The 54781-nt window shown below is 64.8% G+C and carries 57 protein-coding genes and 1 pseudogene (1 of these 58 running past the window's edge); 42 read left to right on the forward strand and 16 right to left on the reverse strand.

Annotated elements, in window-relative coordinates; translation table 11 throughout:
* Nucleotides 1-194 precede the first annotated feature (194 nt).
* Together N3C64_RS15270 and N3C64_RS08660 are read right to left on the reverse strand one after the other, a co-directional pair.
* Nucleotides 195-398 (reverse strand): hypothetical protein, encoded by a 204-nt coding sequence (locus N3C64_RS15270; RefSeq protein ID WP_375546105.1) that lies wholly within the window; start codon nt 396-398, stop codon nt 195-197.
* Between the two features lie 107 nt (nt 399-505).
* Complete coding sequence (locus tag N3C64_RS08660) at nt 506-982, reverse strand: phasin family protein (protein WP_260013957.1); 477 nt, start codon at nt 980-982, stop codon at nt 506-508.
* A gap of 351 nt (nt 983-1333) precedes the next feature.
* On the opposite strand from N3C64_RS08660, the pseudogene N3C64_RS08665 reads away from it, so the two are divergent.
* A pseudogene (locus N3C64_RS08665) lies at nt 1334-2017 on the forward strand (IS6 family transposase); the annotation flags it as partial.
* Between the two features lie 150 nt (nt 2018-2167).
* Here the strand turns inward: N3C64_RS08665 and N3C64_RS08670 are convergent.
* Nucleotides 2168-3433, reverse strand: a complete 1266-nt coding sequence (locus N3C64_RS08670; RefSeq protein ID WP_260013963.1) for a methyltransferase family protein — start codon at nt 3431-3433, stop codon at nt 2168-2170.
* A gap of 221 nt (nt 3434-3654) precedes the next feature.
* On the opposite strand from N3C64_RS08670, the gene N3C64_RS08675 reads away from it, so the two are divergent.
* The 10 genes from N3C64_RS08675 to N3C64_RS08720 all read left to right on the forward strand — a co-directional run bounded on the left by N3C64_RS08675 (nt 3655) and on the right by N3C64_RS08720 (nt 13152).
* Entirely contained in the window at nt 3655-4488 is an 834-nt protein-coding gene (locus tag N3C64_RS08675) for a PaaX family transcriptional regulator C-terminal domain-containing protein (RefSeq protein ID WP_260013976.1), read from the forward strand.
* 164 nt (nt 4489-4652) lie between these two features.
* Complete coding sequence (gene pcaF / locus N3C64_RS08680) at nt 4653-5858, forward strand: 3-oxoadipyl-CoA thiolase (protein ID WP_260013978.1); 1206 nt, start codon at nt 4653-4655, stop codon at nt 5856-5858.
* 17 nt (nt 5859-5875) lie between these two features.
* Nucleotides 5876-6877 (forward strand): 1,2-phenylacetyl-CoA epoxidase subunit PaaA, encoded by a 1002-nt coding sequence (gene paaA / locus N3C64_RS08685; protein ID WP_218630922.1) that lies wholly within the window; start codon nt 5876-5878, stop codon nt 6875-6877.
* Between the two features lie 54 nt (nt 6878-6931).
* Nucleotides 6932-7216 (forward strand): 1,2-phenylacetyl-CoA epoxidase subunit PaaB, encoded by a 285-nt coding sequence (gene paaB / locus N3C64_RS08690; protein WP_218630923.1) that lies wholly within the window; start codon nt 6932-6934, stop codon nt 7214-7216.
* A complete protein-coding gene (gene paaC / locus N3C64_RS08695; RefSeq protein ID WP_218630924.1) occupies nt 7216-8007 on the forward strand; it encodes a 1,2-phenylacetyl-CoA epoxidase subunit PaaC in 792 nt (263 codons plus the stop codon). The genes paaB and paaC overlap by 1 nt, the downstream gene beginning before the upstream one ends.
* A 4-nt stretch (nt 8008-8011) precedes the next feature.
* A complete protein-coding gene (paaD, locus tag N3C64_RS08700) occupies nt 8012-8536 on the forward strand; it encodes a 1,2-phenylacetyl-CoA epoxidase subunit PaaD (protein ID WP_218630925.1) in 525 nt (174 codons plus the stop codon).
* Nucleotides 8537-8555: 19 nt separating this feature from the next.
* Complete coding sequence (gene paaE / locus N3C64_RS08705; RefSeq protein ID WP_218630926.1) at nt 8556-9632, forward strand: 1,2-phenylacetyl-CoA epoxidase subunit PaaE; 1077 nt, start codon at nt 8556-8558, stop codon at nt 9630-9632.
* Between the two features lie 18 nt (nt 9633-9650).
* On the forward strand, nt 9651-10403 hold the full coding sequence (locus N3C64_RS08710) for a Phenylacetic acid catabolic protein (protein WP_260013979.1): 753 nt from the start codon (nt 9651-9653) through the stop codon (nt 10401-10403).
* Nucleotides 10404-10462: 59 nt separating this feature from the next.
* Nucleotides 10463-12526: a phenylacetic acid degradation bifunctional protein PaaZ gene (gene paaZ, locus N3C64_RS08715; protein WP_260013980.1), complete on the forward strand. Its 2064-nt coding sequence runs from the start codon at nt 10463-10465 to the stop codon at nt 12524-12526.
* 5 nt (nt 12527-12531) lie between these two features.
* Nucleotides 12532-13152 carry an acyltransferase gene (locus N3C64_RS08720; protein WP_260013981.1) on the forward strand — a complete coding sequence of 207 codons (621 nt, stop codon included), beginning with the start codon at nt 12532-12534 and terminating at the stop codon, nt 13150-13152.
* Here the strand turns inward: N3C64_RS08720 and N3C64_RS08725 are convergent.
* The 4 genes from N3C64_RS08725 to paaG all read right to left on the reverse strand — a co-directional run bounded on the left by N3C64_RS08725 (nt 13136) and on the right by paaG (nt 16439).
* A complete protein-coding gene (locus N3C64_RS08725) occupies nt 13136-13735 on the reverse strand; it encodes a TetR/AcrR family transcriptional regulator (protein ID WP_260013982.1) in 600 nt (199 codons plus the stop codon). The two genes, N3C64_RS08720 and N3C64_RS08725, sit on opposite strands and share 17 nt — an antisense overlap.
* A gap of 117 nt (nt 13736-13852) precedes the next feature.
* Nucleotides 13853-15163 (reverse strand): phenylacetate--CoA ligase PaaK, encoded by a 1311-nt coding sequence (gene paaK, locus N3C64_RS08730; protein ID WP_218630931.1) that lies wholly within the window; start codon nt 15161-15163, stop codon nt 13853-13855.
* A 29-nt stretch (nt 15164-15192) separates the two neighbouring features.
* Nucleotides 15193-15618: a hydroxyphenylacetyl-CoA thioesterase PaaI gene (gene paaI, locus N3C64_RS08735; protein ID WP_218631038.1), complete on the reverse strand. Its 426-nt coding sequence runs from the start codon at nt 15616-15618 to the stop codon at nt 15193-15195.
* 26 nt (nt 15619-15644) lie between these two features.
* Nucleotides 15645-16439 carry a 2-(1,2-epoxy-1,2-dihydrophenyl)acetyl-CoA isomerase PaaG gene (gene paaG, locus N3C64_RS08740; RefSeq protein WP_218630932.1) on the reverse strand — a complete coding sequence of 265 codons (795 nt, stop codon included), beginning with the start codon at nt 16437-16439 and terminating at the stop codon, nt 15645-15647.
* Nucleotides 16440-16557: 118 nt separating this feature from the next.
* Here paaG and paaN point away from each other — a divergent pair, with 118 nt between their 5' ends.
* The 12 genes from paaN (at nt 16558) to N3C64_RS08800 (ending at nt 29101) form a co-directional block, all read left to right on the forward strand.
* Entirely contained in the window at nt 16558-18207 is a 1650-nt protein-coding gene (gene paaN / locus N3C64_RS08745; RefSeq protein WP_260013984.1) for a phenylacetic acid degradation protein PaaN, read from the forward strand.
* A gap of 35 nt (nt 18208-18242) precedes the next feature.
* Nucleotides 18243-19388, forward strand: coding sequence for an ABC transporter substrate-binding protein (locus N3C64_RS08750; protein WP_260013986.1), 1146 nt, complete (start codon nt 18243-18245; stop codon nt 19386-19388).
* A gap of 89 nt (nt 19389-19477) precedes the next feature.
* The gene (locus N3C64_RS08755) at nt 19478-20350 is read left to right on the forward strand and encodes a branched-chain amino acid ABC transporter permease (RefSeq protein WP_260013987.1); all 873 of its coding nucleotides are present in this window, start codon (nt 19478-19480) and stop codon (nt 20348-20350) included.
* 4 nt (nt 20351-20354) lie between these two features.
* Entirely contained in the window at nt 20355-21311 is a 957-nt protein-coding gene (locus N3C64_RS08760) for a branched-chain amino acid ABC transporter permease (RefSeq protein WP_218630936.1), read from the forward strand.
* The gene (locus N3C64_RS08765) at nt 21308-22081 is read left to right on the forward strand and encodes an ABC transporter ATP-binding protein (protein WP_218630937.1); all 774 of its coding nucleotides are present in this window, start codon (nt 21308-21310) and stop codon (nt 22079-22081) included. Before N3C64_RS08760 ends, N3C64_RS08765 begins: the two co-directional genes overlap by 4 nt.
* A complete protein-coding gene (locus N3C64_RS08770; protein ID WP_218630938.1) occupies nt 22068-22769 on the forward strand; it encodes an ABC transporter ATP-binding protein in 702 nt (233 codons plus the stop codon). Before N3C64_RS08765 ends, N3C64_RS08770 begins: the two co-directional genes overlap by 14 nt.
* A 2-nt stretch (nt 22770-22771) precedes the next feature.
* The gene (locus N3C64_RS08775; RefSeq protein ID WP_260013988.1) at nt 22772-24715 is read left to right on the forward strand and encodes a 3-hydroxyacyl-CoA dehydrogenase NAD-binding domain-containing protein; all 1944 of its coding nucleotides are present in this window, start codon (nt 22772-22774) and stop codon (nt 24713-24715) included.
* Nucleotides 24716-24927: 212 nt separating this feature from the next.
* Nucleotides 24928-25383: a hypothetical protein gene (locus N3C64_RS08780; protein WP_218631039.1), complete on the forward strand. Its 456-nt coding sequence runs from the start codon at nt 24928-24930 to the stop codon at nt 25381-25383.
* A gap of 192 nt (nt 25384-25575) precedes the next feature.
* Complete coding sequence (gene rpsD / locus N3C64_RS08785; protein WP_218630940.1) at nt 25576-26196, forward strand: 30S ribosomal protein S4; 621 nt, start codon at nt 25576-25578, stop codon at nt 26194-26196.
* A gap of 132 nt (nt 26197-26328) precedes the next feature.
* Nucleotides 26329-27420, forward strand: coding sequence for a histidinol-phosphate transaminase (hisC, locus tag N3C64_RS08790; RefSeq protein WP_260013989.1), 1092 nt, complete (start codon nt 26329-26331; stop codon nt 27418-27420).
* Entirely contained in the window at nt 27417-28343 is a 927-nt protein-coding gene (locus N3C64_RS08795) for a prephenate/arogenate dehydrogenase family protein (protein ID WP_218630942.1), read from the forward strand. The genes hisC and N3C64_RS08795 overlap by 4 nt, the downstream gene beginning before the upstream one ends.
* Nucleotides 28343-29101, forward strand: a complete 759-nt coding sequence (locus N3C64_RS08800) for an extensin-like domain-containing protein (RefSeq protein WP_218630943.1) — start codon at nt 28343-28345, stop codon at nt 29099-29101. The genes N3C64_RS08795 and N3C64_RS08800 overlap by 1 nt, the downstream gene beginning before the upstream one ends.
* On the opposite strand, the gene N3C64_RS08805 is transcribed toward N3C64_RS08800, so the two are convergent.
* Nucleotides 29089-30075, reverse strand: coding sequence for a DUF2125 domain-containing protein (locus tag N3C64_RS08805; RefSeq protein ID WP_260013990.1), 987 nt, complete (start codon nt 30073-30075; stop codon nt 29089-29091). The two genes, N3C64_RS08800 and N3C64_RS08805, sit on opposite strands and share 13 nt — an antisense overlap.
* A gap of 62 nt (nt 30076-30137) precedes the next feature.
* Here N3C64_RS08805 and N3C64_RS08810 point away from each other — a divergent pair, with 62 nt between their 5' ends.
* The 3 genes from N3C64_RS08810 to N3C64_RS08820 all read left to right on the forward strand — a co-directional run bounded on the left by N3C64_RS08810 (nt 30138) and on the right by N3C64_RS08820 (nt 33318).
* Entirely contained in the window at nt 30138-30671 is a 534-nt protein-coding gene (locus N3C64_RS08810; RefSeq protein ID WP_218630945.1) for a gamma-glutamylcyclotransferase, read from the forward strand.
* 61 nt (nt 30672-30732) lie between these two features.
* Nucleotides 30733-31923, forward strand: coding sequence for a biopolymer transporter ExbB (locus N3C64_RS08815; protein ID WP_218630946.1), 1191 nt, complete (start codon nt 30733-30735; stop codon nt 31921-31923).
* Between the two features lie 3 nt (nt 31924-31926).
* On the forward strand, nt 31927-33318 hold the full coding sequence (locus tag N3C64_RS08820; RefSeq protein ID WP_260013992.1) for a peptidoglycan -binding protein: 1392 nt from the start codon (nt 31927-31929) through the stop codon (nt 33316-33318).
* Nucleotides 33319-33458: 140 nt separating this feature from the next.
* On the opposite strand, the gene clpA is transcribed toward N3C64_RS08820, so the two are convergent.
* The 3 genes from clpA to gloB form a co-directional block, all read right to left on the reverse strand.
* Entirely contained in the window at nt 33459-35777 is a 2319-nt protein-coding gene (clpA, locus tag N3C64_RS08825) for an ATP-dependent Clp protease ATP-binding subunit ClpA (RefSeq protein WP_260013994.1), read from the reverse strand.
* 172 nt (nt 35778-35949) lie between these two features.
* Nucleotides 35950-37125: an HPP family protein gene (locus tag N3C64_RS08830; protein WP_260013996.1), complete on the reverse strand. Its 1176-nt coding sequence runs from the start codon at nt 37123-37125 to the stop codon at nt 35950-35952.
* 4 nt (nt 37126-37129) lie between these two features.
* Nucleotides 37130-37900 carry a hydroxyacylglutathione hydrolase gene (gloB, locus tag N3C64_RS08835; protein ID WP_260013998.1) on the reverse strand — a complete coding sequence of 257 codons (771 nt, stop codon included), beginning with the start codon at nt 37898-37900 and terminating at the stop codon, nt 37130-37132.
* A 60-nt stretch (nt 37901-37960) separates the two neighbouring features.
* Here gloB and N3C64_RS08840 point away from each other — a divergent pair, with 60 nt between their 5' ends.
* The 7 genes from N3C64_RS08840 (at nt 37961) to N3C64_RS08870 (ending at nt 44629) form a co-directional block, all read left to right on the forward strand.
* Complete coding sequence (locus tag N3C64_RS08840) at nt 37961-38716, forward strand: class I SAM-dependent methyltransferase (RefSeq protein ID WP_218630951.1); 756 nt, start codon at nt 37961-37963, stop codon at nt 38714-38716.
* A gap of 331 nt (nt 38717-39047) precedes the next feature.
* Nucleotides 39048-39608 (forward strand): F0F1 ATP synthase subunit delta, encoded by a 561-nt coding sequence (locus N3C64_RS08845; RefSeq protein ID WP_218630952.1) that lies wholly within the window; start codon nt 39048-39050, stop codon nt 39606-39608.
* Nucleotides 39608-41137, forward strand: coding sequence for a F0F1 ATP synthase subunit alpha (gene atpA, locus N3C64_RS08850; protein WP_218630953.1), 1530 nt, complete (start codon nt 39608-39610; stop codon nt 41135-41137). The genes N3C64_RS08845 and atpA overlap by 1 nt, the downstream gene beginning before the upstream one ends.
* Before the next feature lie 21 nt (nt 41138-41158).
* Nucleotides 41159-42034 (forward strand): F0F1 ATP synthase subunit gamma, encoded by an 876-nt coding sequence (locus N3C64_RS08855; RefSeq protein ID WP_260013999.1) that lies wholly within the window; start codon nt 41159-41161, stop codon nt 42032-42034.
* A gap of 21 nt (nt 42035-42055) precedes the next feature.
* Nucleotides 42056-43474, forward strand: a complete 1419-nt coding sequence (gene atpD / locus N3C64_RS08860) for a F0F1 ATP synthase subunit beta (RefSeq protein ID WP_260014000.1) — start codon at nt 42056-42058, stop codon at nt 43472-43474.
* Nucleotides 43475-43486: 12 nt separating this feature from the next.
* Nucleotides 43487-43885 carry a F0F1 ATP synthase subunit epsilon gene (locus N3C64_RS08865; protein WP_218630956.1) on the forward strand — a complete coding sequence of 133 codons (399 nt, stop codon included), beginning with the start codon at nt 43487-43489 and terminating at the stop codon, nt 43883-43885.
* Between the two features lie 129 nt (nt 43886-44014).
* Nucleotides 44015-44629, forward strand: a complete 615-nt coding sequence (locus N3C64_RS08870) for a LysE family translocator (RefSeq protein WP_260014001.1) — start codon at nt 44015-44017, stop codon at nt 44627-44629.
* A 65-nt stretch (nt 44630-44694) separates the two neighbouring features.
* On the opposite strand, the gene groL is transcribed toward N3C64_RS08870, so the two are convergent.
* Both groL and groES read right to left on the reverse strand, forming a co-directional pair.
* Nucleotides 44695-46332 (reverse strand): chaperonin GroEL, encoded by a 1638-nt coding sequence (groL, locus tag N3C64_RS08875; protein WP_218630958.1) that lies wholly within the window; start codon nt 46330-46332, stop codon nt 44695-44697.
* Between the two features lie 56 nt (nt 46333-46388).
* Nucleotides 46389-46676, reverse strand: a complete 288-nt coding sequence (gene groES, locus N3C64_RS08880) for a co-chaperone GroES (RefSeq protein ID WP_218630959.1) — start codon at nt 46674-46676, stop codon at nt 46389-46391.
* 215 nt (nt 46677-46891) lie between these two features.
* Here groES and msrB point away from each other — a divergent pair, with 215 nt between their 5' ends.
* The 5 genes from msrB (at nt 46892) to N3C64_RS08905 (ending at nt 50153) form a co-directional block, all read left to right on the forward strand.
* A complete protein-coding gene (gene msrB, locus N3C64_RS08885) occupies nt 46892-47332 on the forward strand; it encodes a peptide-methionine (R)-S-oxide reductase MsrB (RefSeq protein ID WP_218630960.1) in 441 nt (146 codons plus the stop codon).
* 68 nt (nt 47333-47400) lie between these two features.
* Nucleotides 47401-48447, forward strand: coding sequence for an aldo/keto reductase (locus tag N3C64_RS08890; protein ID WP_260014002.1), 1047 nt, complete (start codon nt 47401-47403; stop codon nt 48445-48447).
* A gap of 1 nt (nt 48448) precedes the next feature.
* The gene (locus N3C64_RS08895) at nt 48449-48775 is read left to right on the forward strand and encodes a hypothetical protein (protein ID WP_218630962.1); all 327 of its coding nucleotides are present in this window, start codon (nt 48449-48451) and stop codon (nt 48773-48775) included.
* Nucleotides 48763-49260 carry a lipocalin/fatty acid-binding family protein gene (locus tag N3C64_RS08900; protein ID WP_260014003.1) on the forward strand — a complete coding sequence of 166 codons (498 nt, stop codon included), beginning with the start codon at nt 48763-48765 and terminating at the stop codon, nt 49258-49260. Before N3C64_RS08895 ends, N3C64_RS08900 begins: the two co-directional genes overlap by 13 nt.
* A complete protein-coding gene (locus N3C64_RS08905) occupies nt 49257-50153 on the forward strand; it encodes an EamA family transporter (protein WP_260014005.1) in 897 nt (298 codons plus the stop codon). Before N3C64_RS08900 ends, N3C64_RS08905 begins: the two co-directional genes overlap by 4 nt.
* Here N3C64_RS08905 and N3C64_RS08910 read toward each other — a convergent pair.
* Both N3C64_RS08910 and N3C64_RS08915 read right to left on the reverse strand, forming a co-directional pair.
* Nucleotides 50150-50866, reverse strand: coding sequence for an NUDIX hydrolase (locus tag N3C64_RS08910; protein WP_218630965.1), 717 nt, complete (start codon nt 50864-50866; stop codon nt 50150-50152). The genes N3C64_RS08905 and N3C64_RS08910 overlap by 4 nt on opposite strands.
* Entirely contained in the window at nt 50859-51263 is a 405-nt protein-coding gene (locus N3C64_RS08915) for a DUF983 domain-containing protein (protein ID WP_218630966.1), read from the reverse strand. The genes N3C64_RS08910 and N3C64_RS08915 overlap by 8 nt, the downstream gene beginning before the upstream one ends.
* Nucleotides 51264-51441: 178 nt before the next feature.
* Here N3C64_RS08915 and N3C64_RS08920 point away from each other — a divergent pair, with 178 nt between their 5' ends.
* From N3C64_RS08920 to N3C64_RS08935, 4 genes are all read left to right on the forward strand, one after another.
* A complete protein-coding gene (locus N3C64_RS08920) occupies nt 51442-52140 on the forward strand; it encodes an EF-hand domain-containing protein (protein WP_260014006.1) in 699 nt (232 codons plus the stop codon).
* Nucleotides 52141-52222: 82 nt separating this feature from the next.
* Nucleotides 52223-52807 carry an RNA polymerase sigma factor gene (locus tag N3C64_RS08925; RefSeq protein ID WP_260014007.1) on the forward strand — a complete coding sequence of 195 codons (585 nt, stop codon included), beginning with the start codon at nt 52223-52225 and terminating at the stop codon, nt 52805-52807.
* Nucleotides 52800-53168 carry a dihydroorotate dehydrogenase gene (locus tag N3C64_RS08930; protein ID WP_260014008.1) on the forward strand — a complete coding sequence of 123 codons (369 nt, stop codon included), beginning with the start codon at nt 52800-52802 and terminating at the stop codon, nt 53166-53168. Before N3C64_RS08925 ends, N3C64_RS08930 begins: the two co-directional genes overlap by 8 nt.
* 10 nt (nt 53169-53178) lie before the next feature.
* A complete protein-coding gene (locus tag N3C64_RS08935) occupies nt 53179-53679 on the forward strand; it encodes a periplasmic heavy metal sensor (protein WP_218630969.1) in 501 nt (166 codons plus the stop codon).
* A 3-nt stretch (nt 53680-53682) separates the two neighbouring features.
* Here N3C64_RS08935 and N3C64_RS08940 read toward each other — a convergent pair whose 3' ends face one another.
* Nucleotides 53683-54781, reverse strand: partial view of a diguanylate cyclase domain-containing protein gene (locus N3C64_RS08940; protein WP_260014009.1) — the 3' portion only. Its footprint extends 293 nt past the window's final position; only the last 1099 of its 1392 coding nucleotides appear in the window; the start codon falls outside the window, past its right edge — the gene reads right to left on this strand; the stop codon is at nt 53683-53685.

Genomic DNA, 54781 nt, shown 5'->3' on the forward strand with positions numbered 1-54781 from the left:
AGCGCTTGGCTCCGCTCCCGGGAACCCTGCGCGAATGATGCTGGGCTGTAGAGGCTGCGCGACGAATGTCTCCAAATCGAACTATAGAACCAGTCGATGAATTCGCCTAATGCGATTTCGGTCCGGGGTCTCGTCAGGCGAAGCTAACTTGAAGCGGGGCAGGGTGCCGACTAGCGTCAGCCCTTGACCAAACCCTAGGTTTCAATCGCGTCAAGACATCGCCCGAAATCATGCGCCTGACGGTAATGCACTGCGTCCGTGTCCCGCTGTCGCGCCGCCACGTCGAAGATCCGCTGCACGAGCACGGTATCGACATTAGCCACGAAACGGTTCGATTTTGGTGGGATCAGTCGGGTAAGATGCTTGCCTCCGATCGGGAAATGCTGCGTCACGGGCATGCGATTGCCTTCTCAAACTGGACATAGAAAAAGAGCGGGCATGAAAGCCCGCTCGAACCGTTTACTCAAAGAAAAGTGTGGGGCTAACTCGTTAAAGCAGTGCGCAATCACTGCGCGGTCGCAGGCTTTGCTGCTGCGGCGACGGTTTGAGTGGTCTGCTTGGCAGCAGCAGTCACGACCTCGGTGCTTTTTTTGACTGCGGCCTTGGTCTCTTCCGACAGGTCATTGCCAGCAGCGGCGAGCAGTTCCATCGTTTCCGACTGAACCTTATGGGCGATCTCGGCATAGGCGGTCAGGGTCGCGGTGGACGATTCAGTGAGGGCCGAGGCGAAGTCGGTGATCGCCTTGGCGTAATCGGTCGGCTGATCCTTGACCTCGGCAAGGACGCCGACCTTGGCCAAGGTGTCCTTGGTGAATTTCGAGGTCAGTTCGGTCGTCTTGTCAGCCGCGTCGAGATAGACATGCGTTAGTTTCTCGCCCAGAGCGACCCGGCTCTTAAGTGCGTCTTTAATGAGCGCGGGGTCCATGGAGAACGGGCCCATCATGTCTTTCATCATGGTGGTAAAGTCCTGGGTCTTGGCCATTGGAAAGTTCCTTCCTCTGAGGTGCCCGCCGATGCTGGCGGTATCAACTACAGGGATGAGAGTGAATGCCGCAGCGCGGCATTTCAAGTGAATTTTCTGCGACGCAGCGAACGCTTTGTCCTATGCGGACGGCTCAATTTGTGTAGGGATTGGATTGAGAGGATCGTCGCGTTCCGGCCTCCGTTCCCCAACATCGGGGTGATCAACCTTGGTCGGCACGTGGCTGACATTTGGTCAGGCGTCCGCCCGACTTTGTTCGAAAAGCCGTGTCAGCAGGACGGTATCGCTATAAAGGCACTGTCAGAAAAAACCTAACTTGAGGAGGGCGGGGCGGTTTCATAGCCTCTTGGGATGACGAGAAGCTCTCCCTTCCTCTATTTCAAGAAGAGCCTTGAGATCATCCGCTTGGCAGTGACGATGTATGTATGGTTCCCGCGATTACTTCGCAATGTTGAGGACACGCTGCACGAATGAGGCATCGAAATCGGCCACGAAACGGAGCGGTTCTGGTGGCATCGTTTCGGACCAATATTTGCCTCCGAGATCCGGAAGCGCCGTGTCGAGGTTATGAAATCGAGCCACTGAAGGTGGCATCTCGATGAGGTGTTCGCAAAGATCAACGGAGAGCGGCACTACCTTTGGCGTGCGGTTGATGACGAGGGAGAAGTCCCGGAAAATTTCGTCATCAGGGCGCGGGACAAGAAGGCTGCACTGAAATGCTTAAAGAAAGCAATGAAGCCTTATGGCCGCGCCGATATATTCGTGACGGACCAGAGGCGCTCCTTCGGTGTCGAAATGAACGTGCTCGGGGTAGCGAACCGGCAGAAGAGAGGTCATTAGCTCAGCAATCAGGCCGAGAATTCGCGCCGCGCATTTTGATCAAGAGAGCGGGTGATGCTCGGCTTCCGTCACATGTGAAATCTTCAGAAATTCTCCGCCATCCACGCTTTGGTTTTGAACCACTTCAACCAGGAAGGCAGCCGCTCCGGCCAACCCCGTTTCAAAGCCAAGAACGCCGCAGCTCTTGCCGAGTGGTGCGGTCTGCACGGAATAAGGGACAGGGCCGCTGTCCAAGCAGAGACTAGTTCGAATATGTCTGCCAGCACAGCCATCCTTCTCGAAATCGATGCTCTCGAACGCGGCACTGGCTGTCCGCTGGCAGGCGTTTGCCCAGTGCGAAAGGCTTCAGTCGCGTTCCCTGCTGAAAAACCGGAACATTCCGTTGCGCCGGATGTAGTCGGCGTAAGCGACATAGGTCGGATCTTTCATCAGGTGCCGCTCCTCGGTGATGGCGCGGGCGTAGTAGATCAGGTTCACCCCGGCCATCAGCGCGCAATTCCTAAGCGCCGTAAGAAGCGAGCCATCCTGCGGAATGAATGGGATCGCGATCAGCCACCAGAACATATTCTTGAACACGTAGGACGGGTGCTTGGTCCAGCGGTAGGGGCCGTTCGTGATGATGCCGCGGTGGGTCAGGTTCGAGAAGCGGATGCCGAAGGTCAGCGCCGTCCATGCCCAAAGTGTCTTCAACACGATGATCGCCGCGGCCCAAGCGATATAGAGCGGCTCATTGTCCCAAAGCCAGGCGCCCCAACTCCAGTCCTGATTGTAGTCAAGGTAGCCGCCATAGACCACGGTCCAGAACGGCGCATAGCACATCACGGTCACGACCCAACCGTAGAGGGTCGGCTCGGTGCTGCGGATATTCGTGCCCAAGGCGCGCAGGGTGAACATGTATCCGGCGGCCGCGATCGTCAGATCAAGAAACAGCATCCCCGAGTAGAGGAACGAATAGACCGCCTGCGAGGGGCGCATGCTGTCGAAATCGAAGTCGCGCAGGCTCTGGATTTCGTTGCTCAGATACGAGTACATCAACGGCAGGAAATAGGCCTTCACCAGCCAGCCGAGCAGGAAGTTGCGCTCATCTCTCAGTGCGCCGGGGCGGAGCGTCAGGATCTTGTCGCCGACCGACCAAAGGGAGTCCTTCGGGTCTTCCTGATGCATGTCGACCAGCGCGACATAGGGGATCGAGACCGCGAGAAGCGCCCACCAGAATGTCTCCACGAGCCAGAAGAACGGCGCATAAAGGGCTTGGCCATAGACAGGAAACAGCCAGTAAGACAGGCCGATCACGCCGAAGATCGTCCATAGACCGACCAGCTTGCGCAGCGTTCTCGACAACGAGATATCGCGCCGGGCGTAGTTCATGCCGATGCCAGGGGCGAGGTGGCTCTTGTTGAACACGATTTCTGCGAAGGCAACGGGGGCGGCAAAGATCGCGATATAAAGAAGCGCCGCCGCCGGGCCATGGGCAACCGGGCGCAGCCAGAAGGTCACAAGTATGCTGACCGTCATTCCAAGGATCACCGCCAGCATCGTCGCATTGGTGCAGACGGACTGGGGCGGGGCGTCCCCGCGCGAGATGGCTTGGTCTTGCAAAGAAAACGTCATGGAATAACCGGCTATGTCACAGCGTCAACTAGGCCACAGTCGTAGCAGCGACACAACAGGATTGCGCGTCTTGGTACTCTCTCACGGCGGCAGGTGTGTCCTGCAAGCGCATCTTGGCGCGAGGCATTGGTTCGGGTGCGTGCGCAGGGTCAAGCGTTCAGGCTGGCAAAATGCGCTGTTGCGCGTCATAGCTAACCAACCCCAAGTGTCGCAGAGTTGAGATGCCGGAAACTGGACTGATAGCGGAAGTTTTGGACGGGATCGGGCTGCGCTCGGCGTCATTCATCGTCACGGTTTATGGCGACGTCGTGGTCCCGCGCGGCGGCGTTCTGTGGACGGGTACCCTGATCGATATCTGCGCTGGCGTTGGCATCAGTGAATCGCTCGTGCGTACGGCCGTCTCGCGGCTTGTCGCGGCGCATCGGTTGCGTGGCGAGCGCGTCGGGCGGCGCAGCTACTATCACCTCGATGCCTCGGCGCATCAGGAGTTCGAGCAGGCTGCCGTATTGCTCTTCGGTCCCGAGATCGAGACCCGCGGCTGGCAGATCCTGCATGCGCCTGATCTGAGCGAGGACGCGGCGCGGCTGCAGCGCATGGGGCATATGGGAGGGCAGGTGTTCATCCGCCCCGACCGAGGTCAGCCCGTGCCGGAGGGCGCGTTGGCGTTCCGCGCCCTCGATCCCGAGGGGATCGAGCGTGTCGCCCATTTCTGGGATCTCTCCGCCTTGCAGGAGCGCTACCTCGACATGATCGCGCGGTTCGCCCCGCTGGATCTGGCACTCAAGGATGGCACCTTGTCGGATGAGGCGGCCCTGACGGCGCGCCTGTTGCTGGTACATGTCTATCGCAACGTGATGCTCCGTGATCCGCGCTTGCCGCGGAATGTGCTACCCTCCGACTGGAAAGGGCAGGAGGCGCGGGCGCTGTTTCGCAGGCTCTATCGCCATCTTTCGCCCGCCGCCGAGCGTCACATCGCGGCGCGGTTCGAGGGGGTCGATGGCTATCTTCCTGCGCAAACCGCCGCAAGCGAAGCGCGCATTTCTGGACTCTGGTGACCTAACGTAATGATTTTGAAAGATGTTTTTTGCGCGCCTTAAAACATCACGCAGATGGCTATTTTTTTACTTTGTGTGTGATGCTTTGCGCGCTATAAATCGACCAACCGGTCGGTGAATTAGGAGAATCGCCGCCCGTCAGGGAACATCAGGGAGGAGCTTGGATGCGCGAGGCATTCATTTGCGATGCGGTCAGAACACCCGTCGGACGCTACGGCGGTGCATTGGCGCAGGTCCGCGCAGACGATTTGGCGGCGATCCCGCTCAAAGCACTTATGGAGCGTAATCCCGGCGTCGATTGGGCCGCGGTGGACGATCTGATTTTCGGCTGTGCCAACCAGGCGGGCGAGGACAATCGCAACGTCGGGCGCATGGCGGTGCTGCTGGCGGGGATGCCGATCGGTGTTCCGGGCACCACGGTGAACCGGCTCTGCGGCTCGGGGATGGATGCAGTCGGCATGGCCGCGCGCGCCATCAAGGCGGGCGATTGCGACTTTGTCATCGCTGGCGGCGTCGAGAGCATGACCCGCGCGCCCTTCGTGATGCCTAAGGCCGAAAGCGCCTTTTCGCGCTCGAACGCGGTCTATGACACCACTATCGGCTGGCGCTTCGTCAACCCGAAGATGAAGGCGCAGTTCGGCGTCGATTCCATGCCGCAGACCGCCGACAACGTCGCGCAGGATTTCGGCATCAGCCGCGCCGATCAGGATGCTTTCGCCGCACGTAGCCAGGCCCGTTGGGAGGCCGCGCAGAAGGCTGGCGTGTTCTCGCAGGAAATCGTTCCGGTGACGATCCCCCAGAAAAAGGGCGATCCGATCGTGTTCACCACCGATGAGCACCCGCGCCCCGGCACCACCGCCGAGACGCTGGCCAAGCTGCGCGGCGTGAACGGCCCCGAGCTGTCGGTGACCGCAGGCAATGCCTCGGGTGTGAACGACGGTGCAGCGGCACTGGCGATCCTGTCGGGCGAGGCGGCGAAAGCCCACGGCCTGACGCCGAAGGCGCGCATCGTGGCGATGGCCGCCGCGGGCGTCGAGCCGCGCATCATGGGCATCGGCCCGGCTCCGGCGGCCAAGAGGGTTCTGGCCCGCGCCGGCATGACCATCGACCAGATGGACGTGATCGAATTGAACGAGGCCTTCGCCAGCCAGGCGCTGGCCACGCTGCGCGACCTCGGTCTGCCCGACGACGCGCCGCATGTGAACCCCAATGGCGGTGCCATCGCCATTGGCCATCCGCTTGGCATGTCGGGCGCCCGGCTTGTCACTACGGCCATGTACCAGCTCCACCGCACCGGTGGGCGCTACGCGCTGTGCACCATGTGCATCGGCGTGGGGCAGGGCATCGCCATCATCATCGAACGCATCTGAGAGGGAGGAGACCAATCATGTATGCTCAACTCGTGAGTGCCGAAGGGGCAAAATCCCGCGAGGATATGACCCCCGAAGAGAACGCTTTCCAGGATCGCATTGACCGGGGCGAGAAGATCGAGCCCAAGGAATGGATGCCGGAAGGCTACCGCAAGACGCTGATCCGCCAGATCGGCCAGCACGCCCACAGCGAGATCGTCGGCCAGCTGCCCGAGGGCAACTGGATCACCCGCGCTCCGACGCTGGAGCGCAAGGCGATCCTGCTGGCCAAGGTCCAGGACGAGGCGGGCCACGGCCTCTACCTCTACTCGGCCGCCGAGACGCTTGGCGTGTCGCGCGACGAGCTGCTGGACCTGCTGCATGCGGGCAAGATGAAATACTCGTCGATCTTCAACTACCCGACGCTGAACTGGGCCGATATCGGCGCGGTCGGCTGGCTGGTCGATGGCGCGGCGATCATGAACCAGGTGCCGCTGCAGCGCACCAGCTACGGCCCCTACAGCCGTGCCATGATCCGCATCTGCAAGGAAGAAAGCTTCCACCAGCGTCAGGGCTACGACATCCTGCTCAAGATGTGCCTGCAGGGCACCGAGGACCAGAAGGCGATGGCCCAGGATGCGATGAACCGCTTCTGGTACCCGGCGCTGATGATGTTCGGCCCGTCCGACAAGGACTCGGTCCACAGCGCGCAGTCGATGCAGTGGAAGATCAAGATCAACACCAATGACGAGCTGCGTCAGAAATTCGTCGATCAGACCGTGCCGCAGGCCGAATACCTCGGTCTGACCATCCCCGATCCGAACCTCAAGTGGAACGAGGAAAAGGGCGGCTACGATTTCTCCGAGCCGGACTGGTCGGAATTCTTCGCCGTCATCGCGGGCAACGGCCCGTGCAACGCCGAGCGGATGGAGGCCCGTGTGACCGCCTGGGAGGATGGCGCATGGTTCCGCGAAGGTCTGATGGCACACGCCAACAAGCAAGCCGAGCGCCGCAAGGCCGCCCGTCACGCAGCCGAGTAACTCACTGGGCGCGCTGCGCCCACCCCTTCTTGTTCAGCTTCGGGAGGAAGCAACATGTCCAGCGAATGGCCCCTGTGGGAAATCTTCATCCGTGGTCAGCACGGCCTCAACCATCGTCACGTCGGCAGCCTGCACGCGCCGGATGCCGAGATGGCGATCCGCAACGCGCGTGACGTCTATACCCGCCGCAACGAGGGTGTCTCGATCTGGGCGGTGAAATCGAACGACATCACCGCCTCGGCACCCTCGGACAAGGGGCCGCTGTTCGAGCCGTCGAACTCCAAGGTCTATCGTCACCCGACCTTCTTCGACATCCCGGCCGAAGTGGGGCACATGTGATGGGCGCCGCGGTGGCAGCGGTCGATCGGGCCGCCTTTGTCGAGTGGCTGGAAAGGGTTGGCGACAATGCGCTGGTCCTGGGTCACCGGGTTTCGGAATGGTGCGGGCATTCGCCCGTGCTGGAAGAGGACATCGCGCTTGCCAACCAGGCGCTTGACCTGATCGGGCAGTGCCAGCTTTGGCTGGGTCTGGCCGGCGAGGTCGAGGGGCAGGGACGCAGCGCGGACAACCTCGCCTATCTGCGCGATGCGGCTGCGTTCCGCAACGTGCTGCTGGTCGAGCGTCCCAACGGCGATTTCGGCCAGACGCTGATGCGTCAGTTCCTGTTCGACGCCTTCCACATCGAGCTCATGCGGGCGTTGAAAGCCTCCTCTGATCCGCGCGTGGCAGAGATTGCTGCGAAGGCGGAGAAGGAAGTGGCCTATCACCTCGAACGTTCGGCCGATCTGGTGATCAGCCTGGGCGACGGCACCGAGGAAAGCCGCAACCGGATGCAGAAGGCGCTGAACGTGCTGTATCCCTACACCGGCGAGATGTTCCACGACGACGCGACTGACAAGGCCGTGGCCGAGGCCGGGATCGCCCCGCTGCCCTCGAGCCTGCGTGCGGCGTGGGACGCGACCGTGCGCGAAGTGCTCGAGGCGGCAACGCTGACCCATCCGGGCGAGACCTATCAGCACGGCATCAACGGGGCAGGCGGCGGCAAGCGCGGCGTTCACTCGGAATACCTGGGATATATCCTGGCCGAGATGCAGTTCCTGCAACGCGCCTATCCCGGCGCCGTCTGGTAACGCCATGAGCGCCGCAACCCGCCCGCAGATTGACGAGATCTGGCGCTGGTTGTCGCAGGTGCCCGATCCCGAGATCCCGGTCATCAGTCTGACCGACCTGGGGATCGTGCGCGATGTCGCCTGGCAGGACGATACGCTGGTCGTCACGGTCACGCCCACCTATTCGGGCTGTCCTGCGACCAGCATCATCAACCTGGACATCGAGCAGGCCCTGCGCGAGCGCGGGATCGAGAGCATCCGCCTTGAGCGACAGCTCTCGCCGCCCTGGACGAGCGACTGGCTGACCGAGGAGGGGCGCGAAAAGCTGCGCGCCTACGGTATCGCACCGCCGATCGACGGCACCGCCGCCGACGGCCGCCTGGCGGGGCGCATCGCGCGCCTGGCCGGTAGCTCGAACCTGACCATCGCCTGTCCGCGCTGCGGATCGACCCACACCGAAAAGATCAGCCAGTTCGGCTCGACGCCCTGCAAGGCCAGCTATCGCTGCAAGGACTGTCTCGAACCCTTCGATTATTTCAAATGCATCTGAGGATGCCGAGGATACCCAAATGGCACGCTTCCATCCGCTCAAAGTGACTGACGTCCGTCGCGAGACCCGCGACGCCGTCGTAGTAACCCTCGCCCCGCGGGACGAGGACAAGCAACTCTTCGCCTTCACCCAGGGCCAGTACCTGACTCTGCGCCGCGACTTCGAGGGAGAGGAGCTGCGCCGCAGCTACTCGATCTGCACCGGCGTGGACGAGGGCTGCCTCAAGGTCGGCATCAAGCGCGTCGATGGCGGCGCCTTCTCGACCTGGGCCAATGAAAACCTTGCGCCCGGCGACGAGATCGACGCCATGCCGCCGATGGGCAAGTTCTTTGCCCCGATCGAGCCGGAGACCGAAAAGCAGTATCTGGGCTTTGCGGGCGGTTCGGGCATCACACCGGTCCTGTCGATCATCAAGACCGTGCTGACGCGTGAACCCAAGTCGCGCTTCACGTTGGTCTATGCGAACCGCCAGATCAGCTCGATCATGTTCCGCGAGGAGCTTGAGGATCTGAAGAACACCTATCTGGGCCGTTTCTCGGTGATCCATGTGCTGGAGCAGGAAGGTCAGGAGATCGACCTCTTCACCGGCCGTATCGACGCCGAAAAGATGGAGGCGCTGTTCAGCCACTGGCTTGACGCGAAGGCCATCGACACCGCCTTCATCTGCGGCCCCGAGCCGATGATGCTGGCGATCGCCGGGTCGCTGCGCGCCCATGGGCTGCGCGACGAGCAGATCAAGTTCGAACTGTTTGCCAGTGGTCAGCCGGGCCGCGCCAAGGCCAAGGCCGTATCCAAGTCCGCAGTCGCGCCCGGAACGGGTGTCGAGACGACCGTGACGCTTGATGGCGCCACGCGCAACTTCACCATGCCGCGCGAAGGCCAGACCATCCTTGAGGCCGCGATAGAGGCGCAGATGGACGCGCCCTATTCGTGCAAGGCCGGGGTGTGCTCGACCTGCCGCTGCAAGGTGCTTGAGGGCGAGGTCGAGATGGCCGTGAACCATGCACTGGAAGACTACGAGGTGCGCGCGGGCTACGTGCTGTCGTGCCAGGCCGTACCGCTGAGCGACCGCGTGGTCGTGACCTACGACGAATGATAGGGCAGGAGAGAGACCATGTCTGACACGATGAATATCGAAGACTACCTCGCTCAGGGCGGCGTTCTGACCGCGCCGGGCAACGTGCCCGCGCGTTACCGCGGTGAGCTGATGCGCCTGATGGCCTCCTTCGTGGATAGTGAACTGGCGGCCTCGGCCGGGTTCGCGAGCTCGATCAACTTCGCGCCGGGGATCAAGGAGCGGATCGCCGCCAGCCGGATCACCCTCGAAAAGGCCGATCACGCCGAGCGCGTTCTGGCGGTGATGGAGACCTTCGGGACCGATGCGAACCGCTACCAGGCGCAGCATGACTGGGCTGCACGGGTCGCGCGCGATGCCGATCTGGGGGCTGCACGCAGCGGTGGCGACATGCGCCTGTCGGTGCTGCATTACCCGATCACCGGCTGGACCGATGCGGTGGTGATGAACGTGCTGCAAGGTCTCGCGACCGGCGTGCAGATGACCGAGCTTACCCGCGTCTCCTACGGGCCGCTGGCCGAGGTCTTCCGCGAGATCGCCCCGCGCGAGGCACGCCACGCCGAGCTTGGCCTTGAAGGGCTGGAGCAGATCGCCTCGACCGAGGCGGGCAAGGCTGCCGCGCGTGATGCCATCGCCTATTGGCGCTCGCGTGTCGCGGCAGGGTTCGGCGTCGCCGGATCGGCCCGCTACGAGACGCTCAAGGGCTTCGGTCTGCGTCACACCCCCAACGAGCAACTGCTGTCCCGTTGGGAGGCCCTTGTGGCCGAACACCTGGCCGCGCTCGGCCTGTGATACCTGCGGCGCGGGAGAGCAGGCCCGCGCCCCTTTCTGAACGAATAAAGGAAACGCCCATGAACGCCCCGGCCCGCCCCCCGCGCCGTCTTGAAAGCTATGTCTGTGGAGCCTGGACCCCCGGCCAGAAAGAGGGTCAGGAGTTGCTGGATGCGGCGACCGGCGCGCCGGTCGCCTATATCGACTCGAGTGGGCTGGATTTCGCTGCGGTGCTGGACCATGGCCGCAAGGCCGCAGGCCCCAAGCTGCGGGCGATGTCGTTCCATGAACGCGCCGGGATGCTCAAGGCGCTTGGCCTTGCCCTGATGGAGCGCAAGGAAGAATTCTACCCCGAGAGCTTCCGCACCGGCGCCACGCGCCCCGACGGCTGGATCGACATCGAGGGCGGCATCGGCACCATGCTGACCTTCGCTTCGAAAGGCCGGCGCGAGCTGCCCAACACCCGCGTTCTGACCGATGGCGATCTGGAGATTCTGTCGAAAGACGGCAGCTTCAGCGCGCAGCATATCCTGTCGCCCTTGCAGGGCGTCGCGGTCCATATCAACGCCTTCAACTTCCCTGTCTGGGGGATGCTTGAAAAGATCGCGCCGACCCTGCTGGCCGGTGTGCCCTGCGTGGTCAAGCCCGCCAGCCAGACCGCCTATCTGACCGAGCTTGTCGTGCGGCGCATCGTCGAGACGGGCATCCTGCCCGAGGGCGCGCTGCAACTGATCTGCGGCTCGGTCGGCGATATGCTCGATCACCTGACGGGGCAGGACGCGGTCACTTTCACCGGTTCGGCCTGGACGGGGCGCAAGCTCAAGTCGCATCCGGCGGTGGTGGCGAACTCGGTGCGCTTCACGATGGAAGCCGACAGCCTGAACGCCTCGATCCTCGGCCCCGATGCCGTGGCGGGTTCGCCCGAATTCGACCTGTTCGTCAAGGAAGTCGCGCGCGAGATGACGGTGAAGGCCGGGCAGAAATGCACCGCGATCCGCCGGGTCATCGCGCCGCGCGCGCAGGTTCCGGCGCTGGTCGAGGCGCTGCGCGATCGTCTGGGCAAGACCGCACTTGGTCTGCCCGATGCCGAGGGCACGCGCATGGGGCCGCTGGCCTCGTTCGATCAGCGCGAAGAGGTACGCGAGCGGATCCGCGATCTTCAGGCCGTGGCCGAGATCGTCGCTGGCAACCCCGACGAGGTGCGCCTTGCCTCTGGCGATGCCGGGGCAGGGGCCTTCCTGAACCCGGTTTTGCTTTACGCCGACAAGCCTTTTGCCGCGCAGCCCGTGCATGAGGTCGAGGCTTTCGGCCCGGTCTCGACCGTGCTGCCCTATGACGATCTTGGCGAAGCGATCGAACTGGCGCAGATGGGCAAAGGCTCGCTCGTGTCGTCGGTCTTCACCGATGACAAGGCCGTGGCTGAAGAGGTCGTGCTGGGCGTCGCGCCGCATCATGGCCGTGTGCTGATCGGCAACCGCGCCTCGGCGAAAACGTCGACCGGGCATGGCTCGCCCTTGGCGGGGCTGGTGCATGGCGGGCCGGGTCGCGCGGGCGGCGGCGAGGAGATGGGCGGCATCCGCGGCGTGAAGCATTACATGCAGCGCACCGCGGTGCAGGGCGCGCCGCGCCTGCTGTCGGCGGTGACCGGCCGCTGGATCGAAGGCGCCGAGGAGCAGCATGACGTGCATCCGTTCCGCAAGTCGCTGGCCGAACTGAAGATCGGCGATCAGCTGATCACCGCCAAGCGCACCGTCACCAAAGAGGATGTCGAGCATTTCGCCCATTTCACCGGCGACACGTTCTACGCCCATATGGACGAGGCCTCCGCCAAGGCGAACCCGTTCTTTGACGACCGCGTGGCGCATGGCTACCTGATCGCCTCTTTCGCCGCTGGCCTCTTTGTCGAGCCGAACCCCGGCCCGGTGCTGGCCAACTACGGCGTGGACAACATGCGCTTCCTGACGCCGGTCTATTTCGGCGATACGCTCCAAGTGCGCCTGACCTGCAAGGAGATCAACCCGCGCGCCAATGCCGAGCATGGCGAGGTGCGTTGGGATTGCCAGGTCACCAATCAGGATGGCGCGGTCGTGGCACAGTATGACGTGCTGACGATGGTCGCCAAGACCTGGCCGCTGCAGGGCTGAGCGGCATGGCCCGCGTCTACTCCTGGGATGGCATCACCCCGGTCATCGATCCCGCCGCCTTTGTTCATCCAGAGGCGGTGGTGATCGGCGACGTGCTGATCGGCCGGCTATGCTACGTCGGCCCCGGTGCGGTGCTGCGCGGCGATTTCGGGCGCATCATCTTGCAAGAGGGCAGCAACGTGCAGGAGACCTGCGTGGTGCATTCCTTCCCCGGCAAGGATGTGGTGATCGAGGAGGCGGGCCATATCGGCCATGGCGCTGTGCTGCACGGCTGCCAAATCGGGCGCAACGCCATGGTGGGCATGAATGCCGTGGTGATGGACGAGGCGCGGATCGGCGAGAACACGATCGTCGCCGCGATGGCCTTCGTGAAGGCGGGGGCCGAGATCCCGGCCGGAAGCCTGGTGGTCGGCTCGCCCGCCAAGGTCGTGCGGGCGCTGTCACCGCAGGAAATCGAATGGAAGCGGATGGGCACCGGCGTCTATCAGCAACTCGCGCATGAGGCCGGGCACAAGCTGAAACCGGCCGAGCCGCTTACAGCCCCCGAACCCGACCGTCGCCGCGCCGAGGCGCCGAAGTACGACCCATTGGTTCTTGAGCGCCGGAACTTCAGCGAACGGACTTGATCCCCTCGAGGATCAGGGTTGTCGCGACATCGGCATAATCCTCGCGGCTGATCCGGCCGCCGTCCTTGAACCACATATAGACCCAGTTCATCATGCCAAAGAGCGACATGGTCACCGGGGTCAGAAGCGGACGCTCCTTGTCGTTCAGGCTGGGGTTGATCTGGTCGAGCACGACCGAGAAGCGACGAACGATGCGCCGTTCCAACCCGAGGATCTCGGACTTCTGCGCGTCCGACAGGGCTGAAGAGGCATTGAGCTGCACCTTGTGCTGGTTGTCCGCGCCCCGGTAATTTTCGAGCACCGCGCCGACGAGGCGGCGCAGGCGTTGGTCGGGAGCCAGCTCGGGATCGTCGGCGGCCTCGACCGCCGCGTCCAACTCGTCAAGATGGGTGATGATGATCGCGAAGATCAGCGCATCCTTACTGGGGTAGTAGTGGTAAAGCAGCGCCTTGGAGACCTGCGCGTGGCTAGCGACCAGGGACATGGAGGCCTTCTCCATGCCCTGCTCGGCAAAAACCTGCGCAGCATTGTCCAGAATGGCGCGCTGCTTTTCCTCGAAGTCCTGTGCTCGCGTCCGAGCCATAGTATCACTTTCCGTGTCTGTCTGTGGCTCTTTGCAGCCGTTTGCGGCCGCAAAGAGCCTTTTTTCCTGCTTTAGCGACTGTGGGCGCGCCTGTCACGCCCACGTGGCGTCGCAGCCTTATTCTTTGGGCCGATTGTCGATCACGCGCTTGGCCTTGCCCTCGGAACGGGCAATGCTGGCCGGATCGCGCACTTCGATCCGCGTCGAGACGCCGACCACCGACTTGATGTGATGCGCCAGCTCCTTGGCCGAGGCGGCGCGGGCGCTTTCGTCGGTGTGATCGGTGGCGCATTCCACGAGGACGGTCATGTTGTCCATGCGGCCCGAACGCGACAGCTCGATCTGGAAATGCGGGGCGAGGCCGCGGCACTTCAGGATCTGCTCTTCGATCTGGGTCGGGAAAACGTTGACGCCACGCAGGATGATCATGTCGTCCGAGCGCCCGGTGATCTTCTCGATCCGGCGCATCGAGCGCGCGGTGCCCGGCAGAAGGCGCGTCAGGTCGCGGGTGCGGTAGCGCACCATCGGCAGGCCTTCCTTGGTCAGCGTGGTGAAGACCAGTTCGCCCATCTGGCCGTCGGGCAGAACCTCGCCGGTGACCGGGTCGATGATCTCGGGGTAGAAGTGGTCTTCCCAGATATGCAGCCCGTCCTTGGTCTCGACGCATTCCTGCGCGACACCGGGGCCCATGACCTCGGAGAGGCCGTAGATGTCGACCGCGTGCATGTCGAAGGCCTGCTCGATTTCCTCGCGCATCGAATTGGTCCAGGGCTCGGCGCCGAAGATGCCGACCTTGAGCGAGGACTCGCGCGGGTCGAAGCCCTGGCGGCGGAACTCGTCGAGGATCGAAAGCATGTAGCTGGGCGTCACCATGATGATCGACGGCTTGAAGTCATGGATGAGCGTCACCTGCCGCTCGGTCATGCCGCCCGAGATCGGAACAACGGTGCAGCCGAGGCGCTCGGCGCCGTAATGCGCGCCGAGGCCGCCGGTGAACAGGCCATAGCCATAGGCGTTGTGGAGGATGTCGCCGGGGCGTCCGCCCGCCGCGCGGATCGAGCGCGCGATCAGGTTCGCCCAGTGGTCGATATCGGCCGCGGTATAGCCCACGACCGTCGGCTTGCCCGTCGTGCCCGACGAGCCGTGGATACGCACCAGCTTGGACTGCGGCACCGCGAACATCCCGAAGGGGTAGGTGTCGCGCAGGTCCTGCTTGTAGGTGAAGGGGAACTTGGCGATGTCGGCCAGCGACTTCAGCTCCTCGGGGTGCACGTCATGCTCGATGAAGCGCTTGCGATAGAAGGGCGAGTTCTCATAGGCGTGGCGCAGCGAGCGCTTCATGCGATGGAACTGAAGCGCTTCGATCTCATCGCGCGAGGCGGTTTCGATCGGGTCTAGGTCTTGCTTGCGAGGGGTCAAGTCTTCCATGGTTTCCTCCCTTGGAGATTCGGTTCCGGTCAGACCGGCAAATGGGTGCCTTTGACGGTGCGCGAATGGCCGCGGAACGTGACCACATGCTCGCCGTGCTGGTTGGTTAGCTGGATGTCGTAAATCCCCGAGCGGCCGCGGCGCGAAACCTCGCGCGCGGTGGCTGTCAGCGTGTCGCCGATCCGGCCGGGGACCAGATAGGTGATCGAGCAATGCTGCGCGACGGTGATCTGGTTGTAGCTGTTGCAGGCAAAGGCGAAGGCGCTGTCGGCCAGCGTGAACAGGTAGCCACCATGGCAATTGCCATGACCGTTCGACATGGCCTCGGTGATGGTCATCACCAGCGTGGCCTCGCCCGGCGCGACATGTGTCAACTCCATGCCAAGGCGCTGGCTGGCGCTGTCATTGTCCCACATCGCCTTTGCCGAGGCTTCGGCCAGTTCCTGCGGGGTCATCTCATGCACTGGTTTCATCATCGCCCTTACTGTCCCTTGAACGCCGGTTTGCGCTTCTCGAGGAAGGCGGTGACGCCCTCGGCGTAATCCGCGCTGCGCCCGGCAAGCTGCTGACAGTCGCGCTCCATATCCAGTTGCGCGTCAAGGCTGTTCGTCGCGGCAGCCTGAATCAGGCGTTTGGTCAGGCCAAGGCCGAGCGTCGGCCCGGCCGCCAGCGAACGTGCCAGCGATTCGGCCTGGGCCATGAGGTCTGCATCCTCGACAGCCTTCCAGATCAGCCCCCAGTCGGCGGCCTGCTCGGCCATCAGCGGCTCTGCGGTCAGCGCGAGCGCCTTGGCGCGCGGCTCGCCCAGGATGCGCGCAAGGCTCCAGGTGCCGCCGGCGTCGGGAACAAGGCCGATCTTGGCGAAGGCCTGGATGAACTTGGCCGATTTCGCGGCAAGGACGATGTCACAGGCGAAGGCCACGTTCGCGCCCGCCCCGGCGGCCACGCCGTTGACTGCGCAGACGATCGGCTTTTCCAGCGCGCGGATCAGGCGAAGTGTCGGATTGTAGAAGGTTTCCAGCGTGCGCCCGAGGTCCGGGGCAGGGCCGCCCTTGCGCGGGTCGCGGTCGCCCAGATCCTGCCCGGCACAAAAGCCGCGCCCCGATCCGGTCAGCAGAACGGCGCGCACCTGCGCATCGTCATGAGCGCGTTGAAAGCCCGCGCGCAATGCCAGATGCATCTCTTCGTTGAACGAGTTCAGCTTGTCGGGGCGGTTCAGCGTAAGCGTAAGCACGCCATCGGCGAATGCCGAGACTACAGTATCCGAGCCAGTCATCTTTCTCTCCCTCACCGCCTCAATTTCGGCGGCTCTCGAAGATTCTTGTTGCATAGACCGACCGGCCGGTCAATGATAAAGCCATGCCGGAGAGGAGACCGGTAAGGGGAGAGGGACGATGGCCGATTTGTTCGAACGTCATCAGGCGCTGCTGGAGCGTGCTGTCAAAGCGTTGCATGAGCGCGAATTCTGGGCGCCGTTCCCTGAAATCCCGAGCGGAAAGATCTATGGTGAAACCGCGCGGGCCGAGGGCGACGCCGCTTATACGGCGCTGCTCGGTCAGGCCTTCGATTTACCCGGTCACCCCAAATCGCGCCGTCTGGGCGCCGAGGTCTCGCCCTTCGGGCCGGATCTGGGAATCACCTATCCGGCGGCCGATGCCGCCACGCTGATTGCCGCCGCCAAAGCCGCAGCGCCCGCACTTGCCGCAGCCTCGCCGCGCCAGCGGGTGGGGGTTTGCCTTGAGATTCTGACGCGGCTTAATCGCATCAGCTTCCTTCTCGCCAACGCCACGATGCACACGACCGGGCAGGCCTTTGCCATGGCCTTCCAGGCCGGTGGTCCCCATGCGCAGGATCGCGGGCTTGAGGCCGTCGCGATGGCCTGGGACGAGATGACCCGATTCGCCACCAGCGCGCGTTGGGAGAAGCCGCAGGGCAAGGCCGCGCCGATCGTGCTGGAAAAGCACTGGACACTGGTGCCCGCCGGAGTCGCACTGACGATCGGATGCAACACCTTCCCGACCTGGAACAGCTATCCGGGCATCTTCGCAAGCCTCGCGACTGGCAATCCGGTTATCGTCAAACCGCACCCGGCGGCGATCCTGCCGCTGGCGATCACCGTTCAGATCGCGCGCGCCGCTCTCGCGGAGGCCGGTCTGCCCGCCGATGCCGTGCTGCTGGCCGTCGATGAGCGGGGCGCCGAGATCACCACGCAGCTAGCGACCGATCCGGCAGTGAAGCTGATCGACTACACCGGTTCGAACGCCTTCGGGTCCTGGCTGCGCGCCAATGCGACTCAGGCGCAGGTCTTCACCGAAGAGGCCGGGGTGAACACCATTACCATCGGCGGCACCGACGATTTCGCGGGCATGTGCGCGAACCTTGCGTTTTCGCTCGCGCTCTACTCGGGGCAGATGTGCACGGCGCCGCAGAACATCTACGTCCCGCAAACCGGAATCGAGACTGATCAGGGCCACAAGAGCTTTGACGAGGTTGCCGAAGGAATCGCTGCTGCCATCGACGCGCTCCTGGCCGATCCGGCCCGCGCGGCAGGCGTGTGCGGCGCCATCGCCAACCCCGCCACGCAGGATCGCCTGCAACAGGCGCGCGGTTTTGGCCGGGTGATCCGCGACACCGCCGCCGCAGGCGAGGGCCGCACCGGCTCGCCGCTGCTGCTTGCCGTGACCTCGGAGGATCCGGTGGCCGAGGCAGAGTGCTTCGGACCGATCACCTTCCTTGTCGCCACGCGTGACGCCGATGAAGGGATCGCGCTGGCCTCGGGGCTCGCTGCACAGAAGGGCGCGATCACCGCCGCGCTTTACGACACCGACGAGGCCCGGATCAATCGCGCGATCGCCGCGTTCGCGGGGGCGGGCGTCAACCTGTCGATCAACCTGACCGGCAACATCTACGTCAACCAGTCCGCCGCATTCAGCGACTTTCACGTCACCGGCGCGAACCCCGCCGGGAATGCCAGCCTGACCGACACCGCCTTTGTCGCCACCCGTTTCCGCCGCGCCATGTGGCGCCGCCCGGTGGCGCACTGACTTACCCTTTAACCTTTCTCTGGGAGGAGAGAAGAATGACGAAGACCCTGACGACGACTGCACTTGGCCTGCTGGCCGTGCTTGGCCTGACCGGCACTGCCGTGGCCGACATCAAGATCGGCGCGAGCATCGCCGCTACCGGCCCGGCCGCCTTCCTGGGCGATCCCGAGGCGAAGACCCTCGAAATGCTCGTGGAAGAGCTGAACGCTGCGGGCGGCATCAACGGCGAGAAGGTCGAACTGGTGCTCTACGATGACGGCGGCGACCCGAACAAGGCGCGCACCTTCGCAACCCGCCTTGTCGAGGATGACGAGGTTTCCGCGATCATCGGCGGCAGCACCACCGGCACCACCATGTCGATCCTGTCGGTCGCCGAGGATGCCGAGGTGCCCTTCATCTCGCTCGCCGGTGCCATCGACATCATCGACCCGGTCAAGCCCTATACCTTCAAGACCCCGCACACCGACCGGATGGCCTGCCAGAAGATCTTCGAAGACATCCAGAAGCGCGGCCTGACCAAGGTTGGCATGATCTCGGGCACGGACGGCTTCGGCGCCTCGATGCAGGCCCAGTGCAAGGCGGTCGTGGCCGATTACGGCATCGAGATCGTTGCCGACGAGACCTACGATCCGAAAGACGCTGACATGACGGCGCAGCTGACCAAGATCAAGAACACCGAGGGCGTTCAGGCGCTGGTCAACCCCGGCTTCGGTCAGGGTCCGTCGATCGTGACGCGCAACTACAAACAACTCGCGCTCGACCTGCCGTTCTACCAGTCGCATGGCGTGGCTTCGGACGGGTTCATCGCGCTCGCGGGCGCTGACGCGGCCGAGGGCGTCCGCCTGCCGGGCACCGCACTTCTGGTGGCTGACCTGCTGGCCGATGACGATGCGCAAAAGCCCGCCGTCACCGCCTACAAGGCCGCTTTCGAGGCCAAGACCGGCGCGGCAGTCAGCACTTTCGGCGGCTACGCCAATGACGCGTTCCTGATCCTCGCGGATGCGCTGCGCCGCGCAGGGTCCTCGGAGCCGGGCGCGATCCGCGACGCGATCGAGGCGACCGCGGGTCTGGCTGGCACCACCGGTGTCTACACCTTCTCGGCGACCGACCACCTCGGCCTCGATCTGACGGCATTCCGCATGCTGGAGATCAAGGACGGCAAGTGGACGCTGGTCGAGTGATCCGCTGACGTTCGGCCCCTGTCGCCTTGGCGGCAGGGGCTGCGCGGCCCACCGGCCGCCAAGACTCGCATTCCGAGCCGGAGAACACCATGTCGGAACTACTGCAATTCCTCTTCTCGGGGATAACCGTTGGCGCAGTCTATGCGCTGGTCGCCCTTGGTTTCACGATCATCTATAACGCCTCGGACGTGGTGAACTTCGCCCAGGGCGAGTTTGTCATGCTGGGCGGCATGATCACCTGGTTTGCCCATGCGCAGGGCCTGCCGCTGCCGCTGGCCGCGCTGATCGCGATTGCCGCGACGGCGGCGCTTGGCGTGGCGATGAACAAGCTGATGATCGAGCCCGCGCGCGGCGCGCCTGTGGTCTCGCTGATCATCATCACCATCGGCGCCTCGATCTTCATTCAGGGCGCGGCGCAGCTGGTGTTCGACAAGCAGATCCACAGCTTCCCGGCGTTTTCCGGTGACGATCCGATCGGCATCGGCGGCGCGACGATCCTGCCGCAAAGCCTGTGGGTGATCGGCGGTGCGCTGGTGGTGTTCCTGGCGCTGTGGCTGTTCTTCACCCGCACGCTGTTAGGCCGCGCTGTTCTGGCGACATCGAACAACCGCCTTGCCGCGCAGCTTGTGGGCATCAACACGAATTTCGTCATGACGCTGTCCTTCGCGCTTTCGGCGGCGATCGGTGCACTGGCGGGCGTTCTGGCCACGCCGATCACGCTGACGGCCTATAGCGTCGGCATCGGCTTCGCGCTCAAGGGTTTTGCGGGCGCAATGCTGGGCGGCATGGGCAACCCCAAGGGCGCGCTGGTCGGCGGCTTCCTCATCGGTCTCTTTGAGGCGATGACTGCGGGCTATCTGTCCTCGCAATACAAGGATGCGGCGGCCTTCATCGTGATCCTCGCCGTGCTGTTCTTCATGCCTCAGGGCCTCTTTGGTCGCAAATCGACGGATCGGGTGTGACGCCATGAGACTGACTCCGAAATCCGCAACCCTCATCGTGCTGGCGCTTCTGGTTGCCATCACACCCTTCTTCTTCCCCTCGGGGTACTACTACCGCGTCGGCGCGCTGCTGTTCGTCAACGGCATCGCCGTCACCGGTATCGTGATCCTGACCGGCTATGCGGGCCAGATCAGCCTGGGCCATGCCGGCTTTGCCGGGATCGGCGCCTATGCCTGCGCGCTGGCCCCGGTGCACTGGGGCCTGCACCCGGCGCTGGCGGCCGTTCTGGGTGCCGCGATCTCGGCGGTGCTGGCCTATCTGGTCGGTCGGCCGATCCTGCGCCTCAAGGGCTATTACCTTGGCGTCGCGACGCTTGGCTTTGGCATCCTCGTGTCGATGGTCCTCAATAACGAGCGCCAGCTGACCCGCGGCCCCGACGGTATCGAAGTGGCCGACCTGGGCCTGCGCGAGGTGCTCAAAGGCTGGGGGCTGAACCTGACCAATGGCGAGTTCTGGTATTTCTTCTGCGGCCTGTGCCTGATCATCGGTGCCTGGCTGGCACTGAACCTGCACAACAGCCCCACCGGCCGCGCTCTGCGCGCGCTGCATGGATCCGAGGTCGCGGCGCGCACCGTCGGCGTCGATGTAGCTCGCTTCAAGTTGCAGGCCTTCGTCATCTCGGCGGTCTATGCCTCTGTGGCGGGGTCGCTGCTGGCACTGCAAAACAAGTTCATCACCCCCGACGTCGCTGGCTTCATGCACTCGGTCGAGATGGTCACCATGGCCGTTCTGGGCGGTGTGGGCTCGGTTCTGGGCGCGATCTTCGGTGCGGGCATCCTGACGCTTCTGCCGCAGGTCCTGACCGTCTTCGCCGAGTATGAGCAGATGGTCCTCGGCCTTGTGATGTTGCTGGTGATGATCTTCCTGCGCGAGGGCCTGCTGCCCTCGATCCTCAAGAAATTCTGGGGGAAAGACGAATGAGCGATCTGCTTTCGATCGAAGGTCTCGGCATCAGCTTTGGCGGCCTCAAGGCCGTGAACGATGTCAGCTTCCGCGTCCGCCCCGGCGAGATCGTCTCGGTGATCGGGCCGAACGGTGCGGGCAAAACCACGCTGTTCAACATGATCTCGGGGGTCTACCTGCCCGGCGCGGGACGTGTGATGCTGGATGGTGCGGATGTCACCGGGATGGAGCCGCATCTTCTGGCCCGTCGCGGTATGAGCCGGACGTTCCAGAACCTGCAAATCTTCCAGTCGATGACGGTGCTCGAAAACGTCATCACCGGGTATCACCTTCAGGAAAAGGGGCCGGTGGTCGCCGATATCCTTGGGCTGCCCTCGTCGCGCCGCCGTGCGCGCAAGGCGATGGCCGGGGCGCGCGAACTGCTGGAGCGTGTCGGACTGACGCGCGCGGCTGAGCGTGAGGCGGGCAACCTGTCCTATGGCTCGCTCAAGCGGCTTGAGATCGCGCGGGCGCTGGCGCTCGACCCGAAGGTGCTGCTGCTGGATGAACCCGCTGCGGGCTGTAACGCCGTCGAAACCGAGGAGATCGATCACCTGATCGCCGAGGTTGCGGCCTCGGGCGTGGCGATCCTGCTGGTCGAGCATGACATGAAGATGGTCATGCGGATCTCCAATCATATCGTGGTGCTGGATCACGGCGAGAAGATCGCCGAGGGCGACCCGGCCACGGTCAGTCAAAACCCGGCGGTCATCGCCGCCTATCTGGGGGCCGAAAATGCTCACGGTTGAGGGATTGCGTTCGCGCTACGGGCGCATCGAGGTGCTGCACGGGATCGACCTGCATGTCGACTCGGGCGAGATTGTCACGGTGGTGGGCGCCAATGGCGCGGGCAAGACGACGCTGCTGCGCTGCCTGTCGGGCGTGCAGCCGGTGACCGGCGGCTCGATCACCTTCCGCGGCGAGTTGCTGGTGCCGGTGCCGGCCTACAAGCGCCTGCGCCGCGGGCTGGCGCAATCGCCCGAGGGGCGGCAGATCTTCACCAATCTTTCGGTCGAGGAAAACCTGCGCCTCGGCGCCTTCCTGTTCAATGACGAACGGGTCGAGAAGGACATGGACGACGCCTTCCAGATGTTCCCGATCCTGAAGGAAAAGCGCAACCTCGCGGCCGGCGGGCTTTCGGGCGGACAGCAGCAGATGCTGGCCATGGCGCGGGCGCTGATGGGGCGGCCGTCCTGCCTTCTGCTCGACGAGCCCTCGATGGGTCTGGCGCCGATCATCGTCAGCCAGATCTTCGACGTCGTGAAGGGCCTCAAGGCGCTGAACGTGACCGTCCTTCTGGTCGAGCAGAACGCTTTTGGCGCGCTCAAGATCGCCGATCGGGGCTATGTCATGGAGACCGGCCATATCACCATGAATGGCGCGGCCGAAGAACTGATCGCCGATCCGCGCATCCGCGAAGCTTATCTGGGAATCTGAGTATGTCCGTCGTCACCATCGCCCATGCCGGGGAAATCGCCACCGTCACCATCGACAACCCGCCCGTCAACGCGCTCTCGCAGGCGCTGCGGCAGGGGCTTTGGGATGCCGTGGCCACGCTTGACGCCGACCCTGCGGTAAAGGCGGTGGTGCTGATCTGCGCCGGGCGCACCTTCATCGCCGGGGCGGATGTGACCGAGTTCGGCAAGCCGCCGATGGAGCCGCATCTGCCCGATCTGGTTGCCCGGATCGAAGGGGCGCAAAAGCCCTGGATCGCGGCGATTCACGGCTCGGCCCTGGGTGGCGGTTTCGAGATCGCCATGGGCTGCCGCTTCCGCATCGCGCTGGAAGGGGCGTCGGTAGGCCTGCCCGAGGTCACGCTTGGGATCGTGCCGGGCGCTTCGGGCACGGTTCGCACGCCGCGCCTTGCAGGCGTGCAGGCGGCGGTGGATCTGGTCACCGGCGGTAAGCCGGTGAAAGCCGCTAAGGCCAAGACGCTCGGGCTGATCGACGCGGTCGTCAGCGGTGATTTGCAGGCCGCCGCGCTGGCCTTTGCGCGTGAGGCGCTTGAACAGCCTCTGCCGCTTCCGGTCTCGCAGCGCCCGATCGCGACGCCCGAGCCGGGCTTCTGGGAGGCGCAGCAGACCGCCATCGCCAAGCGCGCCCGGGGCGAGGCCGCGCCGCTGCGCGCGCTCGAGTGCCTGCGCAAGGCTGCCGAGGCGTCGTTCGACGTGGCCATGGCGCATGAACGCGCGACGTTCCTGGAACTGCGTGCCTCCGAGCAGGCGCAGGCCCTGCGCGCCGTCTTCTTCGCCGAGCGCGCGGCCCCGCGCCCCGCGCATCTGCGCGATGTCGAACCGGTCGCACTGCGCAAGGTGGGCGTGATCGGTGGCGGCACGATGGGCGCGGGCATCGCCGCCGCCCTGCGCGACGCAGGCCTTCCCGTGACCCTGATCGAGCGCGACGCCGAAGCGCTGGCACGTGGCCTTGGTAATCTGAAGACCATTTTCGACGGTGGCGTGAAGCGCGGCAAGCTGTCCGAGTCGCAGGCAGCCGAGCGCCTTGCTGGTGTAACGGGCGCAACCGATTACGCCGCCCTTGCCGATGCCGATCTGGTCATCGAGGCGGTCTTTGAAGAGATCGGCGTCAAGCGCGCGGTCTTTACTGAACTCGCGCGCCACTGCCGGGACGATGCGATCATGGCGACGAATACCTCCTATCTCGATCCGCGCGCCATTGCCGAGGGCCTGCCCAATCCCGCGCGCTTCATCGGGCTGCATTTCTTCAGCCCGGCGAATGTCATGAAACTGCTGGAAATCGTGCCGACGGCAGAGACCTCGGCGCAGACGCTGGCCACGGGGTTCGCGCTCGGGCGGGCGCTGAACAAGATCCCGGTGCAAGCGGGGATCTGCGAGGGCTTCATCGGCAACCGCATCCTGAAACGCTATCGTGCTGCGGCCGAGGGGCTGCTTCGCAAGGGCGTCGCCATCCCCGAGATTGACGCGGCGATGCGCGGCTACGGTTTCGCGATGGGGCCGTTCGAGGCGCAGGATCTGGGCGGTTTGGATATCGCCTTCCTTCAGCGCGAGGGCGCGCGCGCGGCAGGGCAGGCGGTGCCCGAGGCGCTGGCCGACATCCTCGTGCGCGCGGGCCGCAAGGGCCAGAAGACCGGCGGTGGCTGGTATGACTATGCGCCCGGTGAGCGCGCTCCGCGTTCCTCGATCACGGTCGCGGAGCTTCTGGCACCGCATGTCACCGAGTTCGTTTCGATGACCCGCGAAGAGATCGCCGCAGACCTGGTGGGCCAGATGGCCGCCGAGGGGCAGGCGATCCTTGACGAGGGGATCGCCCGCAGCCCCTCGGATATCGATCTGGTCGAGATCCACGGCTACGGCTTCCCGCGCTGGCGCGGCGGTCCGATGTTCGCGGCGCAGGGCCGGAGCTGACGGCGCAGTCTGCGCACACATTTCGGTGACCGGTGCGGCGCTTGGGCGCCGTGCCGATTTTCGCCCTTGCGAAAGGGGGCGAAAAAATCTACCGCCGCAAGCAATTCTATCCTGTGTCAGGCATTTTCGGCGACTGCGTCGTGACGGTCCGAACCCGAGGACCGGGCGGGGTGCCGGGATTGGCTGGCCGACACAACGGAAAGTCGATCGTCGTGACCCTGCGCTCTTTGCTCGTCCTGTCCCTGCTGCCCCTGCTTGCTGCCTGCGGCGGCACCGGCGACATGCAGCTTTACCCCGTTCAGGGGCCGATCGCGAACGAAGATCCGGCCAGCCTGATCCCGATCACGCTCAAGGCCGATACCGAAACCTCGGGGATCGTCTCGTTCCGTCTGCCCAAGCCGAACAAGTCCAAATGCCAGGGCACCTGGAGTTCGGTCGCGCCGAAGGTGCGCACCCAAGAGCGTGGCCTGTCGCTGACACTGCGCGACACTGGCGGCAAGTATAAGAACTCGACCGAGGATCTGGGCGGCGTGAACTCGGGCGAGATCTATGCGGTGTGCAGTGACGGCAACCGCCTGCAGGGCACGTTCATTTCGGGATCGGGTACGCAAAGCGGGACGGGCACGGTCACCGACTCGCTTGGGAATGTCTACAAGCTGCTCTACTGAGTCGCCTAATTCCGGGATTCGCGCGTTGACATGGGCGCGCGGGGCTGTATAAGCCCGCCATCCCGGTAGCCGAGGCTGCCGGGTCATTCATTGGTGTTGGTGGACCCCGCAAGGGGAAACCTGTCGCCCAAGGCTCGGATGGGGTCGCGGGAAAGGACAACGCCCTTCGCTACTTTATGAAGGAGATCAGCCGTGACCAAACGCACGTCTGCCAAGTACAAAATCGACCGCCGCATGGGCGAGAACATCTGGGGCCGCGCCAAGTCGCCGCTGAACAAGCGCGAATACGGCCCGGGCCAGCACGGTCAGCGCCGCAAGGGCAAGCTGTCGGACTTCGGTACCCAGCTGCGCGCCAAGCAGAAGCTGAAAGGCTACTACGGCGACCTGACCGAGAAGCAATTCCGCCGCATCTACGCCGAAGCCGAGCGTGTGAAGGGCGACACCGGTGAAAACCTGGTCGGCCTGCTCGAGCGTCGCCTCGATGCCGTCATCTACCGCGCCAAGTTCGTTCCGACCGTCTTCGCGGCGCGTCAGTTCGTGAACCACGGCCACGTCACCGTCAACGGCAAGCGCGTGAACATCGCGTCGTACCGCGTCAAGGAAGGCGACGTTGTCGCCATTCGTGACCGCTCGAAGCAGCTCGCCATCGTCCTCGAAGCCGTCCAGTCGGCCGAGCGCGACGTGCCGGACTACCTCGAAGTCGACCACAACAAGATGACCGCGACCTTCGTGCGCACCCCGGCCCTGTCGGACGTGCCCTATCCGGTCGTGATGGAACCGAACCTGGTCGTCGAATTCTACGCGAAGAACTGATCCTTCAGTTCAGCCAGATCTTCGAAAGGGCCGGGTTATCCCGGCCCTTTTTCGTTTCCGTCGGGGGAAGATGCTGCTGGCTTTGTCCCCCGCCGCCCGCTAGAAAGCGCGCGGAGTCTTGAGGGAAGTGTCATGAACGATCATATCCGTCCGCAGCCCGGCATCATGGAGATTGCACTCTATGAGGGCGGGCAGTCGCATGTGGCGGGCGTGACCGATGCGGTCAAGCTGAGCTCGAACGAAAACCCGTTTGGCCCGTCGGACAAGGCAAAAGAGGCGTTCACGCGCGCGGCGCACAAGTTGCACCGCTATCCCTCGACCGATCATGCCAGCCTGCGTCAGGCCATCGGCGACGTGCACGGGCTTGATCCGGCGCGCATCATCTGCGGCGTCGGCTCGGACGAGATCATTCACTTCCTCTGCCAGGCCTATGCCGGCCCGAAAGACGAGGTCGTGTTCACCGAGCACGGCTTCCTGATGTATCGCATCTATACCCATGCCGCCGGGGCGACCCCCGTCTGCGTGCCCGAGCGCGAGCGCACCACCGATGTGGATGCGATCCTGAAGGCCTGCAACAAGCGCACCAAGCTCGTGTTCATCGCCAACCCGAACAACCCGACCGGCACGATGATCGGTCTGGCCGAGCTGGAGCGTCTGGCCGCCGGGCTGCCCAAACAGGCGATGCTGGTGATCGACGGCGCCTATGCGGAATATGTCGAGGGCTATGACGGCGGCGCGGATCTTGCCACGCGCCTGCCCAATGTCTTCATGACGCGCACCTTCTCGAAGATCTACGGTCTGGGCGGGCTGAGAATTGGTTGGGGCTATGGCCCCAAGGCCATCATCGACGTGCTCAACCGCGTGCGCGGGCCGTTCAACCTTTCGACCGCGCAGATCGAGACCGCCGAGGCCGCCGTGCGCGACCAGGACTGGATCGTGCGCTGCCGCGATGACAACACCCGGCTGCGCGCCTGGCTGGCCGAGGCGCTGGCCGAGAAGGGCGTGCCCTCGGATACCTCGACGGCGAACTTCATCCTCGCGCGCTTCGGCTCCGAGGAGGAGGCGGCGGCCTGCGACGAGTTCCTGAAGAAAGACGGGCTGATCGTGCGGCGCGTGACCAGTTACGGCCTGCCGAACTGCCTGCGCATCACCGTGGGCGACGAGCCCTCGTGCCGCCGCGTGGCGCATATGATCGGCCAGTTCAAGGCGGGCGGGGTGGCATGACGGGCTACAATCGCGTCGCGCTGATCGGTCTGGGGCTTATCGCCTCGTCCATGGCCCATGCGATGCGGGCCCATGGGCTGGCGGGCGAGATCGTCGGTCATGCCAAATCACCCGAGACGCGGGCGACCGCAGTTGAGATCGGTCTGTGCGATCGGGTCTGCGAAACTGCGGCCGAGGCCGTGCGCGGAGCCGATCTCGTGGTGCTTTGCGTTCCGGTCGGTGCCATGGGCGCCATCGCGGCCGAGATCGCGCCGCATCTGGCCGTGGGCGCGACGATTACCGATGTGGGCTCGGTCAAGCAGGCAGTGGTTGAGGCCGTGGCCCCGCATCTGCCGCCGCATGTGAACTTCATCCCCGGCCACCCGCTGGCCGGGACCGAGCATTCCGGCCCGCGTTCGGGCTTTGCCTCGCTTTTCGTGAACCGCTGGTGGTTGCTGACCCCGCTTGAGGGCAACGATCCGGCAGCGGTGCAGCGGCTGCGCGACTTCCTGACCGGGCTTGGCGCCAATGTCGACGAGATGGATGTGCAGCGCCACGATCTGGTGCTGGCTGTCGTGTCGCATACGCCCCACCTGATCGCCTATACGATGGTGGGCGTGGCCGACCATCTGCGTCGCGTCACGCAGGACGAGGTCATCAAATACTCGGCCTCGGGCTTTCGGGATTTCACCCGGATCGCGGCATCGGACCCGACCATGTGGCGCGACGTCTTCCTGACCAACAAGGAAGCCACGCTCGATATCCTTGGCCGCTTCACCGAAGAGCTGTTCATGCTGCAACGCGCGATCCGGATGGAGGATGGCGCCTTCCTGCATGACTATTTCACCCGCACTCGGGCGATCCGTCGCGGGATCATCGAGGCGGGTCAGGATACCGCAGCACCGAACTTTGGTCGCGGCTTGCCTCCGTCGGACAAGGCCTGATGCGCGCGGCACTTGTGCTGGCCCTTGGCCTCGCGCTGGCTGCGGGGGGTGCTTGGGCCGATGCGCCCCAGACCTCGCCGCGCCCGCAGGGCTCCCCGCGGTCGGCGGCCATGCCTGCCCAGACCAATCCTGGTGTTGCGCTTCTGTCCTCGGCCCGTCCCATGGCAAAACCCGGCAAGCTGAAACTCGCCGCCATGTCGGGCGCGAGCGTTCCCGCCAAGGTCGGCAAGCCCGGCGCACGGGGGGCGGTCTGCGGTGTTCCGGGGATTACCGGCGTTTCGATCCCGCCGATCCCCAGCAAGGTGTCCGGCTGCGGGCTGGAGGATGGCGTGAAGGTCACCGCCGTCTCGGGTATTCCGCTGTCGATCCCCGCCACGGTCGATTGCGCCACGGCCAAGGCGCTGAAGACCTGGGTGGACAAGGGCATCGTTCCGGCGGTCGGCAATCGCGGCGGCGGTGTTGCGCGGCTTGAATTGGCGGGCAGCTATACCTGCCGGGCGCGCAACAACCAGGAGGGCTCGAAGATCTCCGAGCATGGGCGCGGGCGCGCGATCGACCTTAGGGGGATCCGGCTGGCGAATGGCAAGGTCATCACGGTGCTCGATGGCTGGAAATCCGAGGCCAAGCTGCTCCGGGCGGTGCATGAATCCGCCTGCGGGACGTTTGGCACCGTGCTTGGCCCCAAGTCGGATCGCTTCCACCAGGACCATATCCACGTCGATACGGCCCGCCGTCAGAGCGGCGCCTACTGCCGCTGAAGCACAGGCGCTGAGCCAAGGGGCACCGGCCCGAGGCTAGCGCGGCCGTTCTGAAAGGCCAGCGGCACCTTCAGCACACCACCGTTGTTTTGCGCGATATAGCTGCCAAGCCCGGTCAGGGCGGGCTGCCTGCGCGCTTCGATCCAGCCCGCCGCCACGGCGATATCGAGCCAGTCGCGCCACTCGGCCGTGCTGATCTGGATCGTGCCCTCGGGCTGCCCGGAGGCGGTGATCTTCAGTGCGCCGCTGGCACTCAGCCCGCGTCCGGCCCAGTCGAGCGAGAGCGTCTGCAGGCCGATCTCCTCGATGCGCGGTGGGGCGGATTGCGTCGCTCCGGTAAGCGCCGCGTCGAGGCGCAGCGTGGCCTCCAGCGTCAGCGCGTCGATCTTGTCGGGCAGGGGCGCCCCAAGCGTGCGGGCCATGGTGCCGGGGGGCAGAGTGACATCGGTGATCCCGGCGGTGATCCGATAGGTCGCGGGCGCATCGGTCAGTTCCGCCACGGCGTCGATCCGGCCGGCGGCGAGTGTCGGTTCTGCGCTACCCTCGGGGCGCAGCGCGACATCGCGCAATTCGGCCTGCGCCCCGGTCAGCGGCAGATCCGGCGCAAGGCCAAGCCGTAAACTGCCAGTGCCAAGGCTGTTGCTCAGCATGAACTGCTGGCCGCCAAGGGTCAGTTGACTATCGGGCGGTGTGTCCAGATGCAACTCCAGCGGACGCCAGCCGGGTGCCCAAAGCTGAACCGAGGGTGCGGACCAGTGCCACCCGGCCAGCGGATCGGCAAGCTCGGGCCGGGTCAGGTTCAGCGCGAACCGGGCCGGGAAACCGCCGGTTTGAAGCGCCTCGGCATCGCCGCGCCCCTCGGCCCGCGCGCCCTCAAGCGCCATCGCCGCGCCGCGTTGAAGCAGGGCCGTTCCCGCCATCCAGTAGCCCGAATATAGCCCCGCGACGGCAAGGCCTGCCCAGATCAGCCGCATCCGCACCTCTTTCCATCGACGCCTGACAGATGTATCCCCGGGGCGGCAGGAGGACCAGCGCGATGACCAAAACGTTATGGATCTTTGGCTACGGCTCGCTGATCTGGGATCCGGGCTTTGCCCCGGCCGAGGTGCGACGCGCCTGGCTGCGGGGCTGGCATCGCTCGTTCTGCATGCGCTCGATCCATTTCCGCGGCACGCCCGAAGCTCCGGGCTTGGTGCTGGCGCTGGACGCAAGCCCCGATGCCGTCTGCGCGGGTCTGGCGTTTCGCGTGGCCGAACCCGAGGCAGACGAGGTTCTGGCCTGCCTGCGTGCGCGCGAACTGGTCTCGGACGCTTATCTTGAGCACCAGTTACCCGTGACCTGCGAAGAGGGTGAGACGTTCGAGGCGATCACCTATGTGATCGACCGCGAGGGGCCGCAATATTGTGCGCTCGACCTTGAGGAACAGGCGCGCATCATCGCCCATGCCATCGGCGGGCGGGGGCCGAACCGCGACTATCTGTTCAACACCGCCGCCCATCTGACCGAGCTTGGGCTGGCCGATCCCGACCTCGACTGGCTGTCCGCGCGGGTCCGTGAGCTGACCCGATAGGGCTTGGCAGTGCCGCCAAGCCCGCCTATCCTCGCGCAAACAATAGCCAACGAGGCAGTGTATGCGCGGCACCATCCGGCTCGATCCGCAGTTCTCGCAACCGGTCCGACAGATCACCCTGATGGTGATCGTGCTGGTTCTGGTCGTGGCGGGAGGGTGGCTTGCCTATAGCCGCATTCTGCCGATCTTCATCGCGAACCCCTGGCTGAACGGGCTGATCCTGACCGTATTCGTGCTGGGCGTCCTGGCCTGTTTCTGGCAGGTGGCCGAACTGGTCAAGGCCGTCAGCTGGATCGAGAGTTTCGCGGCCGACCGGCCGGGCCGTCCGGCCTATCGCGCGCCGCGGATGCTCGCGCCGCTGGCCGCGTTGCTTGGCGCGCGTGGCGGCTCGCGCTCGATTGCTACCTCGGCGGCACGTTCGATCCTCGAGTCGGTCGAGACCCGGATCGACGAGGCGCGCGATATTACGCGCTACCTCTCCAACCTGCTGATCTTCCTTGGCCTTCTGGGCACGTTCTACGGTCTTGCAACGACCGTTCCAGCCGTGGTCGAGACGATCCGCGCTCTGGCCCCGCAAGAGGGCGAAAGCAGCATCGAGGTCTTTGAGAAGCTGATGACCGGGCTTGAGGCGCAGCTTGGCGGCATGGGCACGGCGTTCTCCTCCTCGCTTCTGGGCCTTGCGGGCTCGCTGGTGGTTGGGTTGCTTGAGCTTTTCGTGACCCATGGCCAGAACCGGTTCTACCGTGAGCTGGAAGAGTGGATCTCCTCGATCACGCGGCTTTCCTTCGCGGCGGCCGAGGGCGATGGCGAGGCTTCGGCGGTGGCCGAGATCCTCGATCACATGTCCGAGCAGATGTCTGTGTTGCAGTCGATCTTCGCGCAATCCGATGCCGGGCGCGCCGAGGTCGATCGCCGCCTGGGTGAAATGACGGGCGCGGTCGCCTATCTGGCCGACCGCATGGGCAATGAGATTGATGCGCGCACCGAACAGGGCCGCGCGCTCAACCGCATGGCCGAGGGGCAGGAACGCCTGACCCAGGCGCTGGAGCGGCTGGCGCATCAGGCCGAAACCGATGAGACCGCCGAGATCGCGGCGGAAACGCGGATGCGGTTGCGCTCGATCGACCTGCAAATGCTGCGGCTTCTTGAAGAGGTCTCGGCGGGGCGGCAGGAAAGCATGGCCGAGTTGCGCAACGATTTCGCGGCGCTGACGCGGGCGATCCTGCACAATACCCGCAATCGGGAGGCCTAAGCGATGGCGCTCGCCCGCCGCAACGGCCAGAAGTTCTCGGCAGCGATCTGGCCCGGATTCGTCGATGCGATGACCGCGCTGCTGTTGGTGCTGATGTTCGTGCTGACCATCTTCATGGTCGTGCAATCGGTCTTGCGCGATACGCTCAACACCAAGGAGAGTGAGCTTTCTGCCCTGTCGGTGCAGGTCGCAGGCCTCGCGCGTGCGCTTGCGCTGGAGGAAGAGCGCACCGCGCAGTTGACCGGCGATCTGGATACGGCGCGGGAAAAGGCCGATGCGCAAACTGCGCTGATCGCCACGCTCAGCGCACGGATCGAGACGCGCGAGGCCGAACTGGCCGAGGCCGGTCAGAAGATCACCGCGTTTGAGGCGCAGGTGGCCTCGCTCCTGTCGCAGCGCGACGCCGCGCGGGCAGATGCCGATGCGCGCGCCGAGGAACTGCGCCTTGATCGCGCGACCATCGAGGAGCTGCGCGGCAAGCTGAAAGCCTCCGGCGATGAGCTGGCGGCCATGACCCTCTCGCTGGAGGCGGCGCGCCAGAATGCCGAGGAGACGTTGACCCTTCTTGCGGCAGCCGAGGCTGCGAAGAAGGATTTGCAGACGCAGTTGGAGACACGCCTGAGCGATGCCGAGAAAGAGGCCGCATTGCGGGCCGTGGCCGAGCAGGCGCTGGCAAGCGAGAAGGAAATCTCGGGCGAGGCCGCGCGCAAAGTGGCCCTGCTGAACGAGCAGATTGCGGCCCTGCGTGGGCAGCTCTCCGAGTTGCAGGGCATTCTGGATGCCGCGCAGGAGCGAGATGCCGAGGCGCAGGTGCAGGTCGAGACGCTTGGGCAGCAGCTGAATGCGGCACTGGCGCAGGTGGCGGCTGAGCAGAAGCGCCGTGCGCAGCTTGAGGAAGAGGCGCGCAAGAAGGCCGAGGCCGAGGCGGCGGATCTGGCCAAGTATCGCTCGGAGTTCTTCGGGCGGATGTCCGAACTGCTGGCCGGGCGCGAGGGTGTGCGCGTGGTGGGCGACCGTTTCGTGTTTTCGTCCGAGGTGCTGTTCCAGCCGGGGGCCGCCGATCTGGCGCCTGAGGGCAAGGCGCAGATCGCGCGCGTGGCCGAGACCTTCACCGAGTTGGCCGACAAGATCCCGCCGCAGATCGACTGGATCCTGCGGGTCGACGGTCATACCGACAATGTGCCCCTGCTGGGGACCGGCGCGTTCCGCGATAACTGGGAGTTAAGCCAGGCGCGCGCGCTTTCGGTGGTGCGTTACATGATCGACGATCTGGGCTTCCCGCCCTATCGGCTGGCCGCGACCGGGTTTGGCGAGTTCCGCCCCGTGGCCGAGGGCGACAGCCCCGAGGCGCGGGCCGCGAACCGCCGCATCGAGCTGAAGCTGACCGAGCGCTGAGGGCGGCGGGGCAGGGGGCTGTCTGCCCCCTCTTTGCGCCTTTGGCGCAAATTCACCCCCGAGGATATTTTCGCCACGTTGAAGGTGGAAAAAGGAAAGGGCCCGGAGTTCCGGGCCCTTTTCGTTCGTTAAGGTGCGCCTTAGCCCGCCGGAAGCAGGCGTTGTTTGGGGCCCGAGATGCGGGGCTTGCTGGGCTCCTCGACGTCGAGCACGATGGCGTCATCCTTGACGCTGGCGCGCACCACGCCGCCCTTGGTGAGTTTGCCGAAGAGAAGCTCCTCGGCCAGCGGTTTCTTGATGTGCTCCTGGATCACGCGGCCAAGCGGGCGGGCGCCCATCTTGTCGTCGTAGCCTTTCTCGGCCAGCCAGTTGGCAGCTTCGGGGGTCAGTTCGATATGCACGTTGCGGTCGATCAGCTGCGCTTCGAGTTGCAGCACGAACTTGTCCACGACTTGCAGGATGACATCGCGCGAGAGGGGTGCGAAGTTCACCACCGCATCCAGGCGGTTGCGGAATTCGGGCGTGAAGGTGCGCTCGATCGCGGCGGTATCCTCGCCCTCGCGGCGTTCGCGGCCAAAGCCGATGGCGGCCTTGGCTTGCTCGGCCGCGCCGGCGTTCGAGGTCATGATCAGAATCACATTGCGGAAGTCTACCGTCCGGCCGTTATGGTCCGTGAGTTTGCCGTGGTCCATCACCTGGAGGAGGATGTTGTAGACATCCGGGTGCGCCTTTTCCATCTCGTCGAGCAGCAGCACGCAATGCGGGTGTTGATCGACGCCGTCGGTGAGCATCCCGCCCTGGTCGAAGCCGACATAGCCGGGAGGTGCGCCGATCAGGCGGGAGACCGCGTGTTTCTCCATGTATTCCGACATGTCGAAGCGCAGAAGTTCCACGCCGAGCGTGTCGGCCAGTTGCTTGGCGACCTCGGTCTTGCCGACGCCGGTGGGACCGGCAAACAGGTAGTTGCCGATCGGCTTTTCGGGTTCGCGCAGGCCCGCGCGGGCCAGTTTTATTGCCGACGCCAGCGTTTCGATCGCCTTGTCCTGACCGAAGACAACCCGCTTGAGCGTCTTTTCGAGATCGCGCAGCACCTCGGCATCGTCCTTCGAGACGTTCTTGGGCGGGATGCGCGCGATCTTGGCCACGACGGCCTCGATCTCCTTGGCGCCGAGCGTCTTGCGGCGCTTCGATTCTGGCAGCAGGTGCTGGGCCGCGCCTGCCTCGTCGATCACGTCGATGGCCTTGTCGGGCAGTTTGCGGTCATGGATGTAGCGCGCTGACAACTCCACCGCCGACTTGATCGCGTCATTGGTGTAGCGGATGTCGTGGTGCGTTTCGAAATAGGGCTTGAGGCCCATCAGAATCTTGATCGAGTCGCCGACCGAGGGTTCGTTCACGTCGATCTTCTGGAAACGGCGCGACAGCGCGCGGTCCTTCTCGAAATGCTGGCGGAACTCTTTGTAGGTGGTCGAGCCCATGCAGCGCATCTTGCCCCCGCCAAGCGCGGGCTTGAGCAGGTTCGAAGCATCCATCGCACCGCCCGAGGTGGCGCCTGCGCCGATCACGGTGTGGATCTCATCGATGAACAGGATCGCGTCGGGGTGGTCCTCGAGCTCCTTCACAACGGCCTTCAGACGCTCCTCGAAATCGCCGCGGTAGCGGGTGCCCGCCAGAAGCGCGCCCATGTCGAGCGAAAAGATCGTCGACTTCGCAAGGATGTCCGGGGTTTCGCCACGGGTGATCTTGAGCGCGAGGCCCTCGGCGATGGCGGTCTTGCCCACGCCCGGATCGCCCACCAGAAGCGGGTTGTTCTTGCGGCGGCGGCAGAGCACCTGAATGCAGCGCTCGACCTCTTCCTCGCGGCCGATCAGCGGGTCGATGTCGCCCTTGGCCGATTTTTCGTTGAGGTTGACGCAGTATTTCGCAAGCGCGGATTCCTTGGCCTCGCCCGCCTGGGTGGTTTCGGCCTTGTGCTCCTCTTCGGCGCCGGTCACGGGGCGGGCCTCGCCGAACTCGGGGTCTTTGGCCACGCCATGGGCGATGAAGTTGACCGCGTCGTAGCGCGTCATGTCCTGTTCTTGCAGGAAGAAGGCGGCGTTCGACTCGCGTTCCGCAAAGATCGCCACGAGCACGTTGGCCCCAGTGACCTCGGCGCGGCCCGAGCTTTGCACATGGATCGCGGCGCGCTGGATGACGCGCTGGAAGGCGGCGGTGGGCACGGCCTCGGAACCCTCGATCTCGGTGATCAGGGTCGAAAGGTCATCGTCGATGAACTCGGTCAGGGTTTCGCGCAATTCTTCCAGATCGACCCCGCAGGCGCGCATCACGCGGCTTGCGTCGGGCTCTTCGATCAGTGCCAGCAGCAGGTGTTCGAGGGTGGCGAGTTCATGCTTGCGCGCGTTGGCCAGCGCGAGCGCGCCATGGATGGCTTGTTCGAGCGTGTTCGAGAACGAAGGCATGTGGCGCTCCTTTCATAGCTGGCGGACCCGACACATCGCTGGCCCGTTATGTTTAGAGTTCGGTGGAATTGCGGCGGCTTCAAGGGCGGATTGCACAAAACTGCATCACAATTCATTCTGTGCGTCGAAAGTGACCATTTTGCACAATACCTAGCCGTGCCTTCGGGCTGGCTCACGTGACTTTGGGGTCATCGCCCATCAGCAACGAGAGCAGCAGGCTCATCACGTCACTGCGCCCGAGGATACCGACGAGGCGCGCGTTCTCGGTCACGGGGATCGCCTGTGCGCCGGGTTTGGCGAGGCGTGCCATCAGTTCGCCCACCGGGGTGGAAATGTCGACCGGGGCGGTTGTGGAGTCCATCAGGGCCGCTGCATCGGGCTCTGGCGGGGCCGAGCGCAGCCGGAAGGGACGGCGCAGCGTGGCTTGCTCGGCCTCAAGGCGTTGCAGGACGCGCCCCTGATCGACCATGCCGACATAGCGCCCCTCGCTGTCGGCGACGGGCAGGCTGCGCAGGTCCAGCATTTCCATCTTGCGCACGACCTCGGACATCGGGGCTTCGGGGCCGACCGAGACAGGGCGCGGGCTCATGAGCGATCCAGCCGAGGCAGATAGCAGGGTTTCGGTGACGCGCGTTCGGGCGGCGTTCAGCAGGCGTGCAAGATCGGCTGTGCCAAGGTTGGCGGATTGCTGAAACTCCAGCAACAGGCTGGCCAGATCGTCTTCGCTCAGGCGGGGCGTGCTGCGCGCGGCGGGTCCGGGGCGGGGCGGGGCCGCCAACGGGCGCGAGGGATAGGCCACGCCGAACGTGCGGTGCCAGGCCATGGCCAGCAGCACCAGAACCACGGTGATCGCGCCCACGGGCATCAGCACGAAGTCGAAGCCGAGCGGGCGCCCGGCCTCGTATTCCAGCGCCCCGAGCAGTGCGATCCCTGCTGCGGGCGGGTGCAGAGCGCGCAGGGCCATCATGGCGCAGATCGCCAGCGCAACCGCCAGCCCGTCCGCATAGGGCGGCGGCACGAAGCGCAGCACGACCACCGCGCTGGCGGCCGAGACCATCATGCCAACGATGGCCGACCATGGCTGTGCCAGTGGAGAGTTGGGCAGGGCGAACAGCAAGACCGCCGTGGAGGCGAAGCCCGAGATCAGGTAGATCCCCGCCTCGCGCGATTGCGGCAGAGCGTAGCTGATAAGCGCCGTCACCAGAATGCCGAGCCCCGCACCGGTGCCCGCGCGCAGGATATCCACCGTGCGCCGGCGGCCCATCGCGGGTCCGAGACGCCGCACAAGATGGGTCTGCTTATTGGTCGGTCGCTCTTCGGTCGGCTTTTCGGTGTCTGGCTCGGTCATCGGCTCAGAAGCGGTCCTTGCGGGCCCGGGCTTCGGTGAAGGTGGCAAGCGCGCTGGCATCGGCGGGCAGGCCCAGGGCGCTGCGCAGCGCCGCATCGTCGCTGCGCAGGAAGGGGTTGGTGGCCTTCTCCAGCGCCAGCGTCGCGGGAACGGTCGGCTGCCCCTCGGCGCGTTTTGCGCGCACGTTGTCCATGCGGTTCAGCAGGGCGGGGTTGCCGGGTTCAAGGCTCAGCGCGAAACGGCCGTTCGCCTCGGTATACTCATGCCCCGAGCAGACCAGCGTGTGATCAGGCAGGGACGAAAGGCGCGCGAGGCTGTCGAACATCTGCGCGGGGGTGCCTTCGAACAGGCGGCCGCAGCCCCAGCTCATCAGACTGTCGCCGGAAAACAGCAGACCCGCTTCGGCGAAATGATAGGCGATATGGCCAAGCGTATGGCCCCCGGCGTCGATAACGCTCAGCTTCTGCATTCCGATCGGAAGGGTTTGTCCGGGGGTCACCATCATATCCAGCGGCGGCAGCCGATGGGCATCGGCCTCGGCGCCGATGACATGCGCGCCCGTCGCCTGGGCCAGGGCCTCGACACCTGCAATATGATCGTCGTGATGATGGGTGATCAGGATGTGGCTCAGTTTCCAGCCGCGTGCGCCGAGCGCATTCAGGACTGGCGCAGCCTCGGGCACATCGACGACGAAGATCGTGTCGGTGGACGGGTCGCGGACAAGATAGGCGTAATTGTCCGCAAGGCAGGGAAGGATCACAAGTTCAAGGGCCATGGCGTTTCGTGTCGCTTTGTCTATTCTGACCAAGCTTCGCCCAAGGAGGCCGGAACCGCAATGCACCTCGATGTGCTCGACCTGCGCAATTTCTACTACCGCACCCAGCTTGGGCGCGCGGCGCAGAAGGCCGTACGGGACCGGGTGCTCACGCTCTGGCCTGCGGGGCCCGAGATGACGGGGCTGACGGTGGCGGGTTTCGGCTTTGCCGTGCCTTTGCTGCGGCCCTATCTGGAGCCCGCGCGCCGGGTGATCGGGCTGATGCCCTCGCAGCAGGGGGTGATGCCCTGGCCTGCCGGAATGCCCAATGTGTCCGTTCTGTGCGACGAGACCCGCTGGCCGCTGGAAACCGGGATGGCGGACCGGCTGGTCGTGATGCACGGGCTTGAGACCTCGGACCATCCCGATGCGCTGCTGGAAGAATGCTGGCGGGTGCTTGGACCGGGCGGCAAGGCGCTGCTGATCGTGCCGAACCGCAGCGGTCTTTGGGCGCCGCGCGAAACGACACCCTTTGGCTTTGGGCGGCCCTATACGATCAGTCAGCTTGATGCGCAGGCCCGGCGCGCCGGCTTCGTGCCCGAACGCCACGCCGCCGCACTCTATATACCACCGTCGCATCGCCGCTTCTGGCTGCGTTCGGTCGCCATGTGGGAGCGGCTTGGATCGCGCGCGGCGGGTATCCTGGCGGCGGGCGTGGTCATGCTGGAGGTTTCCAAGCAGGTCCATGCGCCCCGTCGGCCGGGTCTGGGCGCGGCCGTCCGCAGGCCGCTGTCGATCCTGGAAGGTGCCGTCAAGCCGGCCGCCGACCCGATCTGAGCACGCCCTCCACGATCCCGAACCCTTGGTTCCGCCTAGTGAATCACCTCGCGCGGGTCCGGCTGCCCTCCATCACCTGACGTCTACGTCATCCGCCGGTCGGACCGTTAGCGCCGGAACTTTTCCGGGCGCAGCGCTAACGAAAGGCGGTGGGAGGCAAATAGCATGTCCTGCATTCACATTCTGTTGTGCAAGACGGTTGCGAGGGGAGGGATGCTCTGCTACACGCGGGGCCGATATAAGGTGTGTGGGAGCACCCATGCGCTAGGGGAAGCTCCGCATTCTCCGCCTCTGGTAGGGGAATGGGGGCAAGAGCATCGGAAGGGTGGACGTGTCCGAACCAGCTTCGATTTCCGCAGCCATTGCCGGGCGCTATGCCACGGCTGTTTTTGAACTCGCCCGCGAGGCCGGAGCGCTTGCCGCGCTCGAGGCTGATGTGGATGCGCTTCGCGCCACGTTGGCCGAATCGAGCGATCTGCGTGAGCTGATCTCCTCGCCGGTTTACTCGCGTGAAGACCAGGGTGCCGCTGTGGGCGCCCTCGCCGCGAAAATGGGCCTTTCGGCAGCACTTGCCAACGGTCTGCAACTGATGGCGGTCAAGCGCCGTCTGTTCGCGCTCCCCCAGCTGCTTACTGCGCTGGCCGACGCGATCGCCGAAGAAAAAGGTGAGGTGACCGCTGAGGTTATCGCCGCTTCGGCCCTTTCGAAAGCGCAGGCCGACAAACTGGCGGCCACGCTCCAGTCGCAGACGGGCAAGTCCGTCAAATTGAACATTGCCGTGGATGAAAGCCTCATCGGCGGCATGATCGTCAAGTTGGGCTCGCGCATGATCGACACTTCGGTCAAGGCGAAACTCGCTTCCCTACAGAACGCCATGAAAGAGGTCGGATAATGGGCATCCAAGCAGCTGAGATCTCTGCTATCCTCAAGGAGCAGATCAAGAACTTCGGGCAGGACGCCCAAGTCGCCGAAGTGGGCCGCGTGCTCTCGGTCGGTGACGGTATTGCCCGTGTGCACGGGCTCGACAACGTCCAGGCCGGTGAAATGGTGGAATTCCCCGGTGGTATCCGTGGGATGGCGCTGAACCTCGAAGTCGATAACGTCGGTATCGTTATCTTCGGTTCGGACCGCGACATCAAAGAAGGCGACACCGTCAAGCGCACCAACTCCATCGTGGACGTTCCGGTGGGTGAAGGCCTGCTCGGCCGCGTCGTCGATGGCCTCGGTAACCCGATCGACGGCAAAGGCCCGATCGCGGCGACCGAGCGTCGCGTGGCCGACGTGAAGGCCCCCGGCATCATTCCGCGGAAATCGGTTCACGAACCGATGGCGACCGGCCTCAAGTCGGTTGACGCCATGATCCCCGTTGGCCGTGGCCAGCGCGAACTGATCATCGGCGACCGTCAGACCGGCAAGACCGCGATCGCGCTCGACACCATTCTGAACCAGAAGGTCTACAACGACGCCAACCCCGAGAAGAAGCTGCACTGCTTCTACGTCGCCGTTGGTCAGAAGCGTTCGACCGTGGCTCAGCTCGTGAAGAAGCTCGAGGAAACCGGCGCGATCGAATACACCACGATCATCGCCGCGACCGCTTCGGACCCGGCTCCGCTCCAGTTCCTGGCGCCCTACGCCGCGACCGCCATGGCCGAGTACTTCCGTGACTCGGGCCGCCACGCGCTGATCATCTACGATGACCTCTCGAAGCAGGCCGTTGCCTACCGTCAGATGTCGCTGCTGCTCCGCCGCCCGCCGGGCCGCGAAGCCTACCCGGGCGACGTTTTCTACCTGCACTCGCGCCTGCTGGAGCGTTCGGCGAAGCTGAACGAAGACTTCGGCGCTGGCTCGCTGACCGCTCTTCCGGTCATCGAAACCCAGGGCGGCGACGTGTCGGCCTTCATTCCGACCAACGTGATCTCGATCACCGACGGTCAGATCTTCCTCGAAACCGAACTGTTCTACCAGGGTATCCGCCCGGCCGTGAACACCGGTCTGTCGGTGTCGCGCGTGGGTTCGTCGGCTCAGACGAACGCCATGAAGTCGGTCGCCGGCCCGGTTAAGCTGGAACTGGCTCAGTATCGCGAAATGGCGGCCTTCGCCCAGTTCGGCTCGGACCTCGACGCCGCAACCCAGAAGCTGCTGAACCGCGGTGCGCGTCTGACCGAGCTGATGAAGCAACCGCAGTATTCGCCGCTGACCAACGCGGAAATCGTCGCGGTCATCTTCGCGGGCACCAACGGCTTCCTGGACAACGTTCCGGTGAAGGAAGTCGGTCGCTGGGAGAAGGGCCTGCTGGCCTATCTGCGCAGCAACCGCAAGGACGTGCTCGATTGGATCACCAACGACGATCCGAAGATCAAAGGTGACGCCGAGGCGAAGCTCAAAGCCGCGATCGAAGATTTCGCCAAGACCTTCGCTTGATTGGCCTGAAAGGACAGGGAAATGCCCAGCCTTAAGGACCTAAAGAACCGGATCACGAGTGTTAAGAACACTCGCAAGATCACCAAGGCGATGCAGATGGTCGCGGCCGCAAAATTGCGCCGCGCCCAGGATGCCGCCGAGAGCGCCCGGCCCTTCGCCGAGCGCATGAACGCCGTCATGTCGGGGCTTGCCGCCTCGGTGGGCGGCTCCGACAGCGCGCCCCGGCTTCTGGCCGGGACGGGCTCGGATCAGACCCACCTTCTGGTGGTGATGACCGGTGAGCGCGGGCTTTGCGGTGGTTTCAACGCCAACATCGCCAAACTCGCGCGGGCTCGGGCCAACGAGCTGCTGGCACAAGGCAAGACGGTGAAGATCATCACCGTCGGCAAGAAGGGCCGCGACGCGATGCGCCGCGACCTGGGTCAGCACTTCGTGGCTCACGTCGATCTCTCCGAGATCAAGAAAATCGGCTACGTGGATGCCCAGAAGATCGCCCGCGATCTGCTGGACCGTTTCGAAGCCGCCGAATTCGACGTCGCGACGATCTTCTTCTCGCGCTTCGAATCCGTGATCTCGCAGGTGCCGACCGCGAAGCAGATCATTCCTGCCCAGTTCGAGGAGGCCGATGCCACTGGCGCTTCGGCGTTCTACGATTACGAACCGAGCGAGGAAGCGATCCTGGCAGACCTTCTGCCGCGTGGTGTCGCCACGGCGATCTTCGCCGCCCTTCTGGAGAACAACGCCTCGTTCAATGGCGCCCAGATGTCGGCGATGGACAACGCCACCCGCAACGCGGGCGAGATGATCGACAAGCTGACGATCGAGTTCAACCGCTCGCGTCAGGCCGTGATCACCAACGAGCTTATCGAAATCATTTCGGGCGCCGAGGCGCTCTGACGGAACCGGAGATAGAAGACAATGGCAAGCAAAGGCAAAGTGACCCAGGTCATCGGCGCCGTCGTGGACGTCCAGTTCGAAGACGGCCTGCCCGCGATTCTCAACGCGCTCGAGACCGAAAACAACGGCAAGAAACTGGTGCTGGAAGTTGCTCAGCACCTCGGTGAAAACACCGTCCGCACCATCGCCATGGACGCCAGCGAAGGCCTCGTGCGTGGCGCCGTGGTGACCGACACCGGCGCACCGATCTCGGTGCCGGTCGGCAACGCGACGCTGGGCCGCATCCTGAACGTCATCGGCGAGCCGGTGGACGAAAAGGGCCCGGTCGCGGCTTCGGAGCACCGTGCGATCCACCAGCCGGCCCCCGATTTCGCGGCTCAGTCGACCTCGTCGGAGATCCTGGTCACCGGCATCAAGGTTATCGACCTGCTGGCTCCCTACTCGAAGGGCGGTAAGATCGGCCTGTTCGGCGGCGCCGGCGTGGGCAAGACCGTTCTGATCATGGAACTGATCAACAACATCGCCAAAGTGCACTCGGGCTTCTCGGTGTTCGCGGGCGTTGGTGAACGGACCCGTGAAGGCAACGACCTCTATCACGAGATGATCGAATCGGGCGTTATCGTCCCCGACAACCTCGAAGAGTCGAAAGTGGCCCTGGTCTATGGCCAGATGAACGAACCGCCGGGCGCGCGTATGCGTGTGGCTCTGTCGGGTCTGACCCTGGCCGAGCAGTTCCGCGACCAGTCGGGTACGGACGTGCTGTTCTTCGTGGACAACATCTTCCGCTTTACCCAGGCAGGTTCGGAAGTGTCGGCGCTTCTCGGCCGTATTCCTTCGGCCGTGGGCTACCAGCCGACGCTGGCGACCGACATGGGCGCTCTGCAGGAACGCATCACCTCGACCAACGCTGGCTCGATCACCTCGGTGCAGGCCATCTACGTTCCGGCCGACGACCTTACCGACCCGGCTCCGGCCACCTCGTTCGCCCACCTCGACGCTACGACCGTTCTGTCGCGTGCGATCTCGGAACTCGGCATCTACCCGGCCGTGGACCCGCTCGACTCGACCTCGCGTCTGCTCGATCCGGCCGTGATCGGCGAAGAGCACTACATGGTTGCCCGTGATGTGCAGGGTATCCTCCAGCGCTACAAGTCGCTGCAGGACATCATCGCCATCCTCGGCATGGACGAACTGTCGGAAGAGGACAAGCTGACCGTGGCTCGCGCCCGTAAGATCCAGCGCTTCCTTTCGCAGCCGTTCGACGTGGCGAAAGTGTTCACCGGCTCGGACGGTGTGCAGGTTCCGCTGGAAGACACGATCAAGTCGTTCAAGGCTGTTGTGGCTGGCGAATACGACCACCTGCCGGAAGCGGCCTTCTACATGGTCGGCGGTATTGACGAAGTGATCGCCAAGGCCGCGAAACTCGCCGCTGCGGCGTAAGGAGGCTGATCCATGGCCGATACGATGCAGTTCGACCTCGTCTCCCCTGAACGGAAGCTCGCTTCCGTCCAGGCCCGCGAGGTGCGGATCCCGGGCGCTGAAGGTGACCTGACCGCGATGCCGGGTCACTCGGCCCTGATCACGACCCTGCGCCCCGGCATCCTGACCGTCGTCGGACCCGAAGGCACCGCGGAATACGCGGTGACCGGCGGCTTCGCCGAGATCAGTGCTGAAGGCGTGAGCGTTCTGGCCGAGCGCGGCGTGCCGAAGGCGGAACTGACCGCCGCGATCCACGCCGAGATGATGGCCGAGGCCAAGAAGGTCGTTGACGTGGCTCATCCGTCGGTGACGGATGCCGCGGTCAAGATGCTCTCGGATATGGAAGCGCTCGGCGCCCATATCAACGCCTGAGAACGGCTCTGACTTTTTTGAAAGGCCCCGGTGAAAACCGGGGCCTTTTTCTTTGGGCCGCTCAAAGGGGGGCCTTGCAAGGCGATCCCGATATGCGTCTTCTCGTATGAACCATAGGGGGAAGGCGCGATGACCTGGGAAAGTTGGCTCGGCTATGTTCTGGCCTATGCCGCCATTTCCGTCATCCCCGGGCCGAGCGTGCTGATGATCATCAGCCAGTCGCTGACCAGGGGCCGCCGTGCGGCACTCATCTGTATTGCGGGGGACCTTGCCGGAGGGCTGATCGTGATGAGCGCAGCTTACCTCGGGGTGGGCCTGGTTCTTGCCGCGTCCAGCCTGGCCTTCGCGTTGCTCAAATGGGCCGGGGTTGCCTATCTGGCCTATCTCGGCTGTGCGCAAATTCTGACCGCGCGATCGCTTGCCGAGGGGGCGGTCGAGATACCGCGTCGCGATGGCAGGAGCTTCCGTGCGGGGTTTCTGACCGGGGTGCTCAATCCGAAGGCCATCCTGTTCTACATGGCGTTCCTGTCGCAGTTCATCGTCCCCGAGGCACCGCGCCTGCCGCAGTTCCTGATCCTGATGGCCAGTTCCACCGTGATTGTCGCGCTGGTGCTGGGTGGCTACGCCATGATGGCGACGATGATCGGGGCGCGGCTGCGCAGCGCACAGGCGCGCAGACACGTGGGGTATGCCTCGGGGGCGTGCCTCTTGGGCGGGAGCGGGCTTCTGGCCGTGACACGGTAAGGGCCTGCGGCGCAAAGCAAAAAGGGCGCCCGGAGGCGCCCTTTTCGTTTCCCTTGGGGGGATGATTACATCATGCCGCCCATGCCGCCCATGTCGGGCATGCCACCGGCCGGAGCCTTCGGCTCGGGCTTTTCGGCGATCATGCATTCGGTGGTGACGAGCAGGCCAGCAACCGAAGCGGCGTCTTCCAGTGCGGTGCGGGTCACCTTGGCCGGGTCGATCACGCCGAACTTGAACATGTCGCCATATTCTTCGGTCTGAGCGTTGAAGCCAAAGGCCAGGTCCGAGGACTCGCGGATCTTGCCGGCAACGACTGCACCGTCAACGCCTGCGTTCTCGGCGATCTGGCGCATCGGGGCTTCCAGTGCGCGCTTGACGATCGCGATACCGGCTTCCTGGTCGCTGTTCGCGCCCTGAAGGCCGTCGAGCTGCTTGCCAGCCTGAACCAGAGCCACGCCACCGCCGACAACGATGCCTTCCTGAACGGCCGCGCGGGTCGCGTTCAGCGCGTCGTCAACGCGGTCCTTGCGCTCTTTCACTTCGACCTCGGTCATGCCGCCAACGCGGATGACGGCCACGCCGCCAGCCAGCTTGGCCACGCGCTCTTGCAGCTTCTCGCGGTCGTAGTCCGAGGTGGTTTCCTCGATCTGGGTGCGGATCTGTGCCACGCGGGCTTCGATCTCGGCCTTGTCGCCGGCGCCGTCCACGATGGTGGTGTTCTCTTTCGAGATCGTCACTTTCTTGGCGCGGCCGAGCATGTCCATGCCGACGTTCTCAAGCTTCATGCCGAGATCTTCCGAGATCACCTGGCCGCCGGTCAGGATCGCGATGTCCTGCAGCATGGCCTTGCGGCGGTCGCCGAAGCCCGGAGCCTTGACGGCAGCGATCTTGAGGCCGCCACGCAGCTTGTTGACCACGAGGGTGGCCAGCGCTTCGCCTTCCACGTCCTCGGCGATGATCAGCAGCGGCTTTTGCGACTGGATCACGGCTTCGAGCAGCGGAACCATCGGCTGAAGCGACGAGAGTTTCTTCTCGTGCAGCAGGATGTAGCAGTCTTCGAGATCCGCGATCATCTTGTCGGGGTTGGTCACGAAGTAGGGCGACAGGTAGCCGCGGTCGAACTGCATGCCTTCGACGACTTCGACTTCGGTTTCCATGCCCTTGTTTTCTTCGACGGTGATGACACCCTCGTTGCCGACCTTCTGCATCGCGTCAGCGATGAAACGGCCGATCTGGGCTTCGCCGTTGGCCGAGATGGTGCCGACCTGGGCGACTTCGTCGCTGTCCTTCACCGGGCGGGCGGCGGCCTTGATGGCCTCGACGACCTTGGTGGTGGCCAGATCGATGCCGCGCTTGAGATCCATCGGGTTCATGCCGGCGGCGACCGCCTTCATTCCTTCGCGCACGATGGCCTGGGCCAGAACGGTCGCGGTGGTGGTGCCGTCGCCAGCCTCGTCATTGGTGCGCGAGGCGACTTCTTTCACCATCTGCGCGCCCATGTTTTCGAACTTGTCCGACAGTTCGATTTCCTTGGCGACCGACACGCCGTCCTTGGTGATGCGCGGGGCACCGAACGACTTTTCGATAACAACGTTGCGGCCTTTCGGGCCCAGGGTCACCTTCACCGCATCGGCGAGGATGTTCACGCCCTTGAGCATACGGTCACGGGCGTCGGTCGAGAACTTCACGTCCTTGGCTGCCATTTTGCTTGGCTCCTTGACTTGGAATTTCGTTAGAGATCAGAGGGTTCTCGTGAGAATTACGAGATGATCCCCATGATGTCGGATTCTTTCATGATCAGCATTTCGGTGCCGTCGAGGGTCACTTCGGTGCCCGACCATTTGCCGAACAGCACGCGGTCGCCGACTTTGACCGAGGGTGCGATCAGCTCGCCCGAATCCTTGCGCGCGCCTTCGCCAACAGCGACGATCTCGCCTTCAGCCGGCTTTTCTTTCGCCGAGTCGGGGATGATCAGCCCGCCCTTGGTCTTTTCTTCGCTTTGCACGCGCTTGACCAGCACGCGGTCATGAAGCGGTTTGAATGCCATCTGGGTCACTCCCTAAGGTTCCAGGTTCTAAACTTTTAGCACTCAGCGATGGTGAGTGCTAACGGCGCAGGAGTTAGGCATTCCTCCCCCTGGGTGTCAACACCCCGGCCGCGGATTTTCTGTGAAATCGACATGCGCATGGTGTGGGCGCAGGACAGGGCTTTTCCTGTGCGCCGCGGCACCTATCATTCGGGAAAGCGGAACAGGAGGAAACCATGACGGAATTTCGCAAGACCCCCGAGGCTCTGGCGCGACTGACGCCCGAGCAATACCGCGTTACGCAGGAAAGCGGCACCGAGCGGCCCTGGTCGGGCGAGTTTGTCTCGAACAAGCGGCGCGGGATCTATGTCGATATCGTCTCTGGCGAGCCACTGTTTTCCTCGGCGGACAAATACGAGTCCGGCTGCGGCTGGCCCTCGTTCACGCGGCCCATCCTGTCCGAGCATATCCGCGAGCTGAGCGACGTGAGCCATGGCATGGTGCGCACCGAGGTGCGCTCGACCCACGGCGACAGCCATCTGGGCCATGTGTTCGAGGACGGCCCGGAGGAAGAGGGCGGCTTGCGCTACTGTATCAACTCTGCCTCTCTCCGGTTCATCCCGCTCGAAGAGATGGCGGCCGAGGGCTATGCCGACCTGATCGATCTGGTCGAGTAGGCCCGGCCCCTTTTCCTTGCCCGGCCCCTGTGGCAGGGTCGCGCCCAAACCGGATCGAGGAGTAGATGATGCGCAAGGTGGAGCTTGGCCGCACGGGCCTGAAGGTGTCTGAACTGTGTCTGGGCTCGATGACCTGGGGCACGCAGAACACCGAAGGAGAGGGTCATGCCCAGATCGACCGCGCCGTCGAGCGTGGGGTGGATTTCATCGATACCGCCGAGATGTATCCGGTCAACCTGGTCACTCCTGAAACCTGTGGTCGCACCGAAGAGATCATCGGCACGTGGTTTGCAAGCCGTCGGCGGCGCGATCAGATCGTGCTGGCGACCAAGGTCTCGGGCGAGGGGCTGCGCGCGGTGCGCGATGGCGCGCCAATCTCGCCCACGTCGATCCGGCTGGCGGTCGAAGGGTCGCTTCGGCGTCTGCAGACCGATTATATCGACATCTGCCAGTTCCACTGGCCGAACCGGGGCAGCTACCACTTCCGTCAGAACTGGAAATTCGCGCCGAACAAGCAGGCGCCGAAGGAGGTGATCGAGGCCGACATGGTTGCCTGTCTCGAAACCCTTCAGGTGCTGGTGGAAGAGGGCAAGATCCGCCACTTCGGCCTGTCGAACGAAAGCGCATGGGGGACGGCGCAGTGGCTGCGGCTGGCCGAGGCCGGGCATGGCCCGCGCGTCGCCACCATCCAGAACGAGTATTCGCTGATGTGCCGCCTCTACGACACTGACATGGCCGAGATGGGCGTGCATGAGCAGGTCACGCTGCTGGCCTATTCGCCGCTGGCCGTAGGGATGCTGAGCGGCAAGTATTCCGGTGGGGCGGTGCCCGAAGGCTCGCGCCGCTCGATTGTGCGCGAGTTGGGCGGACGCTCGAACGCGCGGGCTTTCAAGATCGCCGATCATTATGTTGCTCTGGCGCGGCAGGCGGGGCTCGACCCGGTGACCATGGCCATCGCCTGGACGCTGAGCCGCCCGTTCCCGATCGTGCCGATCCTGGGGGCAACCTCGGTCGCGCAGCTGGACAAGTCGCTCGACGCGGCGGGGATGGAGCTGCCGAGCGATCTGCTGCGTGAGATCGAAAGGACGCATCATGCGCATCCGATGCCGTTCTGAGATGCGCGCGCTTACCCTGTCCCTAGCCGCTGCGGTGTTGCTGGTCGGCTGCAAGCCCGATGACGGCAAGCTGGAACCCGTGGGCGAGTCGCTGATGCAGCTGGAGCAGGCCGCCTGCGAAAAGCGCGGCGGCGAGTGGAAATCTGACGGCAGCGCGCGGTTTTGCCTGAACCGCACCCGCGATGGCGGCCAAAGCTGCCGCACCGCGCGCGATTGCGAAAGCGCCTGCCTTGCGCGCTCGATGACCTGCGCACCGGTCAAGCCGCTGGTCGGCTGCAACGAGGTGATCACGAGCGGTGGGCTGCGGGTGACCGAATGCGTCGACTGATCCCGGCGCTTTTGTGCCTGCTGGCTGCCTGCGCCGCGCCGCCGCCCGAGCAGGGTCTGCGTAACCGCGAGGCGATGATCTCGTCTGCGGTGGTCTTCGATCCGGCGCGTTTTGCCGGGCGCTGGCATGTCGCCGCAAGCGGTGTTCCGGGCTGCGCGGGCGCCGCGCAGGACTGGGCGCTCGATGGGCGCGGCGCCTATGTGCTCAGCGGCATCGACTGTGCGGGCATGCGCCCGGCGCATCTGACAGGCCGTGCGGTCATCACCGGCCCCGGCGCGCGCTTTGCTCCGGATGCGGGGTTCGGGCGTGCCCCGGTCTGGGTGCTCTGGGTCGATCAGGATTATCGCATCGCGGTTCTGGGCACGCCGGAGGGGCAGTTCGGTATGATTGTCACGCGTGAACTTCCCCCGCGCGCCGATCTGATGGCCGCGGCGCAAGAGGTTCTGGCCTTCAACGGCTACGATCTGCGGCGGATCGGGCGGTGACGCTGCTCTGGGTCTGGGTGACGCTGGCCGCCGCCGCCGTGCAGACCCTGCGTTTCATGTTGCAAAAGCGCCTGACCGGAACCGGCCTTTCGACCGGTGGCGCGACCTTCTCGCGCTTTCTTTTCGGGGCGCCGATTGCTGCGTTGGCGGCGGTGCTCACCCTTGCCATGACGGGGGCAGAGGTGCCTGTGCCTGGGCCGCGCTTCTGGGCGTTCGCACTGGCCGGAGGGGCCGCGCAGGTCGCCGCGACCTTCCTGACCGTTGCGCTGTTCAAGCTGCGCAATTTCGCGGTGGGCGTGGCCTTCACCAAGACCGAGACGGTTCAGGTCGCCGCCTTCTCGGTGCTTGTGCTGGGCGAGGCCGTGACGCCCCTTGGTTGGTTCGGGATCGCGCTTGGGCTGGTGGGTGTGCTCTTGCTGTCGCGCACCCCGCGCGGCACGGCCTTTTCGGCGCGCGCGGTGGTTTATGGAGTGCTCGCAGGGGGCCTCTTCGGGCTTTCGTCCATCGGCTATCGCGGTGCGACGCTTGAACTGATGCCCGCCGCCTTCTTTACCCGCGCCATCGTGACGCTGGCCTGCGTGACCTTCGCGCAAAGCCTTGGCATGGCGCTTTACCTGCGTTTGGCCGAGCCGGGAGAGCTTGGGCGCGTGATCCGGGCCTGGCGGCGCACGATCTGGGTAGGCGTGACGGGGGTTGCAGGCTCGGCGGGTTGGTTCACGGCCTTTGCGCTGATGAACGCGGCCTATGTGCGCGCCCTTGGTCAGGTCGAGATCGTCTTCACCCTGATCGTATCCGTGCTGGTCTTCCACGAGCGGCTGAGCCCCCGCGAGGGGGCCGGGATCGCCCTTGTCGTGGCCTCGCTGATCGCGATCGTGCTGGCGCAGTCGGTCTAGTCGATCCGACGGAACACCGAGCGCGCGCCCGAGTTGTCGAAGAACGGCACGCTCGCGGGTGGCGCGATCTGCGCGCCCGACTCGGCCAGAACCGCCTGAACCTCGGCCAGAACAACCTCGGTGATGAAGGGCAGGTTCAGCGCGCGGGCCTCGGCCATCGGCACCCAGTGCAGGTGTGAAAGCTCGTCGCAGGCGCGCGAGAAATCCTCGGGGTCGGTGGAAAGATCCGCCGCGTCGATCAGGAAGAAGCGGGCGTCAAAGCGGCGCGGCCGGCCCGGAGGCGTGATCGCGCGGAACACGAAATGCAGCGGCGCGGCCGAGGGCGTCATGCCCTGCGCGGCAAAGCCCGTCCAGTCGGCGGGCGGTGCGATGGGCCATTCGCCACGTGTGCCCAGAATTTGCCCGGTTTCTTCCCACAGCTCGCGCACGGCGGCGGCGGCAAGGGCGTGGCCGATCCGGGCGGGGGCCTCGACATCGAGGCGTCGCGCGCAGGTGGCGTTCAGCGGGCTGCCAAAGGGGATCTCCGCATCGCCCTGATCCAGCGCGCCGCCGGGGAAGACGTATTTCGAGGGCATGAAGGCCGCGCCTGCGCCCCGCATCCCCATCAGAACGCGCGGGGCACCGGGGCCGTCGCGGCGCACGACCAGAACAGTCGCCGCGTGGCGGATGGCCGTCTTGTCGGCGGAGGGTGCTGCCAGGGCCGTCTCAGTCATGCACAACATCTCCGGCGCCGAACCCATGCATCCGGCGCGACCATTGGATCGCGACGATCGCCCCCTTCATGCGCGGCAAAAGCGCCAGCGACAGCGCGACCGTGCCGGTCAGGAAGATCGCGATCATGGTCAGCGGGGTGGGGCGGAAGGCAACGAAGAACCACAGCATCAGCGGCGCCATCAGATGGCCCACGATCAGGATCGTCAGATAGGCCGGGCCGTCGTCCGCGCGGTGATGCTCCAGCACTTCGCCGCAATCGGGGCAGGACGTGCGCACCTTGAGATAGCTTTCCAGCAGATTGCCCCTGCCGCAGGCGGGGCAGCGGCACATCAGGCCGCGGCGGATGGCGGCGCCGACGGGGCGGTCGTCCTCGGTGTCATGGCTGGCTGCGATCATCGACTTCTCCCTTTGCGCCTTTATCGACCGAATGTGGGGCAGAAGCAAAGCCTAAGCGCTGCGGGCAATGCGTTCACGCCTGTGTGAGCCTGCGCGCGTTGCGACGGAAACCCGAAAGAGCGGCGTTTGGACTGATGGGAGCAGCGCAGACCGCGCCGCAGGAAACAGGAGAAAGACGATGAAACGCAGCATCAAACAGGCTCTTGTCGGGGTTTTGCTGGCCGGGACGGCCCTTGCCGCGGTGCCGGCTGTGGCGCAGCAGATGAATGGTCAGCCCCCGATGCGGGCGCAGATGCAAGATGGCACCGGCCCGATGGCGGGCGGCATGGGCGCTGGCCCGATGGGCGGCGCCGGAATGATGGGGCAGATGGGCGGCGCAGACATGGGCGATGGCCCGATGGGCATGATGTTCGACCGCTTTGATACCGACGGCGACGGCACTGTCACCAAGGAAGAAATCGCCGCCAAGCGCGCGGCCGACGCGGTTGCGCTGGATGCCAATGGCGACGGCAAGCTGAGCGCCGAGGAACTGGTTGCCGCCGATATGCGCCGGATGCAGCAGCGCGTGGAAGAGCGTGTGAAGGCGCGCATCGCGGCTCAGGATATTGATGGCGACGGGATGCTGTCGGCGGCTGAACTAGCGATGCCCGATATGCCGGCGATGATGTTCCAGCGTCTTGATGCCAATGGTGACGGTGCGCTGGACAAGGACGAACTCGCTGCGGCCAAGGCGCGGAAGCAGGGCCGCATGGCAGAGCGCGGCGGCCATAGTCATGACGGCAAGCACATGGGCGGTCACATGGGGGGCATGCGCCATGGCGGCCAGCAGGACGGCATGATGGGCCAGCGCTGGATGATGAACCCGCAAGGGAACTAAGCACGGCCCGGCCTGGGGTCAGCGCCTCGGGCCGGTTGTCCAAATTGCCTTTGTCCGGGATTCGGGCTAGTCGGGGACGAGTATGGACATGGCATTCGACGCGCTTTCCGACGCCTCGGACGAGGCCTTGCTGGTTCTCTATGGCAATGGAGACCCTGCGGCTGCGCGTTCGCTGACGCTGCGCATGGGGCCGCTGGCCTTTCGTGTCGCGATGCGGATGCTCGGCGATCGGGCCGAGGCAGAGGATCTTGCGCAGGAGGCCATGCTGCGGCTCTGGAAGATCGCGCCCGAGTGGCGTCAGGGGGAGGCAAAGGTTTCGACCTGGCTCTACCGCGTGGTGACCAACCTGGCGACCGATCGGCTGCGTCGCCGCCGCGGCGTGGGGCTTGATGACGCGCCCGAGGTGGCCGACGGGGCAGCCTCGGCGGTTGAGCGGATGATCGACGCGGATCGTGCCGCCGCGCTGCAACTGGCGCTTGATCAGCTGCCCGCGCGGCAAAGGCAGGCGGTGATCTTGCGCCATCTGGAGGGCCTCACGAACCCCGAGATCGCCGCAGCGATGGAAATCGGGGTCGAGGCCGTAGAAAGTTTGACGGCGCGTGGAAAGCGCGCCTTGGCAGCCCTACTGGAGGGGCGACGGGAAGAATTGGGGTATGGTCATGACTGACGAAAAGGCGAAAGGGTTGGCGCTCGACGATTTCTTTGCCGCCGCCCGCAGCGATCTGCCCGAGCCCTCGGGCGTGTTTCTTGCGCGTGTTCTGGCGGATGCCGAGGCGGTTCAGGCCGGGTTCGCCGCCGTGCCGAAGGCGCCACCGCGTGCGGGGCTGTTCGCGCGCTTTGCCGATCTTGTCGGCGGCTGGCCTGCCTTGGGCGGTATGGTGACAGCAACGCTTGCCGGAGCCTGGATCGGGTTTGTCGGTGTGGACCGGATCGACACCATCTCGGGGGCCTATTTTGCCTCGGCGGAGACGCTCGGGACGGTTAATCTCTTGCCGGACGGGGACCTTCTGGCCCTGGCCGCGGAATGACGGGGGAGCGATGACGCAGGAAAATAGCACTGCCAAACCGGCAAGCGGCACGCCGACCTGGGTGCGCGTGTTGCTGGGCGTGTCGCTGACGCTGAACCTGCTGGTTGCAGGGGTCGTGGTGGGCGGCATTCTGGGGCATGACCGTCATCCGTCGCGTCCCGAGATCGAAGAGGTCAATCTGGGGCCCTTCACCGGCGCCTTCTCGCGTGACGACCGCGAGGCGATGCGCCGTGCAGCTGACGCGGAGGGGCTGAGCTTCCGTGCCATGCGGCGCGAGGCCCGCGAAGATCTCGACGCCCTTATTGGTGCGTTGGAGGCCGAGCCCTGGGATCAGGGCGCCGTCGCGGCGATGATCGGCCGCTACCGCGAGCGCACGCTTGGTCGGATCGGCATCGGCGAGCGGCTGATGATCGAGCGGCTCGAACAGATGCAGCCCGCAGAGCGGCGCGCTTTTGCCGAACGTCTGCGCCAAGGCTTCGATCATGGTCGCATGCCGCCGCGGGATCGCTGATCCTCAGGCGGCGTTGTCGCATGAGGCGGTGGTCACCCGGTTGCGGCCCTCGCGCTTGGAGCGCATGAGCGCCTGATCTGCCGCGTCCAAAACCGCCGAGACCGGGTCGGTGCCGTCACTGGTCGTTACACCCACGGAAATCGTGACCGCGACATTCCCGGCATCGGCCGGCAATGCGAAGGGTGAGGCCTCGATCGCGCGGCAGATCGCCGAAGCGATGGCTTCGGCTTGTGGCAAAGAGGTCTCGGGCAGCGCGATCAGGAATTCCTCCCCGCCGAAACGGGCCAGCAGGTCCTGTTCTCGCAGGCAGTTGCGCAGGCGCAGTGCGACATCGGTCAGGACGGTGTCGCCTGCGGCATGGCCGAAGGTGTCATTGACCGCCTTGAACCGGTCTAGGTCGAGCGCCATGAGCGCGAAACCTTGCCCGCTGGCCTTGGCCTGATCGGCGAGACTGCCCAGTCTTTGCAGGGCGTAGCGGCGGTTGTGAAGCCCTGTCAGGGGATCGGTCATCGCGAGTCTGAGCCCGTCGGCGACAAAGCTCCGCTTGCGGTCTCGCGTCCGCTTCCGCTCCAGCTGCATCGAAAGGCGCAGCGCGGCTTCCTGCGTCTGGGAGGGTTGTGTGACGTCGATGGGAAGCACGTCGTCAGCGCCCATGTCCAGCGCCATGACAACCGTATCGCTATCGCTGCGCGCCGGTGCGATGCAGATGACCGAATTGCGCGACTGCGCGCGCGAGCGCAGTTCGGACATCAGGCGCAGCCCGTCGCCGGGCTGGGTGCGGTCGGTCGCGATCACATAGGCATCCGGTGCATGCGTCGCCGTCTGCCCGAGCGCATCGCTGGCGCTCAGGCTTTCGACCCGGTCGTTCGGTAGATCCCGTGCAAGCGCATCGGTCCAACGCGATGCCGTGTCGCGATCCGGCGCAATGACAGCGACCCGTGCGGCAGGCGTGAAATGTGACGAGGGTTCAGCAAGGCCCCAGTCTCGATAGGCGGCCTCTCCGACGCGCAGGTCCTGCTCGGTTTCGCGGGCGCGCAGCAGGCTGCGCAGTCGCGCCATCAGGATGCTTTCGTCCACGGGCTTGGCCATGAAATCGTCAGCA

The sequence above is a fragment of the Sedimentimonas flavescens genome, from assembly GCF_025154035.1.
Classification (GTDB): domain Bacteria; phylum Pseudomonadota; class Alphaproteobacteria; order Rhodobacterales; family Rhodobacteraceae; genus Rhodobacter; species Rhodobacter flavescens.

Excerpts from the sequence above, each read along its gene's own strand:
- N3C64_RS15270 (WP_375546105.1), bottom strand. The coding sequence starts at position 398 with ATGCCCGTGACGCAGCATTTCCCGATCGGAGGCAAGCATCTTACCCGA.
- N3C64_RS08660 (WP_260013957.1), bottom strand. The coding sequence starts at position 982 with ATGGCCAAGACCCAGGACTTTACCACCATGATGAAAGACATGATGGGC.
- N3C64_RS08670 (WP_260013963.1), bottom strand. The coding sequence starts at position 3,433 with ATGACGTTTTCTTTGCAAGACCAAGCCATCTCGCGCGGGGACGCCCCG.
- N3C64_RS08675 (WP_260013976.1), top strand. The coding sequence starts at position 3,655 with ATGCCGGAAACTGGACTGATAGCGGAAGTTTTGGACGGGATCGGGCTG.
- pcaF (WP_260013978.1), top strand. The coding sequence starts at position 4,653 with ATGCGCGAGGCATTCATTTGCGATGCGGTCAGAACACCCGTCGGACGC.
- paaA (WP_218630922.1), top strand. The coding sequence starts at position 5,876 with ATGTATGCTCAACTCGTGAGTGCCGAAGGGGCAAAATCCCGCGAGGAT.
- paaB (WP_218630923.1), top strand. The coding sequence starts at position 6,932 with ATGTCCAGCGAATGGCCCCTGTGGGAAATCTTCATCCGTGGTCAGCAC.
- paaC (WP_218630924.1), top strand. The coding sequence starts at position 7,216 with ATGGGCGCCGCGGTGGCAGCGGTCGATCGGGCCGCCTTTGTCGAGTGG.
- paaD (WP_218630925.1), top strand. The coding sequence starts at position 8,012 with ATGAGCGCCGCAACCCGCCCGCAGATTGACGAGATCTGGCGCTGGTTG.
- paaE (WP_218630926.1), top strand. The coding sequence starts at position 8,556 with ATGGCACGCTTCCATCCGCTCAAAGTGACTGACGTCCGTCGCGAGACC.
- N3C64_RS08710 (WP_260013979.1), top strand. The coding sequence starts at position 9,651 with ATGTCTGACACGATGAATATCGAAGACTACCTCGCTCAGGGCGGCGTT.
- paaZ (WP_260013980.1), top strand. The coding sequence starts at position 10,463 with ATGAACGCCCCGGCCCGCCCCCCGCGCCGTCTTGAAAGCTATGTCTGT.
- N3C64_RS08720 (WP_260013981.1), top strand. The coding sequence starts at position 12,532 with ATGGCCCGCGTCTACTCCTGGGATGGCATCACCCCGGTCATCGATCCC.
- N3C64_RS08725 (WP_260013982.1), bottom strand. The coding sequence starts at position 13,735 with ATGGCTCGGACGCGAGCACAGGACTTCGAGGAAAAGCAGCGCGCCATT.
- paaK (WP_218630931.1), bottom strand. The coding sequence starts at position 15,163 with ATGGAAGACTTGACCCCTCGCAAGCAAGACCTAGACCCGATCGAAACC.
- paaI (WP_218631038.1), bottom strand. The coding sequence starts at position 15,618 with ATGACCCCGCAGGAACTGGCCGAAGCCTCGGCAAAGGCGATGTGGGAC.
- paaG (WP_218630932.1), bottom strand. The coding sequence starts at position 16,439 with ATGACTGGCTCGGATACTGTAGTCTCGGCATTCGCCGATGGCGTGCTT.
- paaN (WP_260013984.1), top strand. The coding sequence starts at position 16,558 with ATGGCCGATTTGTTCGAACGTCATCAGGCGCTGCTGGAGCGTGCTGTC.
- N3C64_RS08750 (WP_260013986.1), top strand. The coding sequence starts at position 18,243 with ATGACGAAGACCCTGACGACGACTGCACTTGGCCTGCTGGCCGTGCTT.
- N3C64_RS08755 (WP_260013987.1), top strand. The coding sequence starts at position 19,478 with ATGTCGGAACTACTGCAATTCCTCTTCTCGGGGATAACCGTTGGCGCA.
- N3C64_RS08760 (WP_218630936.1), top strand. The coding sequence starts at position 20,355 with ATGAGACTGACTCCGAAATCCGCAACCCTCATCGTGCTGGCGCTTCTG.
- N3C64_RS08765 (WP_218630937.1), top strand. The coding sequence starts at position 21,308 with ATGAGCGATCTGCTTTCGATCGAAGGTCTCGGCATCAGCTTTGGCGGC.
- N3C64_RS08770 (WP_218630938.1), top strand. The coding sequence starts at position 22,068 with ATGCTCACGGTTGAGGGATTGCGTTCGCGCTACGGGCGCATCGAGGTG.
- N3C64_RS08775 (WP_260013988.1), top strand. The coding sequence starts at position 22,772 with ATGTCCGTCGTCACCATCGCCCATGCCGGGGAAATCGCCACCGTCACC.
- hisC (WP_260013989.1), top strand. The coding sequence starts at position 26,329 with ATGAACGATCATATCCGTCCGCAGCCCGGCATCATGGAGATTGCACTC.
- N3C64_RS08795 (WP_218630942.1), top strand. The coding sequence starts at position 27,417 with ATGACGGGCTACAATCGCGTCGCGCTGATCGGTCTGGGGCTTATCGCC.
- N3C64_RS08800 (WP_218630943.1), top strand. The coding sequence starts at position 28,343 with ATGCGCGCGGCACTTGTGCTGGCCCTTGGCCTCGCGCTGGCTGCGGGG.
- N3C64_RS08805 (WP_260013990.1), bottom strand. The coding sequence starts at position 30,075 with ATGCGGCTGATCTGGGCAGGCCTTGCCGTCGCGGGGCTATATTCGGGC.
- N3C64_RS08810 (WP_218630945.1), top strand. The coding sequence starts at position 30,138 with ATGACCAAAACGTTATGGATCTTTGGCTACGGCTCGCTGATCTGGGAT.
- N3C64_RS08815 (WP_218630946.1), top strand. The coding sequence starts at position 30,733 with ATGCGCGGCACCATCCGGCTCGATCCGCAGTTCTCGCAACCGGTCCGA.
- N3C64_RS08820 (WP_260013992.1), top strand. The coding sequence starts at position 31,927 with ATGGCGCTCGCCCGCCGCAACGGCCAGAAGTTCTCGGCAGCGATCTGG.
- clpA (WP_260013994.1), bottom strand. The coding sequence starts at position 35,777 with ATGCCTTCGTTCTCGAACACGCTCGAACAAGCCATCCATGGCGCGCTC.
- N3C64_RS08830 (WP_260013996.1), bottom strand. The coding sequence starts at position 37,125 with ATGACCGAGCCAGACACCGAAAAGCCGACCGAAGAGCGACCGACCAAT.
- gloB (WP_260013998.1), bottom strand. The coding sequence starts at position 37,900 with ATGGCCCTTGAACTTGTGATCCTTCCCTGCCTTGCGGACAATTACGCC.
- N3C64_RS08840 (WP_218630951.1), top strand. The coding sequence starts at position 37,961 with ATGCACCTCGATGTGCTCGACCTGCGCAATTTCTACTACCGCACCCAG.
- atpA (WP_218630953.1), top strand. The coding sequence starts at position 39,608 with ATGGGCATCCAAGCAGCTGAGATCTCTGCTATCCTCAAGGAGCAGATC.
- N3C64_RS08855 (WP_260013999.1), top strand. The coding sequence starts at position 41,159 with ATGCCCAGCCTTAAGGACCTAAAGAACCGGATCACGAGTGTTAAGAAC.
- atpD (WP_260014000.1), top strand. The coding sequence starts at position 42,056 with ATGGCAAGCAAAGGCAAAGTGACCCAGGTCATCGGCGCCGTCGTGGAC.
- N3C64_RS08865 (WP_218630956.1), top strand. The coding sequence starts at position 43,487 with ATGGCCGATACGATGCAGTTCGACCTCGTCTCCCCTGAACGGAAGCTC.
- N3C64_RS08870 (WP_260014001.1), top strand. The coding sequence starts at position 44,015 with ATGACCTGGGAAAGTTGGCTCGGCTATGTTCTGGCCTATGCCGCCATT.
- groL (WP_218630958.1), bottom strand. The coding sequence starts at position 46,332 with ATGGCAGCCAAGGACGTGAAGTTCTCGACCGACGCCCGTGACCGTATG.
- groES (WP_218630959.1), bottom strand. The coding sequence starts at position 46,676 with ATGGCATTCAAACCGCTTCATGACCGCGTGCTGGTCAAGCGCGTGCAA.
- msrB (WP_218630960.1), top strand. The coding sequence starts at position 46,892 with ATGACGGAATTTCGCAAGACCCCCGAGGCTCTGGCGCGACTGACGCCC.
- N3C64_RS08890 (WP_260014002.1), top strand. The coding sequence starts at position 47,401 with ATGCGCAAGGTGGAGCTTGGCCGCACGGGCCTGAAGGTGTCTGAACTG.
- N3C64_RS08895 (WP_218630962.1), top strand. The coding sequence starts at position 48,449 with ATGCGCGCGCTTACCCTGTCCCTAGCCGCTGCGGTGTTGCTGGTCGGC.
- N3C64_RS08900 (WP_260014003.1), top strand. The coding sequence starts at position 48,763 with ATGCGTCGACTGATCCCGGCGCTTTTGTGCCTGCTGGCTGCCTGCGCC.
- N3C64_RS08910 (WP_218630965.1), bottom strand. The coding sequence starts at position 50,866 with ATGACTGAGACGGCCCTGGCAGCACCCTCCGCCGACAAGACGGCCATC.
- N3C64_RS08915 (WP_218630966.1), bottom strand. The coding sequence starts at position 51,263 with ATGATCGCAGCCAGCCATGACACCGAGGACGACCGCCCCGTCGGCGCC.
- N3C64_RS08920 (WP_260014006.1), top strand. The coding sequence starts at position 51,442 with ATGAAACGCAGCATCAAACAGGCTCTTGTCGGGGTTTTGCTGGCCGGG.
- N3C64_RS08925 (WP_260014007.1), top strand. The coding sequence starts at position 52,223 with ATGGACATGGCATTCGACGCGCTTTCCGACGCCTCGGACGAGGCCTTG.
- N3C64_RS08930 (WP_260014008.1), top strand. The coding sequence starts at position 52,800 with ATGACTGACGAAAAGGCGAAAGGGTTGGCGCTCGACGATTTCTTTGCC.
- N3C64_RS08935 (WP_218630969.1), top strand. The coding sequence starts at position 53,179 with ATGACGCAGGAAAATAGCACTGCCAAACCGGCAAGCGGCACGCCGACC.